General features: G+C 75.2%; 50 protein-coding genes, 2 tRNA genes, 1 pseudogene and 1 riboswitch (1 of these 54 cut by a window edge). Of the genes and pseudogenes, 22 read left to right on the top strand and 31 right to left on the bottom strand.

What is annotated here, in order from left to right:
* A protein-coding gene (locus QSK52_RS27540; RefSeq protein WP_285738867.1) for a GH1 family beta-glucosidase crosses the window boundary here: on the top strand, positions 1-705 show its 3' portion. 639 nt of this gene lie to the left of the window's left edge; the window shows 705 of its 1,344 coding nt (coding positions 640-1,344); its start codon lies off the left edge, out of view; the stop codon is at positions 703-705.
* A 91-nt stretch (positions 706-796) separates the two neighbouring features.
* Here the strand turns inward: QSK52_RS27540 and QSK52_RS39715 are convergent, their stop codons facing one another.
* Positions 797-2,488 carry a carbohydrate binding domain-containing protein gene (locus QSK52_RS39715; protein ID WP_435053390.1) on the bottom strand — a complete coding sequence of 564 codons (1,692 nt, stop codon included), beginning with the start codon at positions 2,486-2,488 and terminating at the stop codon, positions 797-799.
* Positions 2,489-3,108: 620 nt separating this feature from the next.
* On the opposite strand from QSK52_RS39715, the gene QSK52_RS27525 reads away from it, so the two are divergent.
* Positions 3,109-4,944 (top strand): alpha-keto acid decarboxylase family protein, encoded by a 1,836-nt coding sequence (locus QSK52_RS27525; RefSeq protein ID WP_285738866.1) that lies wholly within the window; start codon positions 3,109-3,111, stop codon positions 4,942-4,944.
* A gap of 138 nt (positions 4,945-5,082) precedes the next feature.
* Positions 5,083-5,961 carry a phosphotransferase family protein gene (locus QSK52_RS27520; RefSeq protein WP_285738865.1) on the top strand — a complete coding sequence of 293 codons (879 nt, stop codon included), beginning with the start codon at positions 5,083-5,085 and terminating at the stop codon, positions 5,959-5,961.
* Between the two features lie 20 nt (positions 5,962-5,981).
* Here QSK52_RS27520 and QSK52_RS27515 read toward each other — a convergent pair whose 3' ends face one another.
* Both QSK52_RS27515 and QSK52_RS27510 read right to left on the bottom strand, forming a co-directional pair.
* On the bottom strand, positions 5,982-7,289 hold the full coding sequence (locus QSK52_RS27515) for an LCP family protein (protein ID WP_285738864.1): 1,308 nt from the start codon (positions 7,287-7,289) through the stop codon (positions 5,982-5,984).
* 29 nt (positions 7,290-7,318) lie between these two features.
* On the bottom strand, positions 7,319-7,831 hold the full coding sequence (locus QSK52_RS27510) for a SigE family RNA polymerase sigma factor (protein WP_285738931.1): 513 nt from the start codon (positions 7,829-7,831) through the stop codon (positions 7,319-7,321).
* 234 nt (positions 7,832-8,065) lie between these two features.
* Between QSK52_RS27510 and QSK52_RS27505 the strand changes: the two genes are divergently transcribed.
* The 7 genes from QSK52_RS27505 (at position 8,066) to QSK52_RS27475 (ending at position 16,298) form a co-directional block, all read left to right on the top strand.
* Entirely contained in the window at positions 8,066-9,832 is a 1,767-nt protein-coding gene (locus QSK52_RS27505) for an ABC transporter ATP-binding protein (RefSeq protein WP_285738863.1), read from the top strand.
* 32 nt (positions 9,833-9,864) lie between these two features.
* A complete protein-coding gene (locus QSK52_RS27500; RefSeq protein WP_285738862.1) occupies positions 9,865-10,410 on the top strand; it encodes a GNAT family N-acetyltransferase in 546 nt (181 codons plus the stop codon).
* 214 nt (positions 10,411-10,624) lie between these two features.
* Positions 10,625-11,242 (top strand): SDR family oxidoreductase, encoded by a 618-nt coding sequence (locus tag QSK52_RS27495; protein WP_285738861.1) that lies wholly within the window; start codon positions 10,625-10,627, stop codon positions 11,240-11,242.
* Between the two features lie 54 nt (positions 11,243-11,296).
* Positions 11,297-11,764, top strand: coding sequence for an SRPBCC domain-containing protein (locus QSK52_RS27490; protein WP_285738860.1), 468 nt, complete (start codon positions 11,297-11,299; stop codon positions 11,762-11,764).
* 76 nt (positions 11,765-11,840) lie between these two features.
* Positions 11,841-12,599, top strand: a complete 759-nt coding sequence (locus QSK52_RS27485) for an HAD family hydrolase (RefSeq protein WP_285738859.1) — start codon at positions 11,841-11,843, stop codon at positions 12,597-12,599.
* Positions 12,596-14,998: a glycoside hydrolase family 65 protein gene (locus QSK52_RS27480; protein ID WP_285738858.1), complete on the top strand. Its 2,403-nt coding sequence runs from the start codon at positions 12,596-12,598 to the stop codon at positions 14,996-14,998. The genes QSK52_RS27485 and QSK52_RS27480 overlap by 4 nt, the downstream gene beginning before the upstream one ends.
* Before the next feature lie 133 nt (positions 14,999-15,131).
* Positions 15,132-16,298 carry a S53 family peptidase gene (locus tag QSK52_RS27475; RefSeq protein ID WP_285738857.1) on the top strand — a complete coding sequence of 389 codons (1,167 nt, stop codon included), beginning with the start codon at positions 15,132-15,134 and terminating at the stop codon, positions 16,296-16,298.
* A 168-nt stretch (positions 16,299-16,466) separates the two neighbouring features.
* Here QSK52_RS27475 and QSK52_RS27470 read toward each other — a convergent pair whose 3' ends face one another.
* Entirely contained in the window at positions 16,467-16,940 is a 474-nt protein-coding gene (locus QSK52_RS27470) for a carboxymuconolactone decarboxylase family protein (protein ID WP_285738856.1), read from the bottom strand.
* Between the two features lie 50 nt (positions 16,941-16,990).
* Here QSK52_RS27470 and QSK52_RS27465 point away from each other — a divergent pair, with 50 nt between their 5' ends.
* Positions 16,991-18,421 (top strand): PLP-dependent aminotransferase family protein, encoded by a 1,431-nt coding sequence (locus tag QSK52_RS27465; protein ID WP_285738855.1) that lies wholly within the window; start codon positions 16,991-16,993, stop codon positions 18,419-18,421.
* On the opposite strand, the gene QSK52_RS27460 is transcribed toward QSK52_RS27465, so the two are convergent.
* From QSK52_RS27460 to QSK52_RS27385, 16 genes are all read right to left on the bottom strand, one after another.
* The gene (locus tag QSK52_RS27460) at positions 18,409-18,606 is read right to left on the bottom strand and encodes a DUF6126 family protein (RefSeq protein ID WP_285738854.1); all 198 of its coding nucleotides are present in this window, start codon (positions 18,604-18,606) and stop codon (positions 18,409-18,411) included. The genes QSK52_RS27465 and QSK52_RS27460 overlap by 13 nt on opposite strands.
* 31 nt (positions 18,607-18,637) lie before the next feature.
* The gene (locus QSK52_RS27455) at positions 18,638-19,243 is read right to left on the bottom strand and encodes a helix-turn-helix domain-containing protein (RefSeq protein WP_285738853.1); all 606 of its coding nucleotides are present in this window, start codon (positions 19,241-19,243) and stop codon (positions 18,638-18,640) included.
* Positions 19,244-19,325: 82 nt separating this feature from the next.
* Positions 19,326-21,059 (bottom strand): pyruvate dehydrogenase, encoded by a 1,734-nt coding sequence (locus QSK52_RS27450; RefSeq protein ID WP_285738852.1) that lies wholly within the window; start codon positions 21,057-21,059, stop codon positions 19,326-19,328.
* Positions 21,060-21,133: 74 nt separating this feature from the next.
* Positions 21,134-21,391, bottom strand: a complete 258-nt coding sequence (locus QSK52_RS27445; RefSeq protein ID WP_285738851.1) for a hypothetical protein — start codon at positions 21,389-21,391, stop codon at positions 21,134-21,136.
* Between the two features lie 82 nt (positions 21,392-21,473).
* Positions 21,474-22,568 (bottom strand): cytochrome P450 family protein, encoded by a 1,095-nt coding sequence (locus QSK52_RS27440; protein WP_285738850.1) that lies wholly within the window; start codon positions 22,566-22,568, stop codon positions 21,474-21,476.
* Positions 22,565-23,977 (bottom strand): cytochrome P450, encoded by a 1,413-nt coding sequence (locus tag QSK52_RS27435; RefSeq protein ID WP_285738849.1) that lies wholly within the window; start codon positions 23,975-23,977, stop codon positions 22,565-22,567. The genes QSK52_RS27440 and QSK52_RS27435 overlap by 4 nt, the downstream gene beginning before the upstream one ends.
* On the bottom strand, positions 23,974-24,570 hold the full coding sequence (locus QSK52_RS27430) for a GTP-binding protein (RefSeq protein WP_285738848.1): 597 nt from the start codon (positions 24,568-24,570) through the stop codon (positions 23,974-23,976). The genes QSK52_RS27435 and QSK52_RS27430 overlap by 4 nt, the downstream gene beginning before the upstream one ends.
* Entirely contained in the window at positions 24,548-24,892 is a 345-nt protein-coding gene (locus QSK52_RS27425) for a DUF742 domain-containing protein (protein WP_285738847.1), read from the bottom strand. Before QSK52_RS27425 ends, QSK52_RS27430 begins: the two co-directional genes overlap by 23 nt.
* Complete coding sequence (locus QSK52_RS27420) at positions 24,889-25,299, bottom strand: roadblock/LC7 domain-containing protein (protein ID WP_285738846.1); 411 nt, start codon at positions 25,297-25,299, stop codon at positions 24,889-24,891. The genes QSK52_RS27425 and QSK52_RS27420 overlap by 4 nt, the downstream gene beginning before the upstream one ends.
* Positions 25,283-26,545 carry a sensor histidine kinase gene (locus tag QSK52_RS27415; RefSeq protein ID WP_285738845.1) on the bottom strand — a complete coding sequence of 421 codons (1,263 nt, stop codon included), beginning with the start codon at positions 26,543-26,545 and terminating at the stop codon, positions 25,283-25,285. Before QSK52_RS27415 ends, QSK52_RS27420 begins: the two co-directional genes overlap by 17 nt.
* A 124-nt stretch (positions 26,546-26,669) precedes the next feature.
* A complete protein-coding gene (locus QSK52_RS27410; RefSeq protein ID WP_285738844.1) occupies positions 26,670-28,838 on the bottom strand; it encodes a SpoIIE family protein phosphatase in 2,169 nt (722 codons plus the stop codon).
* 160 nt (positions 28,839-28,998) lie between these two features.
* A complete protein-coding gene (locus QSK52_RS27405; protein WP_285738843.1) occupies positions 28,999-29,223 on the bottom strand; it encodes a hypothetical protein in 225 nt (74 codons plus the stop codon).
* Between the two features lie 222 nt (positions 29,224-29,445).
* Entirely contained in the window at positions 29,446-29,625 is a 180-nt protein-coding gene (locus QSK52_RS27400; protein ID WP_285738842.1) for a hypothetical protein, read from the bottom strand.
* Between the two features lie 46 nt (positions 29,626-29,671).
* Positions 29,672-30,250 carry a TetR/AcrR family transcriptional regulator gene (locus tag QSK52_RS27395; RefSeq protein ID WP_285738841.1) on the bottom strand — a complete coding sequence of 193 codons (579 nt, stop codon included), beginning with the start codon at positions 30,248-30,250 and terminating at the stop codon, positions 29,672-29,674.
* Positions 30,250-31,107, bottom strand: coding sequence for an alpha/beta fold hydrolase (locus tag QSK52_RS27390; RefSeq protein ID WP_285738840.1), 858 nt, complete (start codon positions 31,105-31,107; stop codon positions 30,250-30,252). The genes QSK52_RS27395 and QSK52_RS27390 overlap by 1 nt, the downstream gene beginning before the upstream one ends.
* Before the next feature lie 176 nt (positions 31,108-31,283).
* A complete protein-coding gene (locus tag QSK52_RS27385) occupies positions 31,284-31,574 on the bottom strand; it encodes a YiaA/YiaB family inner membrane protein (protein ID WP_285738839.1) in 291 nt (96 codons plus the stop codon).
* A gap of 235 nt (positions 31,575-31,809) precedes the next feature.
* A riboswitch (cyclic di-AMP (ydaO/yuaA leader) is annotated at positions 31,810-31,963 on the top strand.
* A 10-nt stretch (positions 31,964-31,973) separates the two neighbouring features.
* Between QSK52_RS27385 and QSK52_RS27380 the strand changes: the two genes are divergently transcribed.
* A complete protein-coding gene (locus QSK52_RS27380; protein WP_285738838.1) occupies positions 31,974-32,843 on the top strand; it encodes a M23 family metallopeptidase in 870 nt (289 codons plus the stop codon).
* A gap of 27 nt (positions 32,844-32,870) precedes the next feature.
* On the opposite strand, the gene QSK52_RS27375 is transcribed toward QSK52_RS27380, so the two are convergent.
* Positions 32,871-33,659, bottom strand: a complete 789-nt coding sequence (locus QSK52_RS27375) for an SDR family oxidoreductase (RefSeq protein WP_285738837.1) — start codon at positions 33,657-33,659, stop codon at positions 32,871-32,873.
* 173 nt (positions 33,660-33,832) lie between these two features.
* Here QSK52_RS27375 and QSK52_RS27370 point away from each other — a divergent pair, with 173 nt between their 5' ends.
* A complete protein-coding gene (locus QSK52_RS27370; RefSeq protein ID WP_285738836.1) occupies positions 33,833-34,699 on the top strand; it encodes a helix-turn-helix domain-containing protein in 867 nt (288 codons plus the stop codon).
* Here QSK52_RS27370 and QSK52_RS27365 read toward each other — a convergent pair.
* Both QSK52_RS27365 and QSK52_RS27360 read right to left on the bottom strand, forming a co-directional pair.
* Positions 34,603-35,169, bottom strand: a complete 567-nt coding sequence (locus QSK52_RS27365) for a DUF3995 domain-containing protein (RefSeq protein WP_285738835.1) — start codon at positions 35,167-35,169, stop codon at positions 34,603-34,605. The two genes, QSK52_RS27370 and QSK52_RS27365, sit on opposite strands and share 97 nt — an antisense overlap.
* A 116-nt stretch (positions 35,170-35,285) precedes the next feature.
* Positions 35,286-36,098: a hypothetical protein gene (locus QSK52_RS27360; RefSeq protein ID WP_285738834.1), complete on the bottom strand. Its 813-nt coding sequence runs from the start codon at positions 36,096-36,098 to the stop codon at positions 35,286-35,288.
* Positions 36,099-36,148: 50 nt separating this feature from the next.
* On the opposite strand from QSK52_RS27360, the gene QSK52_RS27355 reads away from it, so the two are divergent.
* From QSK52_RS27355 to QSK52_RS27345, 3 genes are all read left to right on the top strand, one after another.
* A complete protein-coding gene (locus QSK52_RS27355; RefSeq protein WP_285738833.1) occupies positions 36,149-36,736 on the top strand; it encodes a GNAT family N-acetyltransferase in 588 nt (195 codons plus the stop codon).
* A gap of 118 nt (positions 36,737-36,854) precedes the next feature.
* Positions 36,855-37,553 carry a sensor domain-containing protein gene (locus QSK52_RS27350; RefSeq protein WP_285738832.1) on the top strand — a complete coding sequence of 233 codons (699 nt, stop codon included), beginning with the start codon at positions 36,855-36,857 and terminating at the stop codon, positions 37,551-37,553.
* Positions 37,554-37,661: 108 nt separating this feature from the next.
* Entirely contained in the window at positions 37,662-38,492 is an 831-nt protein-coding gene (locus QSK52_RS27345) for a class I SAM-dependent methyltransferase (protein ID WP_285738831.1), read from the top strand.
* Positions 38,493-38,771: 279 nt separating this feature from the next.
* Here QSK52_RS27345 and QSK52_RS27340 read toward each other — a convergent pair.
* The 3 genes from QSK52_RS27340 to QSK52_RS27330 all read right to left on the bottom strand — a co-directional run bounded on the left by QSK52_RS27340 (position 38,772) and on the right by QSK52_RS27330 (position 40,356).
* A tRNA-Met gene (locus QSK52_RS27340) sits at positions 38,772-38,845 on the bottom strand.
* Positions 38,846-38,976: 131 nt separating this feature from the next.
* Positions 38,977-39,050 (bottom strand) — tRNA-Met (locus QSK52_RS27335).
* Entirely contained in the window at positions 39,028-40,356 is a 1,329-nt protein-coding gene (locus QSK52_RS27330) for a PrsW family intramembrane metalloprotease (protein WP_285738830.1), read from the bottom strand. Before QSK52_RS27330 ends, QSK52_RS27335 begins: the two co-directional genes overlap by 23 nt.
* 230 nt (positions 40,357-40,586) lie before the next feature.
* On the opposite strand from QSK52_RS27330, the gene QSK52_RS27325 reads away from it, so the two are divergent.
* Complete coding sequence (locus tag QSK52_RS27325; protein ID WP_285738829.1) at positions 40,587-41,099, top strand: hypothetical protein; 513 nt, start codon at positions 40,587-40,589, stop codon at positions 41,097-41,099.
* A gap of 26 nt (positions 41,100-41,125) precedes the next feature.
* Here the strand turns inward: QSK52_RS27325 and trmB are convergent, their stop codons facing one another.
* The 3 genes from trmB to QSK52_RS27310 form a co-directional block, all read right to left on the bottom strand.
* On the bottom strand, positions 41,126-41,956 hold the full coding sequence (gene trmB / locus QSK52_RS27320) for a tRNA (guanosine(46)-N7)-methyltransferase TrmB (RefSeq protein WP_435053388.1): 831 nt from the start codon (positions 41,954-41,956) through the stop codon (positions 41,126-41,128).
* Between the two features lie 180 nt (positions 41,957-42,136).
* Positions 42,137-43,369, bottom strand: coding sequence for an L-2-hydroxyglutarate oxidase (gene lhgO / locus QSK52_RS27315; RefSeq protein WP_285738828.1), 1,233 nt, complete (start codon positions 43,367-43,369; stop codon positions 42,137-42,139).
* 131 nt (positions 43,370-43,500) lie between these two features.
* Positions 43,501-44,916: an MFS transporter gene (locus tag QSK52_RS27310; RefSeq protein WP_285738827.1), complete on the bottom strand. Its 1,416-nt coding sequence runs from the start codon at positions 44,914-44,916 to the stop codon at positions 43,501-43,503.
* Positions 44,917-45,585: 669 nt separating this feature from the next.
* Here QSK52_RS27310 and QSK52_RS27305 point away from each other — a divergent pair.
* From QSK52_RS27305 to QSK52_RS27295, 3 genes are all read left to right on the top strand, one after another.
* Positions 45,586-47,667, top strand: coding sequence for an asparagine synthase-related protein (locus QSK52_RS27305; protein WP_285738826.1), 2,082 nt, complete (start codon positions 45,586-45,588; stop codon positions 47,665-47,667).
* Positions 47,668-47,826: 159 nt separating this feature from the next.
* Complete coding sequence (locus QSK52_RS27300; RefSeq protein WP_285738825.1) at positions 47,827-48,324, top strand: universal stress protein; 498 nt, start codon at positions 47,827-47,829, stop codon at positions 48,322-48,324.
* Between the two features lie 97 nt (positions 48,325-48,421).
* Positions 48,422-49,117 carry a DsbA family oxidoreductase gene (locus QSK52_RS27295; protein WP_285738824.1) on the top strand — a complete coding sequence of 232 codons (696 nt, stop codon included), beginning with the start codon at positions 48,422-48,424 and terminating at the stop codon, positions 49,115-49,117.
* 18 nt (positions 49,118-49,135) lie between these two features.
* On the opposite strand, the gene QSK52_RS27290 is transcribed toward QSK52_RS27295, so the two are convergent.
* Both QSK52_RS27290 and QSK52_RS27285 read right to left on the bottom strand, forming a co-directional pair.
* Positions 49,136-51,121, bottom strand: coding sequence for a sigma-70 family RNA polymerase sigma factor (locus QSK52_RS27290; RefSeq protein WP_285738823.1), 1,986 nt, complete (start codon positions 51,119-51,121; stop codon positions 49,136-49,138).
* A 353-nt stretch (positions 51,122-51,474) separates the two neighbouring features.
* Entirely contained in the window at positions 51,475-52,272 is a 798-nt protein-coding gene (locus QSK52_RS27285; protein ID WP_285738822.1) for a TetR/AcrR family transcriptional regulator, read from the bottom strand.
* 785 nt (positions 52,273-53,057) lie between these two features.
* Between QSK52_RS27285 and QSK52_RS27280 the strand changes: the two genes are divergently transcribed.
* The gene (locus tag QSK52_RS27280) at positions 53,058-54,386 is read left to right on the top strand and encodes an NAD(P)/FAD-dependent oxidoreductase (protein ID WP_285738929.1); all 1,329 of its coding nucleotides are present in this window, start codon (positions 53,058-53,060) and stop codon (positions 54,384-54,386) included.
* Between the two features lie 219 nt (positions 54,387-54,605).
* A pseudogene (locus QSK52_RS27275) lies at positions 54,606-55,850 on the top strand (PP2C family protein-serine/threonine phosphatase); the annotation flags it as partial.
* Positions 55,851-56,251: the final 401 nt, after the last annotated feature.

Genomic DNA, 56,251 nt, shown 5'->3' with positions numbered 1-56,251 from the left:
CCCGGCGCCCGGATCGGCATCGTCAACAACCTCTCCACCATCGAGCCCGCCTCGCCGTCCGACGCGGACCTCGCCGCCGCCCGGCGCGCCGACGGCCACATCAACCGCTGGTGGCTCGACCCGGTCCTCGGCCGCGGCTACCCGCAGGACATGGTCGACCTGTACGGCGTCGAACTCCCGGTCCGGGAAGGCGACCTGGAGCTCATCTCGGCCCCGCTCGACTGGGTCGGCCTCAACTACTACTTCCGCCAGATCGTCGCCGACGACCCCACCGGCCCCGTCCCGCACTTCCGCCAGGTCCCCGGCCCCAACCCCGAGCGCACCGCCATGGACTGGGAGGTGCACGCCCCCGGCATCGAGGAGCTCCTGCTGCGCCTCACCGAGGACTACGGCGTCCGCGAGATCTACGTGACCGAGAACGGCTCCGCCTACCGCGACACCGTCACCGCCGACGGCCGCGTCGACGACCCCGAGCGCACCGCCTACCTCGAGTCCCACCTCGCCGCCTGCGCCCGCGCCGTCGCCAAGGGCGCCCCGCTGGCCGGCTACTTCGCCTGGTCCCTGCTCGACAACTTCGAGTGGGCGTACGGCTACGACAAGCGCTTCGGCCTGATCCACGTCGACTACGACACCCAGGTCCGCACCCTCAAGGCCAGCGGCGAACGCTACGCCCAGCTCATCGCCGCCCACCGCGCCCGCGCCTGACGGGCCCGCGGGGGGAGAGGGGCAGGGCCCCGGGAGCACCCAACGCTCCCGGGGCCCTGCCCGTGTCGCACTTTCTACCAGCTGCCGGGCGTCAGCGGCCCTGCAGGGCCTTGACGTTGTCGCCGAAGGTCCAGCCCTTCGAGCCGTCCCAGTTGATCGACCAGGTCATCAGGCCCTTCAGCTGGCCGTTGAAGGAGCCGTAGGCCTGCGAGACCAGGCTGGGGGCCATGTAGCCGCCGCCCGCGCCCGACTGGGCCGGGAGGCCGGGGACCTGCTTGTCGTAGGGGACCTTGATCGTGGTGCCCTGGATGGTCAGGCCGTTGTTGAGGCAGGTGGTCTGGGCGGTGAAGCCCTGGACGGTGCCGGCCGAGTAGGAGTCGCCGGAGCAGCCGTACATCGAGCCGTTGTAGTACTGCATGTTCAGCCACCACAGCCGGCCGTTGTCCACGTACTTCTTGATGATCGGCAGGTACGAGCCCCAGATGGAGCCGTAGGTGACGCTGCCGCCGGTGACGTACGCGGTCTCCGGGGCCATGGTCAGGCCGAAGCCGGCCGGCATCTGGCCCAGGACGCCGTCGATGATGCGGATCAGGTTGGACTGCGAGGCGGACAGGGTGCCGATGCTGCCGCTGCCGGACAGGCCGGTCTCGATGTCGATGTCGATGCCGTCGAAGTTGTACTTCTTCAGGATCGGCACGATGGTGGCGACGAACTTGTCGGCCACCGCGCTGGAGCTCAGGTCGATGCCCGCGGCGGCGCCGCCGATCGACATCAGGACGGTCGCGCCGTTGGCCTTGGCCTGGCACATCTCGGCGGGGGTGGGCACCTTGACGCCGGTGTCCATGCCGTCCTGCCAGAGCACGGTGCCGTCGGAGAGGATCACCGGGAACGCGGTGGTGAGCACGTTGTAGCCGTGCTGGCCGATCCGGCTGTCGGTGATCGGGGTCCAACCGAGGCCCGGGTGCACGCCGTTGGAGGCGCCGTCCCAGTTCTCCCAGTAGCCCTGCAGGACCTTGCCGGTCGGCCGGGGCTTGGTGGCGCAGGTGACGTCGCCCGAGGTGGCGCTGCTGGACGGGCTCGGCGAGGCGCTGGTGGAGTTCGACGGGGACGGGCTCGGCGAGCCGCCGGTGGACTGCGACGGGGACGGCGACGGGCTCGGCGAGCCGCCGGTGGACTGCGACGGCGACGGCGAGGGGCTGCCGCTGCCGCCGGGGCCGCTGAGCACCAGGTCGTCCGCGTAGAACGCGGGCTGGCCGTACCAGCCGTGCACGAAGACGGTCACCGAGGTGGTGGACGCGCCGGTGGAGAAGGTGGTGCTGAGCTGGCCGTACGAGGCGTTGCCCGGGGCCCAGGTGGAGGCGTTCACGCCGGTGCCGGTGGCGCCGAGGTAGACGTAGCTGCCCTGGACGAAGCCGCTCAGGGTGTACTGCGAGTTGGGCTGCACGCTGATGGTCTGCGAGCACTGCGCGGTGTCCTGGCCGGTGGGGGTGGCCTTGAGCGCGGAGGTGCCGCCGTGCACCGGGCTGCTGACGACCGTGGCGCCGGAGCCGCTGGTGCAGGTCCAGTTGGCGAGGCCGCTCTCGAAGCCGGGGTTGGCGACCAGGTTGGCGACGTCGGCGGAGGCGGTGACCGAGCCGGCCACGGCGAGGCCGGTGCCGATCACGGCGGCGGCGCTGACCCCGGCCAGCGTGCGCCGGGCGGCGCTCGGGCCGGAGCGGGCGTGGCTGACCCGCGACGCCTGGGCGGCGCGCTCCACGGGCGTGTGCGACCTTCGACGGAACATCGTGCTCCCTTCCCGCCGAAACACCTGGTCATGGGCATGACCAAAGCTGTGGGGGCGCGGTGCCCGGCTGTGGGTGAGGTGGGGACATGTGGGGGGTTGTGCCCAGCCGGATCGTAGGAGCGGGCGCAAGGGGCGTCAATAGGTCTGGACCAATAGCGAGGGTCTGGACCACATCGACGCCGCGCCCGACGTGGTCCACGGGGTGGTCGGCACGCCCGAGCACCTGCGGGGGCGGTGGTCGGACGGGGCGGAGCTCCAGCCGGTGCCCGGTGGCACCGGGGCCGTCACCTTCGGCGACCGGCCCGCACCGGACGCGAAGGTCGCCCCGCCCCGGTTCTGCACCCGGTCCCGGGGCGGGGCGGGAGCCAGCCCCCCGGAATCCGTTCGCTGACACACGATCGGCCCGCCGGAAGGCTTCGAAAGGCTTCGGAAGGCCGATGCCCGTTGGCGGCGGGCGGGGCGGCCCGGTTACGTTGGGCGTCGGACCGATCACGTGGGGTGGTCGGATCCGCCCGTCCCCGAGGAGCCCGAGCGCGGCCAGGGCCTCCGCCCTCCCCGCCGCCCGGTCGAGTGCGCCCGGTCGGGCTCCGCCGGCACCACCACGAGGAGGCAGCACGCCGATGAGCAGCACCGACGAATGGACGGTCGGCCGTTACCTGGCGACCAGGCTCGAACAGTTGGGCATCCGCCACGTCTTCGGCGTGCCGGGCGACCTGCTCGGACCGTTCCTGACGGTCATGCAGGAGACCACCGCGGTGCGCTGGGTCGGCACCCCCACCGAGCTGGGGGCCGGTTGCGCCGCCGACGCCTACGCCCGGGTGCGGCTCGCCGACGCCGACGCCGACCGGCCCGAGCAGGGCGTCGCCGCCGTGGGGGTGACGTACGGCGTGGGTGCGTTCAGCCTGCTCAACGCGGTCGGCGGCGCGTACGTCGAGGACGTCCCGCTGATCGTGGTCAACGGGGCGCCGTCCTACGAGCAGTGGCTCAACTTCCAGGCGGTGGGCCTGTTGACCACCCACATGAGCCCGCGGCGGGAGAGCAACCTGGAGGTCTACCGGCAGGTCACGGTGGACGCGCAGGTCCTGTCCAACCCGGGGCTGGCGCCCTCGCAGATCGACAGCGCGATCACCGCCTGCCTGACCGAGCGCAAGCCGGTCTACCTGGAGGTCATGGAGGACCTCTGGCGGGCGCCCTGCGACGCCCCGCAGGGGCGGCTCCGGGCGCAGGAGCGGCCGTTCACCGAGCGGAACCGGAGCATCCTGGACAAGGCCGTCGCGGCGGCGGTGGAACTGATCACGGAGTTCGGCACGCCGATCGTCTGGGCGGGCGAGGAGCTCGTGCGCCACCGGCTGGAGCGGGAGCTCCTGGAGTTCGTCGAGGCCACCGAGATGCAGTTCTGCACCACGGTCGGCGCCAAGTCCGTGGTGTCCGAGCGGCACCCGCGGTTCGCCGGCGTCTACAACGGCAAGGCGAGCCTGCCGGAGATCCGCAGGACCTTCAAGAACGCCGGCTGCCGGATCGGCCTGGGGACGTGGTCCACGTCCAAGAACCTCAACGGCGAGCAGTCCATCGGTGACGACTGGATCGTGGCGGCCCGCGGCGGCGTCAGCGTCGGCGCCCAGTACTTTCCGGACGTCCAGCTCGGCCGTTTCGTACCGGCGTTGCAGGCCGCACTGGCGGGCCGGACGTTCCCCGCCGACCACTTCGCGCTGGCCCACGAGGCGGGTCTGGACGTCCCGTCCACCACCGCCGAGTTCCTGGACTCGCTGAGCTCCGAGTACGGGGCCCGGACCGAACTGACCTACGACAGCTTCTTCGAGCGCATCAACCACTTCCTGCAGTACCAGGCCACCGGCGGCGACCCGCAGGCCGTCCCGCCGTTCACGGTGGTCTCGGACGCGGCGTTCGCGCTGCTCGGCTCGATGAACCTGCGGATCGCCGAGCGGGCCGGCTACCTGGCGCAGAACAGCTGGCTGTCCATCGGCTACTCCGTCGGCGCGGCCACCGGAGTGGCGCTCGGCCGGCAGCAGCCGCTGAGGCGCCCGCTGGTCTTCGTCGGCGACGGCTCGTTCCAGGAGAGCTGCCAGGAACTGTCCACCCACGTCCGCCACCATCTGCGGCCGGTGGTCTTCGTCCTCGACAACGAGGGCTTCTACGGCATCGAGCAGATGCTGGTCAGCCCCTGCTACTACGAGGGGAAGCCGTCCGACGGGGCCGACTTCTACAACGTGCTGCACCCGTGGCGCTACGAGAAGCTGGCGGAGGTCTTCGGCTCGGAGAAGGACCGGATGCACGGCTTCGAACTCCGCACCCACGCCGAGCTCGACTCCCTGCTCGCCGACCTCGCCGACCCCGGCAACGACCTCAACCACGCCCCGGTCCTCGCCCGCGTCCGCCTCAGCCGGCACGACTACCCCAGGGCCCTCCAGTACAAGATCGACGAGAACTGCCACTGACCCGCCACCGGCCCGCCGCGCCCCCTCCGGCGCACCGGGCGCCCCGGGCCGCGTGCCCCCGTACGCCCTTCCCGCCCCGCCGGGGCCGCGCGGCACACTGGGCGGCGGCCCCGGACGCCGAACGGAACGAGCCGAGACGTGGACTGCCTCACCCCTGCCGCCCTGCTCGCCGAGGCGTGCGCCGCCGCCGGGCGGCCCAGCGCCGGGGCGCAGTTGATCCGGGCGGGCGAGAACACCCTGTGGCGGCTGCCCGGCGGGGTGGTCGCCCGGATCGGGCGGCCCGGTCAACTCGCGGCGGCACAGAAGGAGCTGACCGTCGCCCGGTGGCTGCACCGGCACCGGGTGCCCGCCGTCCGGCCGCTCGACCACCCGGCCGCACCGCTGGCCGTCCGCGGCCGCCCGGCCACCTTCTGGTACGAGCTGCCGCCGCACCGGCCCGGCACCGCGACCGAGTTGGCCACCGCGCTGCGACGCCTGCACCGACTGCCGCCGCCCGAGGGCGGGTTGGGCCCCCTCGACCCGTTCGTCCGGCTCCCCGAGCGGATCGACGCCGCCGACCTGGACCGCGACCACCGCCGACGGCTGCACGCCCGGCTCGCCGAACTGCGCACCGCCTGGCGGGAGATCGCCCTCCCGGCCGGGGAACCGCGGGTCGTCCACGGCGACGCCTGGAGCGGCAACCTCGCGGTCACCGCCACCACCGCCCACCTGCTGGACTTCGAACGCACCGCCCTCGGCCCGGTCGAGTGGGACCTGACCACCACCGCCGTCGGCCGCCACACCTTCGGCACCGTCCCGCCCGAGACGTACGCCGCGTTCTGCGCCGCGTACGGCGCCGACGTCACCGAGTCGCCCGGCTACCCGGTGCTCCGCGACATCCGCGAACTGCGGCTCACCTGCTACGCGTTGCAGCAGTCCGGCACCGACCCGCGCCACCGCGCCCAGGCCCGCCACCGCCTGGCCTGCCTGCTCGGCGAGCACGGGCCCCGCCCCTGGGGCTGGACGCCGCTCGGCTGAGCGGCGGCCGGTGCCGACCCTCAGTCCACGCAGGGCACCCCGCCCAGCTCCACCGGCCCCGGCAGGTAGCGCACGGTCGCGGGAGCGCCGGTGGCGGACGGGACGGACGGCGTGGACGGCGCGGACGGCGCGGGGGAGGCCGGGGCGTCGGGCGGGGCCGGGGCGTCGCCGAGCAGGATGCTCCGGGCCGCCCCCTCCACCGCCAGGAAGCCGTCGCCGTCGTTCTCGGTCACCGGCAGCGTGCGGAGGGTGCCCTTCCCGGCGGCCAGCGCCGGGACCTGGCGGACGAAGTCCACCGGGCTCCAGCCCTGGTCCACCACCAGGCTGCCGTCCAGCGCCCGGTACAGGGCGTTGAGCCGGGCGGCGTCCGCCAGCGTCCCGCCGGCGCGCAGCTTCTCCACCACCCCGGCCAGGAACGCCTGGGCCCGCCGGGTGCGCTCCAGGTCGCTGCCCCCGCCGAGGCCGCGCCGCTGCCGGACGAAGGCGAGTGCCTGGGCCGCCCCCAACTCCTGCCGCCCGGACGGGAGGTGGACCCCGCTGTACGGGTCGTCCACCGGGTGGTTCAGGCAGACCGGAACGCCGCCGAGGGCCTGTGCGGTGCGGTAGAAGCCGACCATCGACACCTCCGCGTAGTGGTCGACCCGGACGTCGGCCAGCCGCTCCACCGACTTGAGCAGCGCCAGGCGCCCCGCCTCCTTGGCGCGGGTGCGGAGCGCCTCGCCCGACACGCCGTCGTCGGCCAGGCTCTTCAGCGCGGTCCGTTCGGCGTCCGGGTAGAGCTGGTTCAGCAGCACCGTCCTGCCGTCGGTGTCCTTCACCAGCACGTCCCGGGGCAGCGACAGCTCCCGCACCTCGCCGCCGCCCGCCGGGATGTGCACCAGCATCATGGTGTCGGTGACGCCCGGCCGGCCCGCCGCTCCCGCCGCGCCGCTGTGCAGGTCGCCGCGGAGCAGTTCCTCCGGCACCGGTTCGCCCCGCGCGTCCAGGGCGCTGTCGGTGCCGACCAGCAGCACCGTCACCCCGTCGGACAGCGGCGCCGGGACCTGGTCCGGGCCCGAGTGGGCCAGCTCCACCACCGAGGTCCGCTCCCCGGGGAGGTCGCGCGGCGCCACCAGCACCCCCGTCCCGACCGCGATCGCCGCGGTCAGCGCCCCCGCCAGCAGCACCGTGCGCCGCCGCCTGGCCCGCTTGCGCCGCCGCCCGGCGGCCAGCCCGCCGTCGACCAGCCGGGCCGTCACCTCGGGCTCCGGCCCGCCGCCCGTCAGCCCGAACGCCGCCCCCAACTGCACCTCGAACTCCCCGTCACCGTCGTCCGTCCCGCCGTTCACTGCCCCACTCCGTCCGTCGCGTTCCGGGTTCACCGCGCCACCAGCTCCGCCAGGTCGCCGCCCAGCAGCCCGCGCAGCTTGGCCAGTGCCCGCGAGCACCTGGTCCGCACCGCCGCCGAGCTGTCCTTCACGATCGCCGCGGTCTCCTCCACGCTGCGGTCCTCCCAGTACCTGAGCACCACCACCGCCCGGTCCCGGGGCGGCAGTTGGGAGAGCGCCTCGACCAGCGCGAGCCGCAGCGCCGAGTCCGGCCCGTCCTCGGCGACCTCCGGCAGCAGCCGGCTGGGCCGCTCACTGCTGCTGCGCCGCCGCTGGTGGGTCAGGTACGCCCGGACCAGCACGGTCTGCGCGTACCCGGCCGGGTTGTCGATCCGCCCGGCCCAGCTCGGCCGGCTCAGCCGGTGCCAGTGCGCGTACATCTGCCCCAGGGTGTCCTGCACCAGGTCCTCCGACAGGTGGGTGTCCCCGCCGGTGAGGAAGTACGCCGAGCGGTAGAGCTGCCCGGTCCGGGCCGTCGCGAACGCGACGAACTCCTCCTCCATGGCGGCCTGCCGTCGCGCCGTGCCCACTCTCGTCTCCCCGCTCTCGCCCGATCCGCCCTATGACGGTCCGGGGCGCCGGGATGTTTCACCCGCGGCCCGATCCGTCGCGCAGGACCCGTGGAACGCGTCCGTCCGTGGAGTATCACTGTCCGGTTGCGGACAGCCTCGGCACCCCCGCCCGCTGGAAGGATGGGACGGCACCGCCTCGCTCGTACCCCGTACTGGAGTCCCCCCATGGCCCTGCCCGACGGATCGCTCAGCCACCGCTACCGCGGCGAGCACCCCGTCCGCACCCTGCTGTTCCTCTTCCGCCCCGACCGCGCCCGGGTCCTCGGCGCGGTCGGCGTCTTCTTCGCCAAGCACGCCCCGGTCTGGCTGCTGCCCCTGATCACCGCCAACATCGTCGACGTGGTGGTCAAGCACCGCGACGTATCCGTGCTGTGGTGGAACTCCGCCGTCCTGCTGGCCATCCTGCTGCTCAACCTGCCCCTGCACATGCTGTACGTGCACTGGATGCACGGCTCGATCCGCCGGACGGGCACCCGGCTGCGCTCCGCGCTGTGCCACCGGATGCAGCAGCTGTCCATCGGCTACCACTCCCGGGTCAGCGCGGGCGTCCTGCAGGCCAAGGTGATCCGGGACGTCGAGGGCATCGAGACCGCCTCCCAGCAGACCGCCGACAACGGCCTGGCCGCGATCGCCACCCTGCTCGGCGGCCTGGTCGTGATCGCGGTCCAGACCCCCGCCTTCCTGCCGGTCTTCCTGGTCCTCGTCCCCGCCAGCGCCCTGCTGGTGGTCCGGCTGCGCGAGCGGCTGCGCAGCCAGAACGAGTCCTTCCGCCGCGAGGTCGAGCAACTCTCCTCCCGCATCGGCGAGATGACCACCCTGATCCCGATCACCCGGGCGCACGGCCTGGAGCGCACCGCGCTGCGCCGGGTCGACCGCACCCTGGGCCGGGTCCTCGACGAGGGCCTGCGGCTCGACCTGCTCAACGGCCGCTTCGGCTCGATGTCCTGGATCCTGCTCAACGCGATCGGCGTCGGCTGCCTGGCCGGCTCCGCGCTGGTCGCCTACTACGGCTGGATGGACGTCACCCCCGGCGCCGTCGTCATGCTCAGCGCCTACTTCTCCTCCCTCACCGGCTCCGTCACCACCCTGCTCACCCTCACCCCGCAGCTCGGCAAGGGCCTGGCCTCGGTCCGCTCGGCCGGCGAGGTGCTGCAGGCCCCCGACCTGGAGGAGAACTCCGGCAAGGCGGAGGTCACGGGCGTCACCGGCCGGATCGACTTCCAGGGCGTCGGCCACAGCTACCCCGGCGCGGACGCCCCGTCCGTCACCGGCTTCGACCTCTCCGTCCGCCCCGGCGAGACCATCGCCCTGGTCGGCGCGTCCGGCGCGGGCAAGTCCACCGTCCTCAACCTGGTGATCGGCTTCCTGCGCCCCACCGAGGGCCGGATCCTGCTCGACGGCCGCGACATGGAGGAGCTGGACCTGCGCTCCTACCGGAAGTTCCTCTCCGTCGTCCCGCAGGAGTCCATCCTGTTCGAGGGCAGCATCCGGGAGAACGTCACCTACGGCATGAAGGACGTCCCCGAGGAGACCGTCCTCGCCGCCCTGCGCGACGCCAACGCCCTGGAGTTCATCGAACGCCTTCCCGACGGCCTCGACACCGTGGTCGGCGAACGCGGCGCCCGCCTCTCCGGCGGCCAGAAGCAGCGCCTGGCCATCGCCCGCGCCCTGATCCGCGACCCGCGCGTCCTCGTCCTGGACGAGGCCACCTCCGCCCTGGACTCCCGCTCCGAGGCGCTCGTCCAGCAGGCCCTGGCCCGCCTGGTGCGCGGCCGCACCGTCTTCGTGGTCGCCCACCGCCTCTCCACCATCCGCGGCGCCGACCGGATCGTCGTCATGCACGACGGACGCATCGCCGAGATCGGCTCGCACGCCGAACTCCTGCGCACCGGCGGCCCGTACGCCGGCCTGCAGGCCGCCCAGCTCGCCTGAACCACCCCCGTCACGGAACAGGACCACCCCGCATGACCGACCCGCTCAGCGGCAGACTCGTCCGACTCAGGGAACTCCGCGAGACCGACCTCCCCCGCCTCACCGCCTGGTGGCGCGAACCCGGCCTCGCCATCCAGCAGGTCACCGGACCCGTCCACCCGCAGCCCGACGCCCGGCTCGCCGACATGTTCCGCTCCTGGAGCCAGAACACCGGCACCGACCTCGGCCTCTCCGTCGAGACCCTCGACACCGGCGACCTGGCCGGCCACGTCACCCTCTACGGCGCCACCCCCAAGGACCGCTGCGCCACCCTCGCCATCATCATCGGCCCGCCCCACCAGGACCGCGGCCTCGGCACCGACGTCCTGCGCACCACCATCCGCTACGGCTTCGCCGAACTCGGCCTCCACCGCATCGAACTCACCGTCAACAGCTACAACACCCGCGCCCTCGCCGCCTACCGCCGGGCCGGCTTCACCGAGGAGGGCCGTCGCCGCGAAGCGGTCTTCCGCGCGGGCAGCTGGCACGACCAGGTCCAGATGGGCGTCCTCTCCACCGAGTGGCACGAGGACGCCTGACGGAGGATTCCCGGCGAAGGACGGAGGGCGAAACCGGGGAGCGCGAGGAACTGCGCGGCCAACCGTGCACACCAGCCGGATCGCGACGCAGGACGATCACTTGCACCATCGCGATCTTGCTGACGTGCGGCTCCCGAAGCGCGCAGTTCCCCGCGCCCCCGGCTTCGCGCTCCCGGCATGCCGGGCCCCGGCGCCGCGGGTAGCGTCGCGTTCCATGGACGTGGTGATCGCAGGTGGGCACGGCAAGATCGCGTTGCGGCTCTCGAAGCTGCTCTCCGCCCGGGGCGACGCCGTCGCCGGGCTGATCCGCAACCCGGCACAGGCGGCGGACCTGCGCGCGGCGGGGGCCAGGCCGGTGGTGTGCGACCTGGAGTCGGCCCCGGTGGAGGAGCTGGCGGAGCACCTCGCGGGCGCCGACGCGGTGGTGTTCGCGGCGGGGGCGGGGCCGAACAGCGGGGCGGCGCGGAAGGAGACCGTCGACCGGGACGGGGCGGTGCTGCTGGCGGACGCGGCGCGGCGGGCGGGGGTGCGGCGGTACCTGCTGGTGTCCTCGATGGGCCTGGACAGGATCGGCGACCCGGCCCTCACCCCGGAGTTCGACGCGTACCTGAGGGCGAAGCGGGCGGCGGAGGAGGCGGTGAAGGACCGCCCGCTGGACTGGACGGTCCTGCGCCCGGCGGCGCTGACCGACGCCCCGACCGAGCGGCACGCCCACCTCGCCCCGCCGCCGAACCGCTTCGGCGAGGTCTCCCGGGACGAGGTGGCGCACACCCTGGTCCGGCTGCTGGACGACCCGTCGACGGTCCACCAGACCCTGGAGCTCACGACCTGACCGCGGTTGCCCGGCCCGCCGCCGGGCGGGATGGTGGTGGTTGAGGTGAGTGCGATGGCCGAGATCGCCCTGCAGGTCGACGTCGCGGCGCCCCGGGAGCGGCTGCTCGCGGCGCTGGACACCCGGGAGGGGCTGGCCTCCTGGTGGACCACCGAGCTGGACCGGGACGGCGAGGACCTGCTGTTCACGGTGCCGGACGCCCCGCAGCCGCTGCGCCTGCGCCGGGAGCGCGCGGACCTGGAGCGGGTGGCCTGGCGCAGCGTCGGGGTCTTCCCGCCGGCCTGGCAGGGCACCACGGTGACCTGGGACTTCTTCGACCACCCGGACGGCGCGCGGCAGTCGTTGCTGCTGCTGCGCCACCTGGGCTGGGCGGTGGACGCGGGCCCCGCGGTGCCGGTGGCGGCGGGCCGCTGGGCCGAGTTGGTCGTCCGGTTGAAGGACTACGCGCAGAGCGGCCGCCCGCAGCCGCTGTTCGTCCCGGAGCCGCACCCGCACCCGGGGGTGCACGCGGAGGCGGACTGAGGGCGTGCGCGGGGTGCGACGCGCCGGTTCCGGCGATGACCGGCATGGAGCGGGGCGTACGGGTGAGACTGGCTGCATGTTGGGACTTCCGGACCGCATCAAGGCCTTCCTGTTCGACCTGGACGGGGTGCTGACCCAGACCGCGAAGGTGCACGCCGCGGCCTGGAAGGACATGTTCGACACCTTCCTGCGCGCCGAAGCGGCCCGCACCGGGGCCGAGTTCGTGCCGTTCGACCCGGTCCGCGAGTACGACCGGTACGTGGACGGGCGGCCCCGGCTGGACGGCACCCGGCAGTTCCTGGCCTCGCGCGGGATCGAGCTGCCCGAGGGCACCCCGCAGGACCCGCCGGGCACCCGCACCGTCAACGGCCTGTCCAGCGCGAAGAACGACACCGTGCTGCGGATGATCCACGAGCAGGGCGTGCAGCCGTACGACGGCTCGGTGGCGTACCTGCACCGGCTGCGCGAGCTGGGGCTGCCGCGCGCGGTGGTCTCGTCCAGCGCGAACTGCCGTGACGTGCTGCGGGCCGCCGGGATCGACGACCTGTTCGAGGTGGTGGTGGACGGGCTGACCGCGGCCCGCGACCACCTGGCGGGCAAGCCCGCGCCGGACACCTTCCTGGCGGCCGCGCAGCAGCTGGGGGTGGCCCCGGAGCACGCCGCGGTGTTCGAGGACGCGCTGGCGGGCGTCGCGGCCGGCCGGGCGGGCGGTTTCGGCGCGGTGGTGGGCGTGAACCGCACGGGCCAGGCGCAGGCGCTGCGCGAGCACGGCGCCTCGCTGGTGGTCGACGACCTGTCCCAGTTGCTGGAGGAGCACGGAGGGGAGCGCGGATGAGCCCGTCGGAGGCGTTCACCGTCGACCCGTGGGGGATCGCCGAGCACGGCCTGGACCTGCCCGGGCAGGCCCGCGCCGAGTCGGTGTTCGCGCTGTCCAACGGCCACATCGGGCTGCGCGGCAACCTGGACGAGGGCGAGCCGCACGGCCTGCCCGGCACCTACCTGAACGGCGTGTTCGAGCTGCGCCCGCTGCCGTACGCGGAGAGCGGCTACGGCTTCCCGGAGTCCGGGCAGAGCGTCATCAACGTCACCAACGGCAAGCTGATCCGGCTGCTGGTCGACGACGAGCCGTTCGACCTGCGCTACGGCGAGCTGCGCAGCCACCTGCGGACGCTGGACTTCCGGGACGGCATCCTGCGCCGGGAGGCGGAGTGGACCTCGCCGGCCGGGCGGACGGTGCGGGTGACCTCCTCCCGGCTGGTGTCGCTGACCCAGCGGGCGGTGTGCGCGATCGACTACACGGTGGAGGCCGTGGACGGGCCGGTGCGGATCGTGCTGCAGTCCGAGCTGGTCGCCAACGAGCAGCTGCCGGGCGGCGCGGGCGACGGCGACCCGCGGGCGGCGGCCGTGCTGGAGGCCCCGCTGGCCGCGGAACTGCGGCACGCCGACGGCACCAAGGGCGTGCTGGTGCACCGCACCCGGTTCTCCGGGCTGCGGGTCGCGGCCGGCATCGACCACGTGATCGACGGCCCGGAGCGGATCGACACCGCCGCCGAGTGCTCCGACGACCAGGCCCGGATCACCGCGACCACGGTGCTGAACGCCGGGCAGAAGCTGCGCCTGGTCAAGTACGTCGCGTACGGCTGGTCGGCGACCCGTTCGCTGCCCGCCGTCCGGGACCAGGTGGAGGCGGCGCTGACCGCGGCCCGGTACACCGGCTGGGACGGGCTGGTGGCCGAGCAGAAGGAGTACCTGGGCCGGTTCTGGAGCGACAACGACATCGAGATCGAGGGCGACGTCGAGCTCCAGCAGGCCGTCCGGTTCGCGATGTTCCACGTGCTGCAGGCGGGCGCCCGCAGCGAGGAGCGGGCCATCCCGGCCAAGGGCCTGACCGGCCCCGGCTACGACGGGCACTCGTTCTGGGACACCGAGACCTTCGTGCTGCCGGTGCTCACCTACTGCCTGCCGGACGCGGTCAAGCAGGCGCTGCGCTGGCGGCACACCACGCTGCCGATGGCCCGCGAGCGGGCGGCCCAACTCGGCCTGGCGGGCGCGGTGTTCCCGTGGCGGACGATCCGCGGCGAGGAGTGCTCCGGGTACTGGCCGGCCGGCACCGCGGCGTTCCACATCGGGGCGGACATCGCGGCCGCCGTGGTCCGCTACGTCCGGGCCACCGGCGACACCGAGTTCGAGCGCACCCACGGCCTGGAGCTGCTGGTGGAGACCGCCCGGATGTGGCGCTCGCTGGGCCACCACGACGCCAAGGGCAACTTCCGGATCGAGGGCGTCACCGGGCCCGACGAGTACTCGGCGGTCGCCGACAACAACGTGTTCACCAACGTGATGGCGCAGTCCAACCTGTGGAACGCGGCGAACACCGCGCTGAAGTACCGGCACGAGTCCTCGCTGCTCGGGGTGGACACCGAGGAGGCCGCGGCCTGGCGGGACGCCGCCGACAAGATGTTCATCCCGTACGACGAGCAGATCGGCGTGCACCCGCAGGCCGACGGGTTCACCGACCACCAGATGTGGGACTTCGAGGCCACCCCGGCGGAGAAGTACCCGCTGCTGCTGCACTACCCGTACTTCGACCTGTACCGCAAGCAGGTGGTCAAGCAGGCCGACCTGGTGCTCGCCATGCAGGTCCGCGGCGACGTGTTCACGCCGGAGCAGAAGGCCCGCAACTTCGCCTACTACGAGCAGCTGACCGTCCGCGACTCCTCGCTCTCCGCCTGCACCCAGGCGGTGATCGCCGCCGAGGTCGGGCAGCTCGACCTGGCCTACGACTACACCGCCGAAGCCGCCCTGATGGACCTGCACGACCTCGGCGGCAACACCCGCGACGGCCTGCACATGGCCTCGCTGGCCGGGGCCTGCATCGCCCTGGTCGCCGGGTTCGGCGGGCTGCGCGACCACACCGAGCTGCTGTCCTTCCGGCCCCGGCTGCCCGCCGGGCTGCAGCGGCTGCGCTTCTCGATGAGCGTGCGCGAGCACCTGCTGCAGGTCGACATCACCCACGCCACCACCACCTACACGCTGCGGCGCGGCAGCGTGCTGCCCGTCCTGCACGACGACGAGCAGTTGCGGATCGAGGCCGGCAAGCCCGTCCGCCGCCCCACCGCGCAGATCCCCGACCCCGGCGAACGCCCCGTCCAGCCGCCCGGCCGGGCCCCCGCCCGGCGGCACGGCCAGGCGGGCGTCAAGGTCGGGACGGTCGACCACCTGCCCGCCGAGTAGCGCCCTGGGCCGGTCGGATGAACGTACGTGTACCGATCTGACCTTACGTCAACACTCCCTGCACCCCCGTGAACCGGCGGGTGCGGGGAGTCCGCCTTCCGCCTCCGGTTCCGCTCCCCGAACGGAGGCCCCGTTGCGCCCCCTCGCGCTCACCGCCGCCCTGCTCACCGCCCTCACCGGCCTCACCGCCGCCCCCGCCCACGCCGCCCCCCGCTGGGTCCGCACCTGCACCGCCCCCGCCCGCCCCGACACCGCCTCCTGCAACGCCCTGCGGGTCATCAGGCCGACCGCCGCCGACGACGGCGCCAGCGGCTACGGCCCCGCCGACCTGCTGGCCGCGTACGGGCTGCCCGCCGACGGCGGCGAAGGCGCCACCATCGCCGTCGTCGACGCCTACGACCACCCCCGCGCCGAGGCCGACCTCGACGTCTACCGCCGCCACTACGGGCTCCCCGCCTGCACCGCCGACACCGGCTGCTTCCGCAAGACCGACCAGCGCGGCGGCACCCGGCTGCCCCGCGGCAACACCGCCTGGGCCGGGGAGACCGCCCTCGACCTCGCCATGGTCTCCGCGATCGCCCCGCGCGCCCGGATCCTCCTGGTCGAAGCCGACAGCGCCGCCGTCGGCAACCTCGGCACGGCCGTCAACACCGCCGTCGCCCTCGGCGCCCAGTACGTGTCGATCAGCTGGGGCGCCACCGAGAGCGCCAACGCGGCGGACTACGACAGCCGCTACTTCGACCACCCCGGCACCGTCATCGCCGCCGCCTCCGGCGACGCCGGGTACGGCGTCAACTTCCCCGCCTCCTCCCCGCACGTCGTCGCCGTCGGCGGCACCACCCTCCGCCCCGACGACTCGCCCCGCGGCTGGGCCGAGACCGCCTGGGCCACCGGCCCCGACGAGGGCACCGCGAGCGGCTGCTCCGGCCAACTCCCCAAGCCCGCCTGGCAGACCGACCCCGGCTGCGCCCGCCGCACCGTCGCCGACCTCGCCGCCGTCGCCGACCCCGCGACCGGCGTCGCCGTCTACCAGACCTACGGCGGCAACGGCTGGTACACCTACGGCGGCACCTCCGCCGCCGCCCCGGTCATCGCCGCCGCCTACGCCCTCGCCGGCCCCCCGCCCCCCGGCAGCCGCCCCGCCTCCTTCCCCTACCGCAACCCCGCCGCCCTCCACGACGTCACCACCGGCGCCACCACCACCTGCACCCCGGCCTACCTCTGCACCGCCGGCCCCGGCTACGACGGCCCCACCGGCCTCGGCACCCCGAACGGGACGGCGGCCTTCCGAGGGCTTTGAGAGAGCACTACCAGGGGCGCGGGGAACTGCGCGGCCGACCGAGCACGCACAGCCAGATCGCGACGCAGGATGATCACTTGCACTATCCGGCGACCTTGCTGACGTGCGACTCCCGCCGCGCGCAGTTCCCCGCGCCCCTGGCTTCGCGCCTCCTGGCCGCGCGCCGCGCTACCGCTTCGGCGCCGGCGTCAGCCGGCTGGTCACGGCCACCCGGTTGAGCGCGTTGATCGTGCAGATCAGCGCGATCAGGTGCGCCAGCTCGTCCTCCGAGAAGTGCTTCGCCGCCTCGTCGAACACCGCGTCCGGGACGCGGGTCTCGGCGACCAGGGTGACCGACTCGGTGAGGGCCAGCGCGGCGCGCTCGCGGGCGGTGAAGTACGGGGTCTCGCGCCAGGCGGCGAGGGTGGCGAGGCGGTGCTCCTGCTCGCCCCGGGCGCGGGCGTCGCTCGCGTGCTTGTCCAGGCAGAACGCGCAGCCGTTGATCTGCGAGGCGCGCAGGTTGACCAGTTCGGTGACCACCGGGTCGGCGAGTCCGGCGATCGCGGCGCGGGAGGCGTCCAGCAGGGGGCGGTAGAACTCGGGGGCGCGCTCGCGCAGCGAGATGCGGAGGGCGGGGGCGGGAACGGTGGGTTCGTCGGTCATGCGGCCCACCGTAGGCGCCCGGTGGCCCGGTGGTGTGGTTCATTGGGGGGATGGATTCCTGGGCCACTTTCGGCGGCGACCTGCACCTCGACCTGGACGCCGGGCGGGCCCGCGGCCTGGGCCTGCGCGCCGCCCTGGAGGACGCGCTGCGCACCGCCGTCCGCGACGGCCGCCTCGCGGCCGGGACGCGGCTGCCGTCCTCCCGGGCGCTCGCCGTCGACCTGGGCATCGCCCGCAACACCATCGCCGAGGCGTACACCCAGCTCGCCGCCGAGGGCTGGCTGGCCTCCCGGCAGGGCTCCGGCACGGTGGTCGCCGAGCGCGGCCCGCAGTCGGCGCCCGCCGTCCCGCCGCCCGGCCTGCGCGTGCCGCGCCCGCCCGTGCACAACCTGCGCCCCGGCTCGCCCGACCTGAGCCGCTTCCCGCGCGGGGCCTGGCTGGCGGCGGCCCGCCGGGCGCTGGCGACCGCCCCGCACGAGGCGTTCGGCTACGGCGACCCGCGCGGCCGGATCGAGCTGCGCCGCGCCCTGGCCGCGTACCTGGCCCGGGCCCGCGGGGTGCGCACCGACCCGGAGCGGCTGCTGGTCTGCACCGGCTACCTGCAGGGCCTCGGCCTGCTCTGCGCCGCGCTGCGCGAGCACGGCCTGACGGCCGTCGCGGTGGAGGAGTACGGGCTGCCGCCGCAGCACGCGGCGATCACCGCGCGCGGTCTCGCCCTGCGCCCGCTGCCGCTGGACGAGGGCGGCGCCCGGACGGACGAACTGGCCCGCACCGACGCCGGGTTGGCGGTGCTCACCCCGGCCCACCAGTTCCCCACCGGGGTACCGCTGCGGGCCTCCCGGCGGGCTGCGGCGGTCGACTGGGCCCGGCAGGGCGGCGGCTACCTGCTGGAGGACGACTACGACGGCGAGTTCCGCTACGACCGGCACGCGATCGGCGCGATGCAGGCCCTCGACCCCGAGCGGGTGGTGTACGCGGGCACCGCCGCCAAGTCGCTGGCGCCCGGCCTGCGGCTGGCCTGGCTGGCCCTGCCCGCCGCCCTGGTCGAACCGGTGGCCCGGCACAAGCGGCTGGCCGACCTGCAGAGCGGCGCCCTGGAGCAGCTCACCCTGGCCGAGCTGATCGACTCCGGCGACTACGACCGGCACGTCCGGCGCAGCCGCCACCTGCTGCGCCGCCGCCGCGACCGGCTGGTCGAGGTGCTGGCCGACCGCGTCCCGGCGGTCCGGGTCACCGGCCTCAACGCGGGCCTGCACGCCGTCCTGGAACTGCCCGCCGACGGCCCCGACGAGGACGAACTCCTGCGCCGGGCCCGGCAGTCGGGCCTGGCCCTGACCACCCTGGGCTGGCACCTGGCCCCCGGTGCGGGCCCCGCCCCGGGGCGGCGCCCCGGGCTGGTGATCGGCTACGGCACGCCGTTCGAGCACGCCTTCGAGGGCGCGCTCGACGCGCTGTGCGACCTGCTCGCTCAGCCCTTGTGACTGCCCACGTAGAACAGCAGGAACAGGAAGCCGACGAACACGTGGCCCGAGACGATGTAGATCCACACCCGGATCCACACCCGGTTCGAGGCGCGGTAGCCCGCGTCGATGGTCTCCGCGTACTTCGGGACGGCCGGGGCGGCCGGGGCGGTCGGGACGGGGGCGGGCTTTCCGGTGTCGGTCATGGCGCGGTCTCCTGACGGGGAGGTGGGCGGACTACAGGCGCGGGGCGTCGCCCAGGCACAGGTCGCCGCCGGGGCTCTGCAACAGCGTGTGGACGAAGATCAGGTCGAGGCCGGCGGCGGAGTCCGCGGCGATCACGTGCGGCGTCATCGAGTCGAAGTGCGCGGAGTCGCCCTCGTCCAGGAAGTGGACCCGGTCGCCCAGCGTCAGCTTCATCCGCCCCTTGGTGACGTACAGCCACTCCTCGCCCGGGTGCACCCGCACCACCGCGTCCTGCGTGCTCGGCGGCACGTGCACCCGCAGCGCCTGCATCGCCCGGCCCGGTGCCCCGGCCCGCCGGTAACCCCAGCCACCGGCCCGGCCCGGCTCGATCCGGCCGCCCCGGATCACCGGGTCCGGCTCCCCGGGCTGCTCGCCGAGCAACTCGGCCACGCTCGTCCCGTACGCCCGGGCCAGGCCCAGCAGCACCGGCAGCGAGGGCTGCCGCCGCCCGGTCTCCAAGCGGGACAAGTAAGCTGGCGAGAGACCCACCCGGGCCGCGGCGACCTCCAGCGTCAACCGGCTGGAGACCCGCCGCTCCCGCAGCCGCGCGCCGAGGCCCGCGACCTCCTGGTCCTCGTCGAGAGGGCTGTCCGTCATGTGACCAGTGGACACCCTCCCTGCCCCTGAGGCAACAAACTTGCCCCACAGGCAAACCCGCCTCCCCTCCCCGGAGGGGGTCTCAGGGGCGCGGGATGTTGCGCAGGTTGGAGCGGGCCAGGTCGATCATCTTGCCGACGCCGCCGGTGAGGACGGTGCGTCCGGCGGCGAGGGCGAAGCCCTTGAGTTGGGCGGCGGTGATGTGCGGGGGGATGGAGAGGGCGTTGGGGTCGGTGACCACGTCGACCAGGGCGGGGCCGGGGCGGTCCAGGGCGTCGTCCAGGACCTCGCGGACCTTCGCGGGGTCGGTGACCCGCTTGGCGGGGATGCCGCAGGCGCGGGCGATCGCCGCGTAGTCCACGTCGCCGTTGTCGATCTCCGACTCGGGGTAGCCGGAGACCAGCATCTCCAGCTTGATCATGCCGAGCGCCCCGTTGTTGAACACCACGGTCTTCACCGGCAGCCGGTACTTCGCCACGGTGAGCAGTTCGCCCAGCAGCATGCCGATCCCGCCGTCGCCCGACATCGACACCACCTGCCGTCCGGGGAAGGCGAGTTGGGCGCCGATCGCGTGCGGCAGGGCGTTGGCCATCGAGCCGTGCAGGAAGGAGCCGATCACCCGGCGGCGCCCGTTGGGGGTGAGGTAGCGGGCGGCCCAGACGTTGCACATGCCGGTGTCGACGGTGAAGACGGCGTCCTCGGCGGCGACCTCGTCCAGGACGGAGGCGACGTACTCGGGGTGGATCGGCCGGTGCTTCTCGATGTCCCTGGTGTACGCGCCGACCACCGTCTCCAGCGCCTTGCAGTGCCGCTCCAGCATCCCGTCCAGGAACCGGCGGTCGTCCTTGCGCTCCAGCAGCGGCAGCACCGCCCGCAGGGTGGCGGCCACGTCGCCGTGGACGGCGAGTTCCAGCGGGGTGCGGCGGCCGAGCCGGGTCGCGTCGTGGTCGACCTGGACGGTGCGGGCCTGCGGGAGGAAGGAGTCGTACGGGAAGTCGGTGCCCAGCAGCAGCACCAACTCGGCCTCGTGCAGGGCCTCGTGGCAGGCGCCGTAGCCGAGCAGGCCGCTCATCCCGACGTCGTACGGGTTGTCGTACTGCACCCACTCCTTGCCGCGCAGCGAGTGCCCGACCGGGGCCTTGAGCGTGTCGGCGAGGTGCATCAGCTCCTCGTGCGCGCCGCGGACGCCCGCGCCCGCGAAGACGGTCACGGTGCGGGCGGAGTTGAGCGCCTCGGCGAGGGCCTGGACCTGGGACCAGGGCGGGGCGGCCACCGCCTGTTCGGTGAGGAAGGTGCTGCGGCCGGTGGGGGAGGGGGCGGTGAGCGCGGCGACGTCGCCGGGGAAGACCAGGACCGAGACGCCGGGGGAGCCGAGCGCGTGCTGGATGCCGACCCGCAGCAGCCGGGGCAGCTGGGCCGGGTTGGAGAGCATCTCGCACCAGGAGCTGCAGTCGGTGAACACCCGCTCGGGGTGGGTCTCCTGGAAGAAGCCGGTGCCGATCTGCCCGGACGGGATGTGCGAGGCCAGGGCCAGCACGGGCACGCCGCTGCGCTGGGCGTCGTACAGGCCCTGGATCAGGTGGGTGTTGCCGGGGCCGCAGCTGCCCGCGCAGACCGCGAGGCGTCCGGTCAGTTCGGCCTCGGCGGCGGCCGCGAACGCCCCGGCCTCCTCGTTCCTGACGTGCACCCAGGAGATGCCCTCGGCGCGGCGGATCGCGTCGACGACCGGGTTGAGGCTGTCGCCGACCACCCCGTAGACGCGTTCCACCCCGGCCTGCCGGAGCACCTCCACCATCTGGTCGGCCACGCTGCCCACGGGATCACCTCACGCCAGGAACCACGGAAGAAACGGACATTCGCACCATAACGGCTCGGATGTCCGGGGCGCGGCTACCGCCCGTCGACGGTCGCGCCGAGGGCCTCGCAGGCGCCGGTGGCGGAGTCGGTGAGCGGGCCGACCACCGGGTACTGGGCCAGGTCGCGGTGGCACAGCTCGGCGGTGGACGGCAGGGTGCCGTGGTAGCCGGTGTCCAGGCCCTGGGCCTGGCCGAGGCCGCCGGCCTGGGCGATCGGGGCGGCCTGGGCGGGCGACTGGGCGAGGGCGATCCCGGCCGCGGAGAGGACGGCGAGGGCGGTGAGCTTCTTCATGGCAGGTGCAACGAGGGCCGCCCCCGCCCGGTCACGTGGATTGACCCGGCAGGGGCGGCCCGGCGGCGCGACGCACGCCGGGTCAGGACAGCCGCACCCGCAGGCTGCTGACGCCGTTGCTGACGAACGAGGCGATCGGACGGGGCTCGGCGCCCTCGGCGAGCCGCAGGCCGGGGAAGCGGGCGAACAGCTCGCGCAGCGCGGTCTCCGCCTCCAGCCGGGCCAGTGCCGAGCCGATGCAGAAGTGCGGCCCGTGCCCGAGCGAGAGGTGCCGGACCGGGGAGCGGGTCAGGTCGAAGCGGTCCGCGTCCGCCCAGTGCTCCGGGTCGCGCCCGGCGGCCGCGTACGAGGCGAGCATGCCGTCGCCCGCGCGGATCACCACCCCGTCGCCCAGGTCGATGTCCTCCAGCGCGTACCGCATCGGGAACTGGCCGACCGGCGCGTCCCAGCGCAGCGTCTCCTCGACCACCGCGGACCACGGCACCGCGCCGTCCCGCACCAGCTGCAACTGCTCGGGGTGGGTGAGCAGGGCGCGCACCGCGTTGCAGATCAGGTTGAGCGTGGTCTCGTGCCCGGCCACCACCAACTGCAGCATCAGGCCTATCAGTTCGGCCTCGCTGAGCCGGTCCTGCTCCTCGCGGGCGGCGATCAGCGCGCTGGTCAGGTCGTCGGCGGGCGCGGCCCGCTTCGCGGCGGCGACGGCGCCCAGCAGCGCGCCGATGTCGCGGGCGGCGGCGGCGCTCGCCCCCGGCGCGCCGGAGGAGCTGACCAGGACGTCGGACAGCTCGTGCAGCCGGTCCTGCTCGTCCGGCGTCAGGCCCAGCAGCCGGCCGATGACGTGCATCGGCAGCGGGTAGGCGAACCGGGCGCGCAGGTCGACCCCGGTCCCGTCCTCGTCCCCGTCCGCCCCGGCCAGGGCGTCCAGCAGTTCGGCGACCCGCCGCTCGATCGCCGGGGCCAGTTCGGCGATCCGGCGCGGGGTGAGCGCCTGGGTGGCCAGGGCGCGCAGGCGGCGGTGGTCGGCACCGTCGGAGGTGGTCATGCCGGGGACGGTGACGAAGGTCATCAGCGGCCAGCCCTCGGGGAGCAGGCCCTCCCGGTACAGCCGCCAGTGCTCGACACCCTTGCCGACCCGGGGGTCGGCGAGCAGCTGCTGCAGGGTGTCGTGGCGGGTCACCGCCCAGACCACCACCCCACCAGGGAGCTCAACCTGCGCCGCAGGTCCGAGAGCGCGGAGCCGCCGGTTCTCGGCGTGCTGGTCGGATCCGGCGGGGTCGAGTCGGTAGGGGCAGACCCGGGCTGCGGCTGCGGCGTCCATGCGGTCCTCTCGGGCGGGGCGGGGCGGGGCGGGGTGAAGGAGCTGTAGAGCACCGGCAGGCTGACCAGGGCACGTGACCACGGGGACGGCCGCCAGGTCAACTCGTGGGCGGGAACCGCGAGCTGGAGGTCCGGGAGACAGTGCAGCAGGGTCTCGATCGCGGTCTCCACGATCAGCCGGGCCGGGTCCTTGGCCGGGCAGACGTGCCGCCCCGCGCCCCAGGCGAGGTGGGCCCGGTTGCCGCTCAGGCTGTCCGTGCCGTGCGCGGCCGGGTCGTCGTTGGCCCCGGCCAGGCCGAGCACCAGGATGTCACCGGCACTGATGTACTGGCCGCCCAGCACGGTGTCCGAAGTCGCCCACCGGCCGGGGAAGTTCTGCACCGGCGGGTCGCGCCACAGCACCTCGTCCAGGGCGTCCGCGACGGTCGAGCGGCCGCCGGTCAGGCTGCTGCGGAAGCGGCGGTCGGTGAGCAGCAGCCGCACCGTGTTGCCGATCCAGTTGATGGTCGGCTCGTTGCCCGCGATCAGGATCACCACCAGGTGGTGCACCACCTCCTCGTCGGTCAGCCCGACCGGGTGCCCCAGCAGCCAGGACACCAGGTCGTCACCGGGCCGCTCGCGCCGTTGCCGCACCAGCGCGGCGAGCAGCGCGGCCAGGTCGGCGGCGGCGCGCTGCGAGTCGGCGGTGCTGTCCACCACCCCGGTGATCAGCGCGAACAGCCGCGGGCCCTCCTCCTCGGGCAGGTCCAGCAGCTGGGTGAACACCAGCAGCGGCAGCCGCCGGGTGAACTGGACGACCAGGTCGGCCGTGCCGTCCGGCCCCCAGCTCTCGATCAGCGCCATCGCCGCGGCCTCGGTGGTCTCCCGCAGCCACCGGTGGTCGATCCGGCCCAGGGCGTCGCCGACCGCGGTGCTCAGCCGGTGGTGCTCGGCGCCGTCCACGCTCTGCAGGGTGGGCCGCCACACGGTCATCGGCACCAGGGGCGAGTCGGCCCGCAGCCGCCCCTCCCGGGGCACCCGCCAGTGCCGCGAGTCCTTGGAGAACAGCTGCTCGTTGCGGGTGAGGTCGAGCATCTCCTGGTAGCCGATGACCAGCCAGCCCTCCACCCCCGGCTCCAGCTCGATCGGCGCGACCGGGCCGTGCTCGGCGCGCATCCGGGCGTACCGGCCGTGCGGGTCGTCGGAGACCGCCGGGCCGTACAGCGGGGCGGCCCCCGGGCGTCCGGCGTACGGGCAGCCGGAGGCCGCCAGGTGTTCGGGAACGGTCATGACAGCTCCAGGGCGCCGACCCGCAGGTGGTCGACGAAATCGATCAGCAGTCGGTGCGCGGCGTCCTCGTCCCGGACGTCGCAGGTGAGGATCGGCACGCCGGGCAGCAGGTCGAGCGCGGTCCGCAGCTCGGCCTCCGGGTACGCGGGGGTGTCGGGGAAGACGTTGACCGCCACCGCGAACGGGATGCGCTGCTCCTCCAGCAGCCCGAGCACGTCGAAGGACTCCTCCAGGCGGCGGGAGTCGACCAGCGCGATCGCGCCCAGCGCCCCGCGCGAGAGGTCCTCCCACAGCGGCCAGAAGCGCTGCTGCCCGGGCGTGCCGAACAGGTACAGCGCGAGCCGGCTGCTGAGCGTGATCCGGCCGAAGTCCAGTGCCACCGTGGTGGTCGCCTTGTGCGGGCGCCCGGTCACGTCGTCCACGCCCTCGCCGACCGAGGTCATGGTCTCCTCGGTGCGCAGCGGGTCGATCTCGCTCAGCGCGCCGACCAGGGTGGTCTTGCCCACCCCGAACGGCCCGGTGACCAGGATCTTCACCGCGCCCTGCACGCTGGAGGGCAGGTACGCGGGCTCAGCGGAGCTGGCGGAGACCAACCAGCACCTCCTCGATCAGGGCGAGCGGCGCCCGCTCGGCCGGGCGGGCGGGCGGCAGCACCTGGATCGCGCCCAGCTCCCACAGGTCGTCGACCAGCACCTTCAGCACGCTGATCGGCAGCCCGAGGTGGGCCGCGACCTCGGCGACCGACAGCAGCTCCCGGCACATCTCCAGGACGGCCAGCTGCTCCCGGTTCACCACCATCGGGTCGACCGCGACCCCCGGCACGGTCCGCAGCAGGCTCTCGAACTCCAGCGCGTCCCGGCCGGCCAGGCTGCGACCGCCGGTGATGACGTACGGGCGTACCGGCCCGCGGCTCACCGTTCGCCCCCGGTGGCCGCCGCCCCCTGCCGGGGCGCGGCCGTCAGGTGCTCGCCGATCCGTCCGACCAGCATCTGCATCTGGTAGGCCACCAGGCCCGCGTCGACCGACTCCCCGGCCACCACCGCCAGGTGCGCCCCGGCCCCGGCGGCGACCACGAACAGGTAGCCGCCGCCGTACTCGATGACGATCTGCCGGGTGCTGCCGTCGCCGAAGCCGGTGGCCACGCCCCGGGACAGCGACTGCAGCCCGGAGCAGGCGGCGGCCAGCCGCTCGGCGTCGTCCCGGTCGATCCGGGGGCTGCGGCCGATCTCCAGACCGTCGTTGGACACCACGAGGGCGTGCCGGACCTCCGGTACGGAGACGATGTCGGCCAGCAGCCAGCCGAGGTCAGGGTTGGTCGTCATGCGGTTCTCCCTGGGGGGAAGCGGGGAATACGTCGGGGCGGTCCGGGGCGGACCGCCGGTCCTGCTGGGCGGCGATGCGGCCGTCCGCGGTGCCGTTCTGGAACAGCGACATGAAGGCTTGGGCCTCCCGGGCCGAGCGCGGCGAGACCGTCGGCTCCTGGGGGAACGCGCGCTGCGGGGTGCCGCCCCGGCGGTTGCTCCGGCGCGGCAGCGGGGGGACCGCGGACGGCGGGGTCGGACCGGTCCGGGGGGAGACCGGGCGGGTGGGCAGGGCGCCGGGCTCCTGGGGCGCGCGGCCCCGGTCGGCCTGCGGGCGGGTCGCGGCCGGCCGGGCACCCGGCTCGGCGGGCCGCGGGGCGGGCAGTCCGTGCTGCGGCAGCGGGTCGGTGAGCAGCGCGTTCGGCAGCAGCACCACCACCCGCACGCCGCCGTACGGGGACGGGGTGGAGTGCACGGTGACCCGGAAGCCGTACTGCCGGGCGAGCAGGCCGACCGCGGCCAGGCCCAGCTGCGGGACCTCGCCGATCCGGGAGACCTCCAGCGAGCCGCCGCCGGCCAGGGCGGCGGCGGCCTTGGCGACCGTCACGTCGGTCATGCCGATGCCGCAGTCGTCGATCTCGATCACGGCGCCGTTGTGCACCGGCATCAGCGTGACGTACACCTGCGAACTGGGCGGCGAGTAGCGGGTGGCGTTGTCCAGCAGCTCGGCCACCGCGTGGATCAGCGCCTCGGCGGCGGCGCCGAGCACCGCGGTGTCCACCCGGCTGTGCACCACGATCCGCTGGAACGGCAGGATCCGGCCCTGGGCGCCCCGCACCACGTCCTCCAGCGGGACGGGCTCGGGCCAGGTCCGGCCCGCGCGGGAGCCGCACAGCACGGCCAGGGTCTGTGCCAGGCGGGCCTGTTGGGCGGCGGCGTGGTCGGCCCGCAGCAGGCCGTCGAGCAGCACCGGGTCGTCGTGGGTGCGCTCCATCTCGTCCAGCCCGGCCTGCTGGTCGTGCGCCATCACCAGGATCCGGCGGGCCACGTTGAGGAAGGCCCGGCGGGTCGCCGCGTTCATCTCCTGCTCGTGCAGGGCGGCTTCGGCGCCCGCCCGGCGGTCGGCCAGCTCGGCCGCCAACTGCTCCCGGACCGCGTCGAGTTCGCGCTCGCTGCGGGCCAGCCGGGCGCGCAGGGTGCGGGTGACGGCACGGGAGCGGGCGGCGGCAGCGAGGGAGAGGAGGGCGAGCAATGCGGCTGCTGCCAAGCACCATTGAGTGGTCGTCACACGCGGAGTTTATGGTGGTGTTACTACTTTCGTATGAACGGTTCCAGCTTTCGCTGTTCAGATTCCGTCAATTTCGGACAGGTCGGACAGTTCGGCGCCGCGATCAGGTAGCGACCCGGTGCAGCAGGAGCAACGCCACGTCGTCCGGCCGGACTTCACGCTCCGTCACGTTCAGGGTCAGCAGGTCGGCCAGCCGCTCCAGCGCCTCCGGCCGCTCCAGCCGGCCCGCCCCGCCCGCCTCCGCCGTCCACAGCTCCAGCCCGCCCAGCATCCGCTGCACCGACTCGTCGTAGTCCTCGTCCCGGACCTCCACCAGCCCGTCCGTGTAGGCCAGCAGCGTCTCGCCCGGCTCCAGCCGCGCCTCGGCCGGCGGGTAGCGCACCCCCGGCAGCACGCCCAGCGGCGGGCCGCCCGGCAGGGGGAGCTCCGCCGCCCCGGCCGCCCCGATCCGCACCGGCGGCGGGTGCCCGGCCCGGGCCGCCCGCAGCAGCCCGGTCGCCGGGTCCAGCACCACGTACAGGCAGGTGGCGAACAGCTCGGTCTCCATCCCGGCCAGCAGCCGACTGGTCCGCTCCAGCGTGGTCGCCGGGTCGTGCCCGTCCGTCGCGTACGCCCACAGGCCCGAGCGCAGCTGGCCCATCACCGCGGTCGCCTCCGCGTTGTGGCCCTGCACGTCGCCGATCACCAGTCCGACCCGGCCGTCCGGCAGCCGCAGCAGGTCGTACCAGTCGCCGCCGATCTGCATCCCCTCGGTGGAGGGCAGGTAGCGCGCCGTCGAGGAGATCCCCGGCAGCGACGGCAGCGAGCGCGGCAGCATCGCCCGCTGCAGCTCGCTGGCCCGCTCGTGGTGCACGTCGTACAGCCGGGCCCGCTCCAGCGACTGGGCCAGGATGCCCGCGAACGCCGAGTACATCGTGCGGTCCTCCCGGCTGAAGGACCGCTCGGTGGCGAAGGTGATCAGGCAGGAGCCGACCTGCCGGCCCGAGGCCACCAGCGGCAGCACCGTCCAGGCGGCCGGCGCCTCCGGGCCGCGGCGCGGCTGGCCCGGCTCGCTGAACAGCGGCGTGGCCCGGGCCAGCACGTGCTCCATCACCCCGCCGGCCAGGTCGTGCAGCCGGTTCAGCTCGGCCCGGTGCGGGCCGCCGAACACCGCGGGGGAGACCGGCATCAACCGGCCCTCGTCCACCAGGTCCAGCACCACGCCGGCCGCGCCCAGCGCCGGGCGCGCCACGTCGGTCAGCGCTGTGGTCACCTCGCGCACCGTCACCGCCCGGGACAGCGCCCGGGTCAGCGCCAGCAGCAGCGTGGAGCGCGCCCCCGCCGCCGCGGCCGCCGCGGAACCGCCGGTCGGGCCGGGCCGCCACTCGCGCCCGATCAGCAGCCCCGCCGTCCGCACCGGCCGCCGGTGCACGTCCAGCATCACCTCGCCCGCCTCGTCCACCTGCCAGGGCGTACCGTCCGGCCGCACCACCCGGTACGAGATCCGGTACGGGCCTCCGGTCGCCAGCGCCTCGGCCAGCCCGGCCTGCACGTCCGGCAGGTCCTCCGGGTGCACCACCTCCGCCAGCTCCGGCGCCCGGCCGGTCGCCCCCGGCGGCGGCAGGCCCACCACCCGGTACGCCTGCGCGTCCCACAGCGTCTCGCCGGTCACCACGTCCCGCTCGAACGCCCCGGCGCCCGCCGAGCGCACCGCCAGCGACAGCAACTCGCCGTCCGGGGAGGGGAGTTCGGCCCGCGGGCCGTCCGAGGCCGGATCGGCCGCGTGCACGTGGTCCAGCAGGTGCGCGAGCCGGTGCGCGGCCACGTCGGCGAAGGTCTCCAGCAGTTCGACGTCCCGCCGCGGGACGGCCCCGCGGTGGGCCAGTGCCAGCGCCAGCGAACCCACCGGGCTCCCGTCCACCACCAGCGGCAGCACCGCCAGCGCGACCAGGCCGGTGCCCAGGCCCGCCGCCGTGTTCGGGTAGTCCGCGCTGGTCTGCTGCGGGCTCAGCAGCACCGGCTCGCGCCGCCGCAGCGCCAGCGCAGCGGGCAGCTCGCTCTCCGGGTCGACCACCCCGTACTTGTGGTGCACCCACTCGGGCAGCTCGTGCGAGGCGATCAGCCGCAGCGTCCCGCCGTCCAGCAGGTAGAGCGCCGAGCCCTCGCCGGTGATCCAGGCCGGGCCCTCGGTCAGCAGCGCGGCCAGCAGCTCGGCCGCGCTCGACGCCCGCAGCAGCGCCCGCACGCACCGCAGTTCGGTGCGGCTGGCCCGGCGCGGAGAGCTCTGGTCCATGGGAAGCGCCCGGCCCTTCCGGTCGACGTGCCAGTGCTGACCATCTTATGGACGCACCGGGCGACCGGGCGCTTTCGCGACACGTGGGGAATCCGCGGCATTTCCGACACCTTGCCAGTGGCGCCGGGGCCGACGGCGGGGTTGCCGGGGCCGGAGGCGGCTACTGGCCGTCGACCTCGCCGTAGCCGCGCTGCGGACGCGCCTCGACCGGTCGCAGCGAGCGCAGCCCGCGCACCACCGCGACCCCGCGCAGCAGCGCCGCGCCCCAGCCCGCGTCCTGCGGGGCGGCCGCCGGGCGCGGGGCGCCGGGCGCTCCGTCCGGCGCCGTCCGGGGAGCCGGGATCAGTCCCGTGCCGGGCTCGATGTGCTGAGTCGCCTGCGGCATGTTCCTGATCCTCCGTGCTTGTCGGTCACACCCGTGGAAGGTCTCCACGCGGTATGACTTCCCGACCGAAGGACAGTGTTACGCACCAGTGGTGTCGAAATGGTGGGGACGAGGTTGCGAAACGGTGTGGACGGCGCGCGACCAGCGCGTTCGTCCCGCGGCCCGGCCTCCCGCCGTTCCGGCCTCCCGCCGTTCCGGCCGCGGTCCCGCGGCCCCCGCGGCTCAGGCCCCCGGCTGCTGTTCGGCCACGGTCTGCGTGAAGTCCTCGTCCAGCGCCGTGTCCGGGGCGGAGACGGCGTCCTTGAGCGGGCCGAGCCCGCGGTGGTGCTCCGGCGCGGCGTGCGCACTGGGAGCGGTGAGGGAGGCGACCACGCCGACGGCGAGCGAGGCAAAGGCGAGCATGCTGCGCTTCTTCATACCGTGGAGAACGCGGCACCGCCCCGGGAGGTCACGGCCCCTCCGCACCCGGCCAGTTGGCCAGCCCCTCGACCAGCACCCCGGTCAGCCGCTCCAGCGTGACGTCCGTCCCCTCGGCGAGCTGGAACGCCCCCGCCGTGGTCAACGAGGCGTACCCGTGGGCCGCCGCCCGCAGCGTCCGCACCGCGTGCACCGCCTCCGGGCCCGCCAGCCCGTAGCCGCGCAGCACCGCGAACAGCACCCCCACCAGCCGCTCGGCGGCCGCGACCAGCTCCGGGTCCGGGTCCGGCACCTGCGGCAGCGCCGCGTACCGCCGCGGGTGCCGCAGGGCGTACGAGGCGTACGCGGCGAGCAGGGCGCGGACCGCGCCGTCCCGGGAGTGGCCGAGGACGGCGGCGGCCAGGTGGTCGGCCAGCTCCTCGGTGGTGCGGACGGCGACCAGGCGGCGCAGTTCGGGCAGGCCGCCCGCCACGTGCTTGTACAGCGAGGGGGTGGCGACCCCGGCCTTGGCGGCGACGGCGGACAGGGTCAGCGCCTCGGCGCCGCGTTCGTCGATCAGGTCGAGGGCGTGGTCCACCACGGCGGCGGTGGAGAGTCCGGCGCGGGGCATCAGCGGGTGACCTCGTCGTTCAGTGCGGGCAGTGCGGGCAGTTCGGCCAGGAAGGGCAGCAGGGCGTCGGCGACGGCCTGCGGGCGGCCGGCCATCGGGTAGTGGCCGGCGCCCTCGATCATCACCTTGCGGCCGCGCAGCGCGGCGGCCTGCCGGTCGGCGACCAGCTCGGGGTCCGGGAAGTCGGGGTCCTTGCTGCCCATCAGCACCAGCGCGGGCACGTCGACGGCCTCGCACCAGCCGACCGGGGCGGAGTCGCCCTTCAGGTAGCCGCGCAGGGCCGCCTTGCGGGCGGGCTCGCGGAGCATCCGCGCGAGGTCGGCCCGGTACTCCTCGAAGTCGGCGGGCCGGGCGTCGGCCGGGTAGTAGAACTTCTGCATCGAGCCCCACAGGCCCGGGAAGGCGGTGACCAGCGGGGCGGCCAGGCCGAACAGCGCCTTCTGGAAGGCGTTCAGCGGCAGGTTCTCGATGAAGGCGTCGACCAGCACCACCCCGCCGGTCCGCTCGGGGGCGAGCGCGGCGGCCCGGACCACGGTGGCGCCGGTGTACGAGCTGCCGACCAGCACGGCGCCGCGCAGGTCCAGGTGGGCCAGCAGGGCCACCAGGTCCTCGGCGATCGCGGCGGGGGAGTGGTCGGTGAAGCCGGTCGAGGACTCGCCCGTGCCGCGCAGGTCCATGGTGACCACCCGGTGCCCGGCGGCGGACAGCAGCGGGGCGAGGTGGCGGTAGACGGTGCGCCGGTCGAGCATGCCGGGCAGCAGGACGACCGGGACGCCGGAGCCGGGGGTGTCGTCGTAGGCGATCCGGCCGCCGGTGACGTCGAGGTACTGGGTGGTGGTGCCGAGGGTGCTGTGCATCGCGGGCCTCCTGGGCGGGCGTCGTCCGGCGCTCCGGGCTCTCGGTGCCCGGCTGCTTCCGATAGCCATAAAGCTAAGGCTAATAGCCTTAGCCGTCAAGCCCCGGCCGACCCCGATGTCCGGCCGACCCCGGACGCCCGGCCCGCCCCGATGCCCGGCCCGCCCCCGGCGCCCGCTCAGATCCCGTCCACCTTGAACGGGTCGTGCTCGGAGAGCAGCTTCTCCAGCCGGGCCTGGTCGACCCGGCTGGTGATCGCACCCTCCTCCTGGCGGTCGCGGATCACCTTGGCCAGCGTGAACGCGGAGGTGATCTCGTAGAGCAGGCCGACGGCGAGGAAGGCGCGCATCCAGGCGCTGACCGGCAGGTAGGCGATCCCGAGGACCAGGGCGACCGTGGCGAACGCGAAGGACGCGACGGCCTGCAGGAAGTAGGCGGAGGTGGTGCGGTGCGGCACGGTGGCTGTCATGGGCCCAGGGTCCCGCCGGGCCGCGGTGGGGTCGTGAGTACGGATACTCAACCGCCCCGTCACGTTCCGTCATGGCCGGATCCGGGCGGCTTGGCGAACCGTCACAAATCGCCCATAGGGCGTCAGGAAAGTTTCACTGCACCTCGGTAGGCGCTTGGAATCATGGGGTCCATAGGATTAACGTTTGATAACGCAGCGCGGTCGGCAACGCCGTAACCATGCGGCACCGTGCGCCACGCCTAATCCACCGGATCCGCCCCCGCGGCGGGTCCAGGAGCCGGGGAACCACGTTCCACCGGGGTGAATCGGGACGGCCCTGGGCCCGACCGTAGGAGACCTTCCACCTCCGAACCCGTCAGCTAACCCGGTCGGCGGCAGGGAAGGAAGGAGCGCGCCCCCGTGGCGTCGACCCACACCGAGAGCACCGTCGGGACCCAGTTGCTCGACCACCCGGTCGAGGCCGAGCCCCTCCGGCACCGGCTGCCCCGCCAGGCCCGCACCGGCGCCCCCCTGCTGGGCGTCACCGCGATGACCGCCGCGCTCGGCGCCACCGGCCTCACCGCCGCCCCCGCCCGGGCCGCCGCCCCGGTCCCCGCCCCGGCCCCCGTCACCGCCGCCGACGCGGCCCCCGACGGGCAGCACGCCGCCGACCCCGGGCTCGCCCTCGCCGCCCGCATCCTGCAGCAGGCCGACGGGCAGCGCACCGCCACCGAGGAGTCCGCCCGGCTCGCCGCCGCGCAGGAGGCCGAGGCCAAGCACGCCGACCGCCGGGCCGGGGCCGGGGCCGCCGCCGACGGGAGCGCTCCCGACGGGAGCGCCGTCACCGGGAGCGCCGTCACCGGAAGCGCCGTCACCGGGAGCGCCACCGACCGCTCCGCGCCCGCCCTGCCGGTCGCCGACTACCGGCTGACCGAGCAGTACGCCCCGGCCGGCGCGCACTGGGCCCACCTGCACACCGGGCTGGACTTCGCGGCCCGCACCGGCGCCCCCGTCACCGCCGTCACCGGCGGCACCGTCACCGCCGCGGGCTGGTCCGGCACCCACGGCTACCGCGTCATCCAGACCCTCCCCGACGGCACCGAGGTCTGGTACTGCCACCTCTCCCGGATCGCCACCGCCTCCGGCCCGGTCGCCCCCGGCACCGTCCTCGGCGCGGTCGGCAGCACCGGCAGCGCCACCGCCCCGCACCTCCACCTGGAGGTCCGCCCGGCGGGCGGCGCCCCCGTCGACCCGCTGCCCTGGCTCCACCACCTCGGCCTCCGGCCGTAACCCGCCGGGGGCGGGGCCGCGGCGGCCTCAGCTCGCCTGGCCGGTCGGCATGACGGTGACCTGCTGGAGGTTGACCCGCGGCGGCAGGGCGGCCAGGAAGCCGACCGTCCGGGCGATGTCGCCGGGGACGAGCCACTCCATCGTCTCCCTGGACCCGGCCAGCCAGTCCAGCGCCCCCTGGTCGGTCACGTGGTCCTGGAGCTCCGTCCCGACGATGCCGGGCTCGATCGTCGAGACGCGGACGTGCTTCGCGCCCAGCTCGGCCCGCAGGTGGCGCGAGAGGTGGGTGACGTAGGCCTTGGTCGCGGAGTAGACGGCGAAGGTCGGGAAGATGTTCTGCGCCGCGATCGACGAGGTGTTGACCAGGTCGGCGACGCCGCGCTCGGCCGCGGCCGCGACCAGCTGCGGGGTGAACGCCCCGATGACGTTCATCAGGCCGGAGACGTTGAGGTCGATCTGCCGCTGCCACTGGTCCACGGCCAGCTCCTCGACCGGCGCCGGGAGCATCACCCCCGCGTTGTTGAACAGCAGGTCGGCGCCGCCCAGTTCGGCGGCGACCCGGTCGGCGGCCGCCCGCACCGCGGCCCGGTCGGTGACGTCGGTGGCGATCGCCACGGCGGTGCCGCCGGAGCGCTCGATCCGGGCGGCCAGCTCGGTCAGCCGCTCGGCGCGGCGGGCCAGCAGGACGACGCGGGCGCCGAGCCCGGCGAGCTCCTCGGCGGTGGCCTCGCCGATGCCGCTGGAGGCGCCGGTGACCACGGCGGTGCGGCCGGCCAGGGGCTGCGGGGCGGGAGAGGTGACGGTGTGCGTGGACATGGTGCGCCTTCCTTGCAGGACGGGGGAGTTGCGGCGCCGGAGGTTCCGGCCGCTGTTCCAGCACACCAGCTCGGCGGGCCCGCGGACGGCCCGGAGCGGACCCTGCGCCGACTGGTACCGCCAGGGCCACCCAGGGCCCGCCGGAGCGCCCCCGCAGCCCGCACACTTGGTCCATGGAACGCAGCAGGGAAATCGCCGACTTCCTCCGCACCCGGCGCGCCGCGGTCGCCCCCGAGCTGGCCGGGCTGCCCGCGGACGGCCGCGCGCGGCGGGTGCCCGGCCTGCGCCGCGACGAGGTGGCCCGGCTGGCCGGGGTCAGCACCGAGTACTACACCCGCCTCGAACAGGGCCGGGCCGGACGCCCGTCCACCGAGGTGGTCCAGGCGCTGGCCCGCGCCCTGCGGCTCGACCCCTCGGAGCGCGAGCACCTCGCCGACCTGCTGCTCCCCGCCGAGCACGCGGCCCGCCGCGCCCCGGAACGGCCGCAACGGGTCAGGCCGGGGCTGCACCTGATGCTGGAGACCCTCGCGCACGTCCCGGCGTTCGTCATCGGTCGGCGCACCGACGTCCTGGCCGCCAACCGGCTGGCCCGGGAGGTCCTCGTCGACTTCGACGCGCTCCCGGCCACCCGCCGCAACCTGGCCCGCTACTACCTGCTCGACCCGCAGGCCCGCGACCGGGTCGGCGACTGGGCGACGATCGCCGCCGAGACCGTGGCCATGCTCCGGCTGGAGGCCGGCCGGCACCCCGACGACCGCAGGCTCGCCGAGCTGATCGGCGAACTCACCCTGCGCTGCCCGGAGTTCCCCGCCTGGTGGAGCGACCACCGGGTGCTCCGCCGCACCCACGGCGCCAAGCACTACGTCCACCCCCTGGTCGGCGACCTGCACTTCTCCTACGAGTCCTTCCAGGCCCCCGGCGACCCGGACCAGACGCTGTGCGTCTACTCCGTGGAACCCGGCTCCTCCACCGCCGACGCCCTGCGCCTGCTGGCCGGCTGGACCGCCCCGGCAGCCCCGGCAGCCCCGACCGCGACCTGACGCCGGGCCGCCCCCGGCCCCCGCCGGGCCGCCCGGCCGAACGCGGCCAGCGCGAACAGCAGGCCGCCCGCGAGGAAGAACGGCTCGTACAGGAAGGTCGCGAAGCAGGTCATTGCGTCCAGGTCGGCGGCCGACCGCCGGCCGAGGGCCAGGGCCGCCCAGTCCGGCACCGACGGGGCGGCGTGGACGATCAGCAGCAGGGCGGTGGCCCGGGCGGCGAGCAGCAGGCGGCGCCGCGGTATTCGGGCGCCCCACGGGCTGACCAGGGCCAGGGCCGTCGCGGCCGCCGCCGCGCACAGCGGCACCGCGGCGACGTCGACGACCAGCAGCGGGGTGTTGTCCAGCACGGACAGCTCGTCGGGCAGGCCGACCCGGCCGCCCAGCAGCCAGTACAGGTGCACCAGCGCGAACAGGGCGGACCAGGCCGCGGCGGCGCGGGCGGCGAGGACGGGGAGCGGCGATCGGGTCATGGCGCAAGCCTGCCCCGGGCGAACGGACCCGGGGATCCTCCGTACGGCCACGGTTGACGGACCGTCAGGACGACTGCGGGGTCGTCCGATCGGACGACCCCGCCGTCCGGGAACCCTCAGTACTCCTCGGGGGCCAGCTCCGGGAACTCCTCCAGGAGCAGCCGCGGCAGCCCCGGGACGGTCCACTCCCCGCACAGGTCGATCGCGGCCTGCGCCACCGCCTCCTCGAACTCCTCGAAGCCGCCGGAGAGTTCGACGGGCATCGGCAGGCCGCGGGCGGACCGCTCGGCCAGGTTGCGGTAGCTGCGCCGCATCAGGCCCTGCTCCAGCAGCCGCCGCGCCCCGTCCGTGGAGACCCCGACCAGCAGCGGCCGCCCCGGCTGGTCCCAGTTGCCGTCCCCGTCCAGGCCCGGAACCCGGTCGAAGGCGGCGTGCCGCTCCTCCTCGGACCGTTCGCGGAACGCCGCCAGCCACTCCCGGACCGGGCCGGGGTCGTCGACCGGCACCCCGTCCGCGCGCAGCAGCAGCGCGTACAGCCGGGGCCAGGTCACCAGGTCGGCGCGGCGCAGCAGGGAGAGCAGCACCTCGCCCTGCCAGTCGGTCTCGGCGCGGAGCTTCTCGGCGCGCTTGGCGTTCAGCCGCCGGGCGGCCCGCTGCCACGCGATCAGCATCCGCACCGCCGCGGGGTAGGCCGCCGGGTCGCCGTCCGGCTGGACGTACAGGTGCAGCTGCTCGTACAGCAGGCGCTCCAGCACGGGGGAGGACAGCTCGGGCAGGCCGTCGTGCAGCCGGGCCCCGCCCAGCTCCAGCAGCGTCAGGACCGTCCGCACCGCCGCCTCGGGCACCGGGTCGTGGCCCTCCGCGACCGCCCAGTCCAGCAGGTCGGCGGCGCGGGTGCGGGGCAGCAGGTGCAGGTCTTCGTCGTCCACCCCGGTACGGTAGCCGGTCCCCGGAGGGGCGCCCGGTAGGGTCGGCGGTCATGGAGACCCTCCGGCTCGTCGGCCCCCGGCTCACCCTGCGGGAGTACCGGCACACCCCGGAGGAGGTGGCCGCCCTGCACGCCGTGCACGGCGACCCCGAGACCGTCCGCCACCTCCCGTTCGGCGCCCGGGACTTCGAGGACTGCGCGGACCAGGTCGAGCTGTACCTCGAAGCCGCCGAGGAGGACCCCCGCACGCACTACCGGCTGGCCGTCGACGACCCCGCGGGCGACCCGATCGGGCAGGCCGCGCTCACCCGCGAGGGCGAGCACGCCGCCTGGCTCGGCTGCGTCCTGCGCCGCGACACCTGGGGCCGCGGCCACGCCGCCGAGGTGACCGCGTTGCTGTGCGGGTTCGGCTTCGGGGTGCTGGGCCTGCACCGGCTGGCGGCCCGCTGCGACCCCGCCAACACCGCCTCGGTCAGGGTCCTGACCAGGGCGGGGTTCCGCTACGAGGGCCGGGTCCGGGCCGACTCGCACCGGGACGGCGTCTGGCACGACGCGCTCCAGTACTCGCTGCTGGCCCCCGAGTGGACCGGCCCGCCGTGGGCGGCGGGGGAGCGGGCTCCAGGACGGGAGGGGGGTTAACCCCACCACGAAGTCGGCGGCAGGCTCCATTACGCCGACCCGGTCGGGACGGGCAGATTGGTACCCGTGCCCGGCACCGCCGACCGGCGGCGCCGCCCGACGAACCGAAGGACCGCGGATGTCCACCGCTGCGTACCCCGCCTCCGACCTCGGCGGCCACCACGACCGGCCCGGGTTCTGGCGCGCCCCCTTCTCCCCGCAGACCTTCCGGGAGTTCGGCTACGCGCTGACCGGCCTGCCGATGGCCGTGCTCGGCTTCTGCCTGGTCGTCCCGCTGTTCAGCGCCGGGCTCGGCCTCGTCGTCACCGCCCTCGGCCTGCCCGTCCTCGCCCTGCTGCTGACCGTCGCCCGCGGCCTCGGCGCCGCCGAGCGGCTGCGGATCCGCACCCTGTTCGGGGAGGAGCTGCCCGCCCCGCGGGCGCTGACCGTCCGCCGGGAGGGCGCGTGGGGCCGGATCACCGCCCGGCTGGCCGACCCGGCCGGCTGGAAGGCCGTCCTGCACCAGGTCGTCATGTTCCCCTGGGCGATCGTCAGCTTCGCCGTCTCCGTCACCTTCTTCGCCCTCGGCTGGGCGCTCGCCCTGTTCCCGCTCTACCAGTGGGTCTTCGCCCGCTACACCTCCTGGGACGGCTACCGGGTCGCCGACTGGACCGGCTCGGACGGCGTCCACCACGTCTACGAGATCAACTCGGTCCCGCAGATCGCCGGCGTCTGCCTGCTCGGCCTGGCCGTCCTCTTCCTCACCCCGCAGCTGATCCGCGGCCTCACCGGCGTCAACCGCTTCGCCGCCCGCGCCCTGCTCTCCACCGACGACTGATCCCCCTCCGCACCCGGCACCGCTGGACGTGCGACACCCCCGGGCCCGTGGTCGGATGACCACGGGCCCGGGCCGCACCCCGGGCCCGCCGAACGTCCGGAGGCCCGCATGCACCCGACCGCCCCGCCCCGGCCCCAGGCCGCCCCGCCGGTCCTGGTCACCTCCCGGCCGCTCGACGAGTACTGCGCCTCCTTCGGCCTCACCCGCGCCCAGCTCGGCCACCTGCCCGGCCCCGTCCTCGACTGCCCCGGCGGCGCCGCCGCCCTCGCCGCCGAGGCCCGCGCCCTCGGCTGCGAGGTGCTCGCCGCCGACCCCGGCTACGCGCTCGGCCCGGGCCGCCTCGCCGCGCTCGCCGCCGACGGCCGCGCCGTCATGGCCGACGCCATCCGGCGCGACCCCCGCCGCCACCTGCCCGCCGACCGCAGGCACCGCCCCGAGAAGTACCTGCGCAGCTGGGACCGCGCCCGCCGCCTGTTCGCCGCCGACGCCACCACCCACCCCGAGCGCTACGTCGCCGCCGCGCTGCCCCGCCTCCCGTTCGCCGACGGCACCTTCGCGCTCACCCTCAGCTCCTACCTGCTGTTCGCCTACCCGGCCGTCTTCGGCCCCGCGGAGCAGCTCCGCGCCCTGCGCGAACTCGCCCGGGTCACCGCCCCCGGCGGCGAGGTCCGGGTCCACCCGCTGTACGACGAACGCGGCCGCCCCTGCCCCCACCTCACCGAGCTGCGCGCCGCGCTCCGCCACCACGGCGTCACCAGCCGCGTCCTGGCCACCCCCGGGACGGGTCGCCGCACCGCCCGCGTCCTGGTGCTGCGCCCGCGGGCCCCCCGCGGCGCACGCGGCGGGCACCGCGCGCCCGGGAACGCAGACGGCCCGCGGGCTGCTCCTCGGGCCGCCCCCGGAGGGACGGCGACCGAGGCACCGGGGATGTACCGGTGAGCCCACGGGCCGGGTGACTGCTGGGAATTCGCCTGAGCCGGAGACCGAACGGCCTCACCGCTGCACAGGCAGGGGCGGCTCTAGCGAGCAGCCACCTCACGCATCCTGAAAGAACTCAACTCAGGATCACCTCCTTTCAGTGTGCCGCCACCATAGGCACCGTCCCCCGCGACGGGCAACGGATTTATTCGACGGATCCGCGGCGGGCCGGTACGGCGGCCCGCGGCCGGGTACGGCGAAGGCCCGGAGGCGGTGCCTCCGGGCCTTCGTGCCACTGAGTAGCGGGGACAGGATTTGAACCTGCGACCTCTGGGTTATGAGCCCAGCGAGCTACCGAGCTGCTCCACCCCGCGTCGGTGAACACCACCCTACCCCACCGCGAGGGCACCGGTGTCCCGATGATCACCGGCACCCCGGAGGCCGATCCGCGGCCGGGTACGGCGAAGGCCCGGAAGCGATGCTTCCGGGCCTTCGTGCCACTGAGTAGCGGGGACAGGATTTGAACCTGCGACCTCTGGGTTATGAGCCCAGCGAGCTACCGAGCTGCTCCACCCCGCGTCGGTGAACACGACTCTACGTGAGGCCCGCGGGAAAGGGAAATCCATTTCCCGCCCGGGCGTCCGCGCAGCTCAGGACCCGCCCCCGGAGCGGTCGGCTGCCGGGTGCGGCGGGTCCGCGCCCACACCGCGAAGCACACCAGTGCGGCGAAGCACGGCACCATCACCAGCCCGTACACCAGCAGGAAGCCGTCCGTGCCCAGCCCGGCGGCCGCGTTCCACACCCCGTGCAGGCCCATCGCCAGCAGCAGGCCCAGCGGTGCGCCCGACCGGGCGAGCCAACGCCGGGCGGTGGTCAGGGTGAGGGCCAGGCCCAGCCCGGTCAGCGCGGTGAACAGCGGGTGCGCGAACGGCGAGAGCAGCGCCCGCAGGACGAAGGTGTGCACCGTCCCGTCGAAGTCCCGCAGGCTCGGGGTCTCGCCCAGGCCGATCGCGTCCAGCCGGGCCTGCCGGTCCGCGGTGAACGCCCGCCCCAGGTACAGCGCGTTCTCGGTGAACGCGAACCCGCAGGCCGTCACCCCGCCCAGCACCATCCCCGCCGTCAGGGTGCGCGGGGAGGAGCGGGCCCGGCGGCGGCCCGCCGGGGCCGGACGGAAGTGGGCCGGGCCGCCGGTGCCGGGCCGGTGCCGCAGCAGGCGGCACCGGCGGCCGCACGGGCGGCCCGCCCGGCAGCGGTGCCGCCGCAGCGGCAGCAGCAGCACCAGCAGCGCCGAGCCCTTCGCCACCTCCTCGATCAGCGGCGTCGCGAACTCCGCGCCCAGGGTCTCCCCGCGGGCGCCCCGGTGGGCGACCAGGAAGTCGCTGGCCCACCCGTTCGCCAGGATCGCCACCGTGGTCGCGGCGCACGCCCCCCAGGCCAGGCAGAACAGCAGGTGCCGCACCGGCACCCGCGCCGTCCGGTTCAACCAGGCCAGCGACCCCAGCACGAACGGCAGCGGCAGCAGAGCCAGGCCCGACCCCACCAGCAGCCCCGTCGTCCCGGTCTGCCGCTGCACCAGGCGCAGGATCAGCACCCCCGAACCCGCCAGCGCCAACGCCGCCACCGCCGAGGACAGCGCCGGGCGCCGCAACGGCCACACCCGCCGCCACAGCGGCACCGCGGCCGCCCGGCCCGCGACCGGGCCGCCCTGCTGCCCCGGGATCCGCCCGCTCAGCACCCGCCGCCCCGGCGGACGGCCCGGGAGCAGCCCGCCGGACCGGCGCGCGGACGGTTCCGGGAGCGGCCGGGGACCGTCGGGGGGCGTCGGGGGAACGGCGGCCGTGGCGGGCAGGCCGGGGGTGGACCTGCCGCTGGGCGGACTGCTCACCTGCAGCAGCGTAGGGGAAGCCCTCCCTCCGGCGGGAGGGGTCGGAACAATCCGTACCCGCCGGGTGACCTTTCGTCAGCGAAACGGAACCCCGCCCACCGCCTCCGTGACATCTGTCACCGCGGGTCGGTGACGCCCGTTCCTGGGCCGTGACCGGGGTCGGCGGGCAGAGTGGTGACAGCCGCCGGGGGAGGCACCGGGGCGACGGAGAACGACACGGGGGAGAGACCATGAACGGCACCGCGACCAGGACGTCCGCCGAGCAGGCCGAGCAGGTCCAGCAGGCCGGGCAGGTCGGGCAGGCCGGGCAGGTCGAGCAGCAGCCGGTGCCGGCGGCAGTGCTGCCGAGCGTCGCGGAGATGCGCCTGCCGGTCTGGTTCTTCGGCTTCGAGGGCGTCCTGGCCGGGGCCTTCGACCTGCTCCGCGCCGCCCCCTCGGCCTGGCCCGCGCTGGTCGCCCTGGCGGTCGTCAACCTCGGCGTCTCGCTGACCATGATGCGCAGCCGCCTCAAGCTCGCCAAGCTGCTGTGGCGCGGCAAGGGCACCCGCAAGGTGGCCCTCGGCCTGGTCGGGCTGCGACTGGGCAGCCACCTGGTGCTCGGCCTGCTCGGCGCCGCGGTGACCGGCGCGCTCGGACACGTCCTGTTCGCGCTGGTGATGAGCACGGTGACGGTCGCCCTGCTCGTCCACGTGCAGCGGACGTCGCTCGCCGCGCTGGTCGCCGCGGGCAAGGCCACCGCCTGACCGCCGCCCGGCCCGGGAGGGGAGGGTCAGCGGCGGCGGAACAGCAGGTCGTGCACCACGTGGCCCTTGGCCAGGCCCGCCCGCTCGAACTTGGTCACCGGACGCCACTCGGGCCGCGGCGCGTACCCGGGCACGCTGCCCGCCGGGTGCTCCGCCGGGTCCAGCCAGCCCGAACCGTCGCCCTCCGGGTGCAGGTTCTCCAGCTCCGGCGAGGACTCCAGCACCTGCAGCATCTGCTCCGCGTACGGCTCCCAGTCGGTCGCGCAGTGCACCAGCGCGCCGGGGGCCAGCCGGGGCAGCACCAGGTCCAGGAACGAGGACTGGATCAGGCGGCGCTTGTGGTGCTTCGGCTTCGGCCACGGGTCCGGGAAGAACACCCGCAGGCCCGCCAGCGAGGCGTCCGGCAGCATGTCGCGCAGCAGGATCACCGCGTCGCCCGCCGCCAGCCGGACGTTCTCCGAACCGTCCCGCTCCAGGAACTGCAGCAGGTTGCCGTGGCCCGGGGTGTGGACGTCCGCCGCGAGGATCCCCGCGGACGGGTCCGCGGCGGCCATCGCGGCCGTGGTGTCACCCATCCCGAAGCCGATCTCCAGCGTCACCGGCCGTCCCTCGAACAGCACCGGCAGGTCCAGCGGGGTCCCGTCGATCGCCAGCCCGTACCGCTCCCAGCCGCGGTCCAGCGCGCCCGCCTGCGCCTTGGTCATCCGACCACGGCGCGGCTGGAAGCTGCGGATCCGCTGCTCGCGGTGCTGGGCCTCGGTGGCCTTGTGCGGGTACATCGGCGCGGGGTACGCCGCCGGGGCGGCGGAGAGCCGGGCCGACGCGGACAACTGGGTGCTGGGGGCGGAGGAGGTCACAATCGCACCAGTCTAAGGGAGGCCAGGAGCGGGCCCCGGAGGGCGAGACCAGGGACGCGGGGAACCGCGCGGCCAACTGCCGACCGCCAGCAGGATCGCGACGCAGGATGATCACTTGCACTGTCCCGCGATCTTGCTGACGTCCTCCTCCCGCAGCGCGCAGTTCCCCGCCCCCTGGTTTCACCCCGCTCGCAGGGCCGCCACCGCCCGGCGGGCGACCTCGCGGCCGATGCCGAGGGAGGCCGTCGCCGCCGGGGAGGGGGCGTTGAGGACGTGGACCACCCGGCGGGGGGAGCGGGGGTCGTCGGGGTCGAACCCGGCGAAGGCGAAGTCGTCGAGGAGGGTGCCGTCGCGGGCGACCGCCTGGGCCCGGACGCCCGCGGTGGCGGGGACGAGGTCGGCCTCGGTGACGCCGGGCAGCAGGCGGCGGACGGCGGCGGTGAAGGCGCGCTTGGAGAGCGAGCGGTGCAGTTCGCCGATCTCGTAGCGCCAGTGCCGGCGGGCGATCCGCCAGGTGCCGGGGAAGCGCACCGTCTCGGCGAGGTCGCGGGCCCTGAGGGTGCGCCAGTCGTAGCCCTCGCGGGCCAGCGCCGGGACCGCGTTCGGTCCGACGTGGACGTCGCCGTGGACGCCCCGGGTGAGGTGCACGCCGAGGAAGGGGAAGGCCGGGTCGGGGACGGGGTAGACCAGGCCGCGCACCAACCCCCGTCGTTCGGGCGTCAGTTCGTAGTACTCGCCGCGGAACGGCACGATCCGCACCCCGGGGTCGTCACCGGCCAGCCGGGCGATCCGGTCGCTGTGCAGCCCGGCGCAGTTGACCAGCACCGCGCAGCGGACCTCGCCGTGCGGGGTGGTGACGGTGACGCCGTCCGCGCGCCGGGCGATGCCCAGGACGGGCGTGTTCAGGCGCAGTTCGGCCCCGGCCTCGCCCGCGAGGGCGGCGTAGCGGCGGGCCACCTCGGGGTAGTCGCAGATGCCGGTGGTGGCGAGGTGGAGCCCGGCGATGCCGGTGACCTCCGGTTCGTGCGCCCGGATGCCGGCCGGGTCGAGCTCGGTGAGCGGGATGCCGTTGGCCCGGCCGCGTTCGGCGAGGGCGGCGAGGCGGGGGAGTTCGGCGGGGTCGGTGGCGACGATCAGCTTGCCGGTGACCTCGTGGGCGATGCCCTGCTCGCGGCAGAACCCGACCATCTCGCGGGCCCCGTCGGTGGCGTACCGGGCCTTGAGCGAGCCGGGGCGGTAGTAGACGCCGCTGTGGATCACCCCGCTGTTGCGGCCGGTCTGGTGGGTGGCGGGCGCGGCCTCCTTCTCCAGCACGAGGACGCCGGTGCCGGGGTGCTCGCGGGTGAGCGCGTACGCGGTGGACAGGCCGACGATGCCGCCGCCGACCACCAGGACCTGGACGTCGTGCCTCAACCCCGCCACCCCTCAGCTCGGAAGACCGCTCCGATGGTGCCACGGCCCGTCCGCCCGGCGGAGGGCTTCGGGAAGGAGAGCGGCCGGGAAGGAGGGCGGCGGGAAGGGACGGCGGTCGGGAAGGAGGGCGTTCAGGAAGTGGCCAGGACCAGGCGGGCGCGTTCGGTCAGCTCCTTGACGCGCTGCTCGTTCTGGTAGGGCTCCAGGCGGCGCAGCAGTTCGACCACGTACTCGCGGCTGCGGTGCGAGGAGATCCGCCCGGCCACCTCGACGGCCCGTTCCCCGGCGGCGACCGCGGCGTCCAGGTCGCCCGCCTCGGCCTCGGCCATCGCGGAGACCACCAGCCGCAGGCCGTGCGAGCGGACGTAGCCCTCGGTGGGGCGGGCCAGCGCCTCGCGGGTGAACTGGCGGACCTTGGACGGGACGCCGAGGTCGCGGAAGCACTCGGCGGCGTCGGCGGCGAGGCGGTCGTAGGCGAAGAAGTCGATCCAGGTGGGGTCCTGGTCGCCGGGGCGGGCGCGGTCGAGCGCGGCCTCGGCGGCGGCCAGCGCGGTGCCGCAGGCGGCGGCGTTGCCGGCCTTGGCGTGGGCGCGGGCCTCGACCAGGTGGAAGAAGCTCATGGTGCGGGCGGTGGCCAGGCCCCGGTTGCGCTCCAGGGCGGCCTGGGCGAGGTCGACGGCCTCGTCGGGGAAGGAGCGGTAGGCGGCCTGCAGGCTCATCGAGGCGAGCACGTACCCGCCGAGCGGCACGTCACCGGCGGCGCGGGCCAGCCGCAGGGCCTGGATGTAGTAGCGCTGGGCGGCCTCGTGCTGGCCGGTGTCGAAGGCCATCCAGCCCGCCAGCCTGGTCAGTTCGGCGGTGGCGCCGAACAGCGCCCGGCCGACCGCGTCGCTGTACGAGGCGAGCAGCAGCGGGGCGGCCTCGACCCGCAGGCACTCCGGCACCATCGAGGAGCGCCAGTCGCCGCCGCCGTACTTGGAGTCCCAGCGGCGGGCCTCCTGGGCGGCCTCGCGCAGCTTCGCGGCGTCCGCGTGCCCCACCCGGTAGCCGGTCAGGTCGGGGACGGCCTCGCGGGCCACCGAGCCGTCCGCGGGCGTGATCAGCCAGCGCGAGACGGGGGTGGCGTACGCGGCGACCGAGAAGGTGCCCGCCAGGGTGTCGCTCCACCGGCCGCCGCCGGGGCCGCGCCGCAGGTCCAGGTCGACCCGCCACAGCTCGGTCGCGGAGCGGACCGCCTCCGGCACCTCGCGCGGGAACTCCAGGCCCAGTTCGGGCGTGGGGTGCGAGTCGGCGAGGCCGATCTCCTCCAGCGGGACGGGTCGGCCGAGCTTGTTGCCGAGCGCGGTGGCGATCAGGTGCGGCACCGGGCGCTGCGGGACCATCCCCTTGGTGACCCAGCGGGCCACCGAGGTCTTGTCGTAACGGAGGGTCAGGCCGCGTTGCGCGCCCAGGTCGTTGACCCGGCGGGCGAGCCCGGCGTTGCTGATCTGGGCGAGCGCGAGGAGGGCCCCGAGCCGGTCGTTCGGCCCTCGTGAGCTGACGGTCATGGTGGCGGTGGCACCCCCTGGCGACGTCGTGCGCGGATGGCGGCGAGTCGCGACGACCGCGGTACGCCACCGGACTGCTTGCACCTAGCGTAGTCGCCCGCGTTCCGAGGGTTAAGAGGCCGCATTCCGGTTGGCGGGAACGCGCCGCGTCCACGGCGGGCGCCCGGACGCCCGCCGGGTACCCCGGAGGCAGGTGCCGGACGCCCGTGCTCCGGTCCTGTGCCCGCGTGCGCCACCCGTGCTCCCTGGCAGCAGCGGCAGGTGGGCGATTCGCTGAAGCCTGTGGATCGGCCCGCCGTCGAGGACCCGGCGGGCCGGGGGAAACGCTGCCTCGATCCCCGCGGGCAGCTGCGCGTCCGGGAGGGCATGCGGATGCCCTCCCGGGCCGTGCGACGGCTTTCGGCCAACTCCGGTCGAACCGTGACGGTCGCGGCCGTCCCCCGCGCCGTCCTGCCCGGCCACCGGCCCCGCCCCGGACGGGAGTCCGGGACCCGCACGGTCCGGGCCCCGGAGGGGGAGGCCCGGCCCGTGCGTCCTCCCGTGCCCGGTGCCCGAAAGCCTGGCGCTCAACCGCCCCATCGGTGGCACGATGTCTCCTGACGGCGCGCCAACCCCGTACGCCCGCCCCGGGTTTCGCCGCGCGCCCGCAGCACCACAGGTGGAGGCGCGATGCGGTGGCTCACCGGCTGGAGCGGCCTGACCGCCGCCGACCCGACCCTCGCCGCGGTCCGCCCGATCGCCGGCACCCTGCTCTGGGGCGGTCCCAACCCGCTCTGGGCGGTCGGCGACTGGCGCCCCGACGAACTGCGCCTCGCCGTGCTCCGCCCCGGCGGCCCCGCCACCGTCCGCGGCGGCCTCGACCCGGGCGACCCCGCCGACGGCGCCGAGCACGACACCCCCGCCACCCTGCGCCTCGCCGTCGCGGGCCGCTGCGGCGCCACCGACCGCGAGCTCGCCGACGGCCTGGCCGCCGCCCGCGGCGGCGCGCTGCGCCACCTCACCCACTGGCCCGGCAGCTACACCGTCGTGCTGCGGGCCGGCACCCGCTCCACCGTGCTGCTCACCGACCTGTCCGGCGCCCAGCCGGTCTTCCACACCCCGTTCGCGGGCGGCACCGCCTACGCCACCGCCGCCCTCCCGCTCGCCGACCTGGTCGGCGCCCCCGTCGACGCCGCCCACCTGGCCGCCCGGCTCGCCACCCCCGAGACCCCCGAGACGCTCGGCGACCGCACCCCCTACCGGGGCGTGCGCCGCGTCCCGCCCGGCCACGCGCTCGGCATCCGCGGCGGACGGGCCGACCGCACCTCGTACCTGGACGACCCCGCCGAGGAGCGCGCCGAGGCCCCCGCCGTCCGCGAGCTCACCCGCGCCCTGCTGGAGGCCGTCCGCTGCCGGGTCCGCGCCACCGGCCCCGCCGACCGGCCCCGGCTCGGCGTCGACCTCTCCTACGGCACCGCGTCGGCCACCGTCGCCCTGCTCGCCGCCGCCGTCCCGCTGCCGTCCGGGCCCGGCGCCGACGCGGCCCCCGAACGGCCCGCCGCCCGCACCGGCGCGGTCAAGGGCTCCTGGGCCCGCCGCGCCGAACCGCCCGAACCCGAGACGCTGCCCGCCGTCACCCTCGGCGACGCCGAGGGGCTCGCCCTCGCCGTCCACGCCCCCCGGCTGCGCCACCTGGTCGTCCCGCCCGTCGCCCCGTACGCCGACCTCGCCGACCCCCTGGCCGGGCCGCTCACCGACGAACCCGGCCCCGCCCTGGTCGACGCCGCCCGGTACGCCGCCGCGCACCGGCTCGGCGGCGCCGACCACCTCACCGGCCACGGCGCCCGCCAGGTCCTGGACGGCCACCCCGCCCGGCTCGCCGACCTGGTCCGCTCCGGCCGCTCCCTCGACCTGCTCGCCCCGATCGCCGCCCTGGCCGGCGCCGACCGGGCCGCCGCGGGCGCCCTCACCGGCACCCTGCACACCCCCGTCACCGTCCTGCGCGCCGCCCGCCGCCTGGCCCGCACCCGCTACGCCGACGCCCTCGACGACCTGGCCCTGCAACTGACCCTCCGCCAGGAGCCCGTCCCGGGGCGGACGATGGGACGCGCCCTGGCCGCCGACCTGACCTGGCACCGCCCCGGCCCCGCCGCCCACCTGCTCGCCGACGAGCCGCTCGCCGCCCTCGCCCAGCACCTGCGCACCGCCGCCCGCGACAGCGCCCCCACCGAACCCCCCGGCGCCCGCCGCGCCCGCCTCGCCCTGCACCGGCACGCCGCCCACTACCGCACCCTGGTGCAGGCCACCGAACAGCACGGCCAACGCCTGCACGCCCCCTTCCTCGACAACCAGGTCGTCCGCGCCGCCCGCCTGCTCCCCGACGACCTGCGCCTGCAGCCCGGCGCCCGGCCCGCCCTGCTCGCCGCCGTCCTGGCCGGAGCCGGGCGCACCGACCTCCCCGCCGACTGGGGCCGCGCCCCCGGCCCCGACCCGCACGACCCCGCCCGCCGCGGACTGCGCGCCGCCGCCCCCGCCCTCGCCGACCTGCTCGACCGCCCGCTGCTCGGCGAAGCCGGACTGCTCGACACCCCCGCCGCCCGCAAGGCCCTCGCCGCCGCCACCGACCCCGCGCAGACCGCCCCGCCCGGCACCCTCGCCGCCCTCGCCGACCTGCTCGCCGTCGAACTCTGGCTCCGCCGCCTCGCCGCCCGCCGCCCCGGCTCCTCCTGGACCGGCCTGCCCGCGCCGCCCCGCACCGCGCTGGAGACCTGATCGGCCGGGCACGGCCGCCGCACCGCGCTGGAGACCCGACCCGCCCGGCACGGCCGCCGCACCGCCCCGGAAACCCGGCCGCCCCCGGGCGCGGCTGCCCCGCCGCCGGGCGCCCGCTGGGTAGCGTCGAGCACCCCGACCCCTCCCGGAGAGCGCGCCATGACCGCCACCCTCCCCGTCCACCACGAGCCGCCGCCGCCCGGCCCCGCGATCCTGGCGGGCTGCGACGGTTCCGACGCCGCGCTCTGGGCCCTCGACCGGGCCATGACCGAGGCCGAGGCGCACCGCCTCCCGCTGCACGTCCTCGCGGTGGTCAACCCCTCGCCGACCGGCTACCCGCCCGGCATGGCCGACCTCGTCCAGGAGAGCACCGAGCGGCTGACCGAGAGCATGTCCGACGGTCTGCGCCGGGCCGTCGCCACCGTCCAGTCGGCCCGCACCCGCCCGTACGCCGGGCCGCTCACCCTGCACGTCGTGCTCGGCAACGTCATCGACCTCCTGCTGCAGGCCTCCGACGGGCGCCACACCCTGGTCGTCGGCACCCGCGGCAACGGCGGCTTCGCCCGGCTGCTGCTCGGCTCGGTCAGCACCGCGGCCGTGCACCACGCGACCTGCCCGGTGCTGGTCGTCCCGGCGCCCCCGGCCGAGGAGGGCTGAGCGGGGCGACCGGAATGTCCGTGGATGGTTGAGCGTTCACCTTCCGTCGAACGGCCGTCCGGCCCTCCCCCCGACCCCGACAGGAGCCCGCCCCGCCATGAAGGTCGAAATCTACTCGGACATCGCCTGCCCCTGGTGCTACGTCGGCAAGCGGCGCTTCGAGCAGGCGCTCGGGCAGTTCGAGGGCAAGGACGGCGTCGAGGTGGTCTACCGCCCCTACCAGCTCGTCCCCGACGCCCCCGAGCAGGCTCGCCCGCACCGCGAGTGGCTCACCGAGCGCTACGGTCCGCAGGCCCTCGCCATGGACGCCCGGATCACCGAGGTCGGCAGGAGCATCGGCATCGACTACGACTTCGACGCCGCGGTCGAGGTCAACACCTTCCGCGCCCACCGCCTGCTCCACCTCGCCGAGACCGAGTACGGCGCCGCCGTGCAGGCCGCCCTCAAGGAGCGCCTGCTCAGGGCCCACTTCTCCGAGGGCGTCGACGTCGGCGACGTCGAGGCGCTCGCCGACCTCGCCGCCGAGACCGGCATCGACCGCGACCGCGCCGCCGCCTACCTGGCCGGGAACGAGGGCGAGGCCGAGACCCGCGCCGCCCTCGCCGAGGCCCGCGCCATCGGCGTCACCGCCGTCCCCACCTTCGTCTTCGAGGGCAAGTGGGCCGTCCAGGGCGGCCAGGAGGCCGAGACCTTCCTCCAGGTCCTCCGCCAGGTCGAGGCCGAGACCGCCCGGCAGGTCACCCCGATCGCCCCGCCCGCCGCCACCTGCGAGGACGGCACCTGCGCGATCTGAGGCCGGACTCCCGGCCGCTCAGCAGGTGAGCCGGGCCTGCGCCCAGTCCGCCAGGTCGACGACCGGGACGGAGCCGCGGACCGGGGTGACCACCAGGCGGATCGACGTCTGCCCGTCCAGCGGCACGTGGACGGCGACCGGGGGGTCGTCCGCCGACATCGCGGGGGAGCGCCACAGCACCCGGCCGTCGCTCCCCTGCACCGAGAACACCACCTCGCCGTACGTGACGCCGAAGTCGTCCAGTCCGGCGACGGCGTCGAACGAACGGCAGGGCCGGTTCAGGTCGACGGTCACCCGGGAGGGCACCCGGGCCGCCAGCACGTGCTGGTAGCGGGTGCCGTGCAGCCAGGCCGCGGGCCGTTGCAGGACCTGCCCGGCGCCGCGGATGCTCGGGCCGTCGGCCGCGCTCCGGTGGCCGCGGTCCAGCGGCACCTCGTCCAGCCAGAACTGGCGCGCCACCGGGGGCGTGGGCGAGGGCGTCGGGGACGGCGTCGGCGTCGGGGTCGGAGTGGGCGAGGGCGTCGGCGTCGGCACGGGCGGGGGCACCCGGCGCGGCGCGGGCGTCGGCGAGGGCTTGGGCGTCGGAGTGGGTGACGGAGACGGCGACGGTGTCGGCGTGGGCGTGGGCGTCGGGGTCGGGGTCGGGGAGGGCGACGGCGTCGGGGACGGGCTCGGTGGCGGCGTCTCCGGAGCGACGGTGACCGGCGGTGCGGCCACCTGCGCCGCGGGCTCCGGCGAGCCGGTGAGCGCGAACGCGGCGACGGCCGCCGCGACGACGGCGATCCCGGCCGCGATCCCGGCCTTGGCGGCGGTGCCGAGCCCCTCCCCGGCCGCGGCCGCCGCGCCGCCGCCGGAGGACCCGGCGCCCCCGGCCGCCCCCGCCGTCGCGGCCCCGGCCGCGCCCGCGCCCGCCGTCCCCCCGCCGACCACGGCCGCCCCGCCCGCCACCGCGCCGGTGACGGCGGCCCCGCCGACGGCCGCGGCCGCGACGGCGGACCAGCCGGTGCCGAGCCAGAGCAGTGCGCCGCCGGGCAGCACGGCGCGCAGGCCGTGGTTGATGTCGGCGAGCTCCAGGTACGCGGCGGTGCAGCGGGTGCAGTCCTGCACGTGCTTGCCGACCTCCGCGGAGGCGCGCTTGCGCAGCGAGCCGCGGGCGTACGCGCCGAGCCGGTTGGCGTACCCGGCGCAGCCGGACTCCTGGCTGCCCGACACGTGCGCCTGCAGGAACGCGGCGGCCAGCCGGTCGCGGGCCCGGTGGGCCTGGACGGCGGTGGCGTTGGCGGTCTTGCCCAGCATCACGGCGACGGTCTTGGGGGACTCCCGTTCGACCTCGGTGTGCCAGAGCACCACCCGGTCGTCCTCGGGCAGTTCGGCGTACGCGCGCATCACCATGCGCTGGTCGGCGAGGGCGAGCGCCCAGGCGTCGGCGCCGGGGTCGGCGAGGTCGAACTCGACGGTGGCCGCGGAGGCTTCGGCGAAGTCGGTGAAGTCGTCGACCAGTTGCTCGCGCCGGTCGGAGCGGGTCCAGGCGGCGGCCACGTTGCGCACCGCCGTCAGCAGGTAGGCGCGGACGGCGAACTCGGGCCCCTTGCCGGCCTTGAGCGCCTGCAGCGTCCGGGCGAACACCTCGCCCGCCAGGTCCTCCGCGGTGAAGCTGTCCCGGCAGCAGGTGCGGGCGTAGCGGCGGACGGAGTCCGCGTGGCGGCGGTAGATCTCCTCGTACGCGGCGTCGTCCCCGGCCCGGACGCGGGCGGTCAACTCGGCGTCGGAGGGCGGTCGTTCGCCGTCCACCGGGTCGGCGGGGGCGGGCACCACGGCGCGCACCGGGAACTCCTCGCCGATGAACGCCTCGGGGGCGACGCCGCCCTGCCCGGCGGCGGCCTGGCCGGGCACCCGGCCGCCCAGCGACTCCCGGGCCGGGCTGCCGCCCTGGTCCGGGACCTGGCCCGGCGTCTCCAGGCCGGAGCCGAACTCGCCCGCGTCGCCCTGCTCGTCGGGGTTCACCGGGTACCGCCCCGGCGCGCGGCGCACGGCAGGGCCCGCCCCCTGGAGTCGACGGCGGTCACGGTGCGCAACGGGACAATGGCTCCAACCACGGGCAAAGAATGGCATAGCGCAGCGACCACCGGTAGCCGGGTCGGCCCCGTCCCACTCCTCCGGGCCGCCGCTCGCGGATGTGTTCGGAACCCGGCGGCGCAGGCACCGCGCGTACCCGGAACGTTCCGTGCCGCTTCCGTCCCGCCCCGCGCGCCCGGTGGCTCCCCGTCACCCGAACGGCGCGCCACGACCGGCCCGCGGCCGACCCGGCGACGGCCGGCCCGTACGGTGTGCGTCAACTCCCGGCGCGGCGGCGCCGGTCAGGCCGCGCGCAGGCCCTGCAGCAGGATCTGCAGCAGTCGGTGGCCCGCCCCGCCCTCGGTCTCGCCCTCCCGGACCGGGACGGCCGCGGAGGCGTGCACCGGCACCGCGGCCGTCAGCACCAGCACCACGTCCGCCACCGTCACGCCGGGCCGCAGCTCCCCGGCCGCGCCCGCCCGGGCCACCAGCGCCGCCAGCAACTGCAGCAGCAGCCGCGGGTCGGCACTCTGCTCGCCCTCGTCCGCCGCCGCACCGCCGAACGCCCGCAGGTCGCCGCCGCGCTGCTCGGGGACCCGGCCGATCTCCTCCGCGTACCGGAACGCCTCCGGCGGCAGCAGCCGGCCCGCGCCCGAGGCCGCCGCCCGCTGCAGGAAGCCCGCCAGCGCGTCCCACGGGCCGGTCAGGCCGCCGTACAGCGACTCCCGGGCCTGCACGGTCAGCCAGGAGACCTCCTCGGCGGCGATCCGCTGGACCAGCACCTCCTTGCTGGGGAAGCGCCGGTACACGGTGCCCACGCCGACCCCGGCCCGCCGGGCGACCTCCTCCATCGGCGCCCCGTAGCCGAGTTCGCCGAACACCTCGCGGGCGGCCCGCAGCACGCTCTCCAGGTTCCGCCGGGCGTCCACCCGCAGCCGCGAGCCCGCACCCCGCCCCGGCCCGTCCGGTCGCTCGCCACCGCCCGGGTAGCCGTACCGCTCCCGCTCGTCGGGACCGCGCTGCTCCGGCACCACGTCCACCGCGGCCCGTCCGAACGCCGCGACCGGCACCCGCCCCGCCAACTGATCCTGCTCCGCCATGCCAAACCTCCCCCGAGGCACCCCGTCCCGGGCACCCGAACGGCTACTGCGCCCCCTGGTGTGCGCTGCCGACACCGGCCGTGGTCCGACGTCCGCGCACTACCTTCCCCGGTTGGCTCCCGTGCAGTCCGCGTCGACGCCACCAGGTCCAGGACGAAAGGACCGGCACCATCGGCGGTCCGAAGCACAATCCGACCATAGTTCAGGGAAGTTCGCCGCAGAAGTGGACCACTCGTGGCCCCGGACCGGTCCGATCCGGGCCCTACGTGCGGACAAATCCCCTCAGGCGCCACCCCCGGGCCCACGTGAGAGGAATCACAGCCCCGAGCATCCACCCCGGAACGCCGCCCTCCACCCCGACTCGCCGCCCTTTGCCGGACCTTGACGAAGCGTCAGATAGTTCGGAAGTCCCCGCTCCGGCGAAACGGCAACGGTCGGACGTACACCTTCCCGGCGCCACCGCCCCGCTCCGCCGTCGGCGTGACCCGCGCACTCGCACGACAGCCACACACATCACCGAGCCTCACGGGGGCGCGTCCGGGCGAATCGAACCGGTGGAGGGTGGGGGAGCGGCGGCCACGGCGACCGGTCTCCGCTCGGCGACCCGACCGCGGCGCAGAACCGGATCGACACCCCGATCGACCTTCTGATCGACGGGACGACCGGAGCGGATTCGGCCCGATCCGGCCCTGACTGTGGACAAGAGACCACCGGCGGGTGCGTCATAGGGGGAACGTGAAACGGGTCACAGCCCCAGGGCCGGCCGGAGGTGCCCCATTCGAGTCCTGATCATCGGCGGCGGCTGCGCCGGACTGAGCGCCGCGCTGCGCCTCCAACAGCTGCTGCGCGCCCAGTTGAAGGACCGGCGGGTCGAACTGACGATCGTCGAGCCGCAGCCCTACCTGACCTTCCAGCCGCTGCTGGCCGAGGTCGCGGCGGGCTCCATCGACCCGCGCCACGTGGTCGTCCCGCTGCGCACCGCGCTCCCCGACTGCCGGGTGCTCACCGCCCGCGTCACCAGGATCGACCACGCCACCCGCACCGCCTGGGTGGACGCCGCCCCGCGCGGCGAACTCCGGCTGCCCACCGAAGTCCCGTACGACGTCCTGGTGATGGCCCCCGGTTCGGTCTCCCGCACCGCCCCCGTCCCCGGCCTCGCCGAGCACGGGATGGGTTTCGCCACCGTCGGCGAGGCGGTCGCCCTGCGCAACCACGTGCTGGAGCAGCTCGACCTCGCCTCCTCCACCCGCGACCCCGAACTGCGGCACGCCGCCCTGACCTTCGTCTTCGTCGGCGGCGGCTACGCGGGCGTCGGCGCGCTCGCCGAGCTGGAGGACATGGCCCGCACCGCCACCAAGGGCTACCACAACCTCGACCCCGACGACCTGCGCTGGATCCTGGTCGAGGCCAAGGACCGCATCCTCGGCGAGGAGACCCCCGAACTCGCCGCCCACACCCTCGCCGAACTGCGCGAACGCAACATCGACGTCCGGCTCTCCACCACCCTCGAGTCCGCCGCCGACCAGCTGATGCTGCTCTCCGACGGCAGCCGCTTCGCCGCCCGCACCCTGGTCTGGACGGCCGGCATCCGCCCCGCCCCCGTCCTCTCCCTCACGGACCTCCCGCTCGACGGCGCCGGCCGGATCACCTGCCTGCCCACCCTGCGGATCGTCGCTCCCGACGGCACCCCGCTCCCCGACGCGTGGGCGGCCGGGGACTGCGCCGCCGTCCCCGACCACACCGGCGAACCCTGCGCCCCCAACGCCCAGCACGCCCTCGCCCAGGCCAGGCTGCTCGCCGAGAACCTGGCCGCCGACCTGGCCGGCCGACCGCTCACCTCCTACCGCCCCGAACACCCGGCCTGCTCCACCTCGCTCGGCCTGCACCGCGCCGTCGCCCACACCAGGCGCGGCACCCGCCTCACCGGCCGCCGCGCCTGGTGGCTGCACCGCGCCCGCCAACTGCGCCGCCTCCCCACCCGGGAGCGGCGGATCCGGGTGCTGACGGACTGGCTGTTCGGCGGCCTCTTCCCGCGCGAAATCGTTTCGCTGGGCACCATCGAGCACCCCCGGGCCGAATTCGAGTCCGGATTCACCCCCGGCCCCGGCAGCTGACCCCCCGCACTCCCGGCCCGGGAGCGCGCCCCCCGCGTACGCCTGCCGGAACGCGCCGTAGCGGGGTCTCGACTTCCGGAATCACACCGGAGCCTGACAGGATCAACCCGACGGAACCATTACGGCGAGTGCTGCATCACGCACAAAGTGTGATCGTCACACTGCAGCCCTTCACCCCTGCAGGCACCACCCCCATCAGTCCCGAGGAAGCGGCCGACGTTGAACCTCATGCGCTGGAGCGCCCGGCTCACCGGAGCCGCCTGGCGGGCCACCCCCGCCACCGCGGACGAACCCGTCACCGTCCCCGGTCCGCGCGACCCGGCCGTCACCGGCCCCGGCCCCGACCTCCGCGACCCCGAGCAGCTCTACGACCTCCGCGAGGTCCTCCGCCGCCTCCCCGCCCCCGTCGCCCTCACCCACGGCCCCCACCACCAACTCGGCTACGCCAACCAGGCCTACCGCGACCTGTTCGGTGCCCGCACCCCCGGTCGCCCCGTCGCCGAGTCCCTCCCCGAACTCGCCACCCTCGGCGTGCTCCCGCTGCTCGACCAGGTCCTGCGCAGCGGACGCCCGCGCAGCGTGAAGTCCCGCTGCATCCTCGGCCTCGGCGGCAACCGCTACTACAACATCGCCTGCGTCCCGCTCGGCCCCGACCAGAACGCCACCCCCGCCGGGGTCCTGGTCTTCGCCACCGAGGTCACCGACCAGGTCCAGTCCGCCGGACGCCTCCGCGAGGCCGAACGCCGCCAGCGCGAAGCCGCCGTCACCCTCCAGCACAGCCTCCTCCCGCAGAAACTCGAACAGCCCGCCGATCTCCACGTCGCCGCCACCTACCAGCCCGGCGGCGCCGACGCCGCGGTCGGCGGCGACTGGTACGACGTCATCGGCCTCGGCGGCGGACGCACCGCCCTCGTCATCGGCGACGTCATGGGCCGCGGCCTGCGCGCGGCCGCCGTCATGGGCCAGCTCCGCACCGCCGTCCGCGCCTACGCCCGCCTCGACCTCCCCCCGCACGAGGTGATGACCCTCCTCGACGGCCTCGCCATGGAGATCGACGCCAACCAGATCGCCACCTGCACCTACGCGGTCTGGGACCCGAGCACCACCACCCTCGTCTACGCCTCCGCCGGCCACCTCCCCCTCCTCCTCCGCGGCCCCGACGGCACCGTCCTCCACGGCGAGGAACAGAACGGCCCACCCCTCGGCACCGGCGGCGCGGGCCACCTCTCCCACACCCTCCGCCTCCTCCCCGGCACCACCGGCGTCCTCTACACCGACGGCCTGGTCGAACGCCGCGACCAGGACATCGACCAGGGCATCGACCAACTCGCCGGCACCCTCCGCGGCCCCGTCGGCACCCCCGACACCGTCTGCGCCCGCCTCCTACGCGCCCTCGGCGTCACCGCGGAGCACGACGACGACGTCGCGGTGCTGGTCTTCCAGGTGCCACTTGATCCCGAGCCCGCGGGTGTGTAAAGTTCTTCGAGTTGCCTGACAGGGAGCACCGGACACGCATCTGTGTGGACGGTCCCGGGGCGGCCAATCCCCTGGAAAACCAGCTAGCTGATCCGTGACGGGTCGCGTCCTTTTCGCGTCCCCGTTCGTATTTCGCCGTGCGCTTTTCCGGAGATTGCGGCCGATTCGCTTTCCGGAGCGGGGATCGGCTAGAGTTTGAAACGTCGGACGGGCCGTCAGGGCGCGGAAGACGAAAGCGAGTCGGGAAAGAGCACGAGCTCGGATCTGATAAGCTGGGAACACGGAAGAACGAAGCGCCCGGAGATGCGGTCGGAAGGCCGGTCGAAGGAAGCGTCCGTTCCTTGAGAACTCAACAGCGTGCCAAAAGTCAACGCCAGATATGTTGACAT

Source organism: Kitasatospora phosalacinea, from assembly GCF_030268885.1.
Lineage (GTDB): Bacteria > Actinomycetota > Actinomycetes > Streptomycetales > Streptomycetaceae > Kitasatospora > Kitasatospora phosalacinea_C.
Note: the sequence above shows the minus strand (reverse complement) of the source record. Positions and strands in the feature narration are given on the sequence as shown.

Bases quoted from the DNA above. Each gene is read 5' to 3' on its own strand.
- QSK52_RS27385 (WP_285738839.1), bottom strand. From the start codon at position 31,574: ATGACAGCCACCGTGCCGCACCGCACCACCTCCGCCTACTTCCTGCAG.
- QSK52_RS27375 (WP_285738837.1), bottom strand. From the start codon at position 33,659: ATGTCCACGCACACCGTCACCTCTCCCGCCCCGCAGCCCCTGGCCGGC.
- QSK52_RS27465 (WP_285738855.1), top strand. From the start codon at position 16,991: ATGGATTCCTGGGCCACTTTCGGCGGCGACCTGCACCTCGACCTGGAC.
- QSK52_RS27350 (WP_285738832.1), top strand. From the start codon at position 36,855: ATGTCCACCGCTGCGTACCCCGCCTCCGACCTCGGCGGCCACCACGAC.
- QSK52_RS27455 (WP_285738853.1), bottom strand. From the start codon at position 19,243: ATGACGGACAGCCCTCTCGACGAGGACCAGGAGGTCGCGGGCCTCGGC.
- QSK52_RS27390 (WP_285738840.1), bottom strand. From the start codon at position 31,107: ATGCACAGCACCCTCGGCACCACCACCCAGTACCTCGACGTCACCGGC.
- QSK52_RS27445 (WP_285738851.1), bottom strand. From the start codon at position 21,391: ATGAAGAAGCTCACCGCCCTCGCCGTCCTCTCCGCGGCCGGGATCGCC.
- QSK52_RS27310 (WP_285738827.1), bottom strand. From the start codon at position 44,916: ATGACCGTCAGCTCACGAGGGCCGAACGACCGGCTCGGGGCCCTCCTC.
- QSK52_RS27410 (WP_285738844.1), bottom strand. From the start codon at position 28,838: ATGGACCAGAGCTCTCCGCGCCGGGCCAGCCGCACCGAACTGCGGTGC.
- QSK52_RS27500 (WP_285738862.1), top strand. From the start codon at position 9,865: ATGACCGACCCGCTCAGCGGCAGACTCGTCCGACTCAGGGAACTCCGC.
- QSK52_RS27355 (WP_285738833.1), top strand. From the start codon at position 36,149: ATGGAGACCCTCCGGCTCGTCGGCCCCCGGCTCACCCTGCGGGAGTAC.
- QSK52_RS27495 (WP_285738861.1), top strand. From the start codon at position 10,625: ATGGACGTGGTGATCGCAGGTGGGCACGGCAAGATCGCGTTGCGGCTC.
- QSK52_RS39715 (WP_435053390.1), bottom strand. From the start codon at position 2,488: ATGTTCCGTCGAAGGTCGCACACGCCCGTGGAGCGCGCCGCCCAGGCG.
- QSK52_RS27345 (WP_285738831.1), top strand. From the start codon at position 37,662: ATGCACCCGACCGCCCCGCCCCGGCCCCAGGCCGCCCCGCCGGTCCTG.
- QSK52_RS27525 (WP_285738866.1), top strand. From the start codon at position 3,109: ATGAGCAGCACCGACGAATGGACGGTCGGCCGTTACCTGGCGACCAGG.
- QSK52_RS27470 (WP_285738856.1), bottom strand. From the start codon at position 16,940: ATGACCGACGAACCCACCGTTCCCGCCCCCGCCCTCCGCATCTCGCTG.
- QSK52_RS27480 (WP_285738858.1), top strand. From the start codon at position 12,596: ATGAGCCCGTCGGAGGCGTTCACCGTCGACCCGTGGGGGATCGCCGAG.
- QSK52_RS27395 (WP_285738841.1), bottom strand. From the start codon at position 30,250: ATGCCCCGCGCCGGACTCTCCACCGCCGCCGTGGTGGACCACGCCCTC.
- QSK52_RS27420 (WP_285738846.1), bottom strand. From the start codon at position 25,299: ATGACGACCAACCCTGACCTCGGCTGGCTGCTGGCCGACATCGTCTCC.
- QSK52_RS27505 (WP_285738863.1), top strand. From the start codon at position 8,066: ATGGCCCTGCCCGACGGATCGCTCAGCCACCGCTACCGCGGCGAGCAC.
- QSK52_RS27305 (WP_285738826.1), top strand. From the start codon at position 45,586: ATGCGGTGGCTCACCGGCTGGAGCGGCCTGACCGCCGCCGACCCGACC.
- QSK52_RS27325 (WP_285738829.1), top strand. From the start codon at position 40,587: ATGAACGGCACCGCGACCAGGACGTCCGCCGAGCAGGCCGAGCAGGTC.
- QSK52_RS27405 (WP_285738843.1), bottom strand. From the start codon at position 29,223: ATGCCGCAGGCGACTCAGCACATCGAGCCCGGCACGGGACTGATCCCG.
- QSK52_RS27510 (WP_285738931.1), bottom strand. From the start codon at position 7,831: ATGGAGGAGGAGTTCGTCGCGTTCGCGACGGCCCGGACCGGGCAGCTC.
- QSK52_RS27435 (WP_285738849.1), bottom strand. From the start codon at position 23,977: ATGACCGTTCCCGAACACCTGGCGGCCTCCGGCTGCCCGTACGCCGGA.
- QSK52_RS27460 (WP_285738854.1), bottom strand. From the start codon at position 18,606: ATGACCGACACCGGAAAGCCCGCCCCCGTCCCGACCGCCCCGGCCGCC.
- QSK52_RS27370 (WP_285738836.1), top strand. From the start codon at position 33,833: ATGGAACGCAGCAGGGAAATCGCCGACTTCCTCCGCACCCGGCGCGCC.
- QSK52_RS27365 (WP_285738835.1), bottom strand. From the start codon at position 35,169: ATGACCCGATCGCCGCTCCCCGTCCTCGCCGCCCGCGCCGCCGCGGCC.
- QSK52_RS27295 (WP_285738824.1), top strand. From the start codon at position 48,422: ATGAAGGTCGAAATCTACTCGGACATCGCCTGCCCCTGGTGCTACGTC.
- QSK52_RS27490 (WP_285738860.1), top strand. From the start codon at position 11,297: ATGGCCGAGATCGCCCTGCAGGTCGACGTCGCGGCGCCCCGGGAGCGG.
- QSK52_RS27285 (WP_285738822.1), bottom strand. From the start codon at position 52,272: ATGGCGGAGCAGGATCAGTTGGCGGGGCGGGTGCCGGTCGCGGCGTTC.
- QSK52_RS27485 (WP_285738859.1), top strand. From the start codon at position 11,841: ATGTTGGGACTTCCGGACCGCATCAAGGCCTTCCTGTTCGACCTGGAC.
- QSK52_RS27300 (WP_285738825.1), top strand. From the start codon at position 47,827: ATGACCGCCACCCTCCCCGTCCACCACGAGCCGCCGCCGCCCGGCCCC.
- QSK52_RS27400 (WP_285738842.1), bottom strand. From the start codon at position 29,625: ATGCTCGCCTTTGCCTCGCTCGCCGTCGGCGTGGTCGCCTCCCTCACC.